The following is a 57,671-nucleotide window of genomic DNA, read 5'->3' as shown; positions in this document are numbered from 1 at the left end:
GTGCACCGTCCTGTTCTCCCAGCTGAGCCGGAGGGACCGCCGACTGCGGGCGGAGCAGTATCTGCGCGGTCTGCTGGCCACGCCGGGGCGCAAGTCCATCCGCAACATCGCGGCCCATCTGGGCGGAGCGGCCGTGGAGCAGAGCCTGCACCACTTCATCTCCAGCTCCGCCTGGGACTGGCGGCCCCTGCGCATGGCCCTGGCCGACTACCTCGAACACACCGCCGCTCCGCAGGCCTGGGTGATACGGCCGATCCACATACCCAAGGCGGGCAAGCACTCGGTGGGCGTGGACCAGCACTTCGCGCCCCATCTGGGGCAGGTCTTCCGGGGCCAGCAGGCGCTCGGCGTCTGGCTCGCCTCCGCCGAGCTGAGCGCGCCCGTCAACTGGCGGATGGTCCTTCCGGAGCCGTGGATCAGCGATCCGGAACGCCGGGAGCAGGCCGAAGTGCCCGAAGGGCTCAGCGCGGAGAGCACGGAGGAGTGCGCCGTGTCGGCCGTCGTGCAGATGGCGCAGCGGTGGAACACTCCTCGGCGGCCGGTCCTGCTCGATCTGCGGCGCGGCAGGATCTCCGCCGCGACCGGCCGGCTGGCCGCGGGCGGCGTGCACTTCGTCGCCCGGATCAGCCCCTCGTACCGCATGGCCGTCGCCGACCCGTCGCTGCCCGGCTACCGGGCCGGTTCGCTGGCCGCCCAGCGGATACTCGAACTGATCAAGAGCATGCGGGCCCCCGTCGCCTGGCGCGACCCCGCGCACGGCAACGTCATGCGTACGACCCTGGCCGCGGCCGTCCCCGTCGCCCTGCCGGTCCCGGCCGGGTCCAGGCCCCGGCGTCTGCTTCTGGTGGGCGAGTGGACCAACCCGGCGCAGCCTCCCTCCCAGCTGTGGGTGACCGGTATGACGCATCTGTCGATCGGATCGCTGCTGCGCATCGCCAAGCTGAACGGCCGGGTGGAGGAGGACTTCGCACGCATCGGCGACCGGGCCGGGCTGCGGGACTTCGTGGGGCGCTCCTTCCGCGGCTGGCACCGCCATATGACGCTGGCCTCCGTGGCGCACACGGCGATCGCGCTGGGCGCCTCGGCGTGAGATCCGGGGCGGCTCCCGTCCGCCCCCGCCGGGCCGGACCCGCCCCGCCTGCCTGGCCACCGGGCCGTCCGCCGACACGCCTTCCCGGCCCGCGACTCCGCTGACCGGCGTCCGACAGGCGCGGGCCCGGCGGGAGCCTCCCGGACCCACTGGACCCGCTGGACCTGTCGGCCCTCCCGGACCCGCAGGCGCTCAAGGCCCCGCCGGGCGGCCGGGACCCGCCGGAGTGCCGGAGCCCACGACCGTGACCGATACGTCCACGGCGACGGCGGCCGCCTACGCCCTCTGTCTGCCGACCTCCTGAACGGCCGCCGGGCCGCACACCGCCGGAGCGCGCACCCGAGGGCCCTCTGTTCATGACGCCCCCCGGTCGGGGGCGGCGTTCTGTCGAGGGTCCTCGCCGCCGAGGCGAGCGAAGGGAGCGGTGCGTGCGGCGAAGGGCTCCACCTCGGGCATCGGAGCGGCCGTGGAGCGAGACCACGCCCGAGCTGTGGGCGACGGCGTATCAGGTCAATGTGGTCTCGGCGGTCCGGATGATCCGGGCGTTCGTGCCCGGCATGCGCGAACGGGGGTGGGGGCGGGTCATCCAGATCGGCGGAGGGCCGGCCATGCAGCCCATGCCCGTCCAGCCGCAGCACTCCGCCACCCTCGCGGCGAGGCACAATCTCGCGGTGTCGCCGGCGCGCGACCTCAAGGGCTCCGGCGTCACCTCGAACGTGGTGTCCCCCGGGCCGACCCTGGTGGAACACGTCCGGGACCGGCTGCTCGAAACCGGGCCCGCCCAGGGCTCGGGCAGCGAACTCTCCGAGATCGGGGCGAAGGCCAGCGAGACCTGGGCGCCCGACGACATCGGCCGTTTCGGCACGACCGAGGAGATCGCGGGGGCCGTGGCCTATCTGGCGGGCTCGTTCGCCGACTACATCAACGGGACCGTCCTCCGCGTGGACGGCGGACACGTCCTCGCCGTCTGACCGCACACGCTGAGGGGGAGATCTCGTTCCGGGCCTCCCCCTCAGCGTCCCGTCGCGCCCGGACCGCCCCCGATCTGATCGGCGCGGCGACCGCGGCGCACGGGACCCTGGTCCAGGACCGGGACGTCCCCGTACGAGCGTCCATGGTTCGCGTCGGGAGGCTCAGAGGGCGTGCCGGACCCAGACGTTGGGCTCGACGTAGACCGCGTATCCGCGCTCGGGTTCGCAGTGCACCGGCACCAGGGCGCCGGGAATCTCCAGCGGGCCCGGGGTGTCGAAGGGCAGTCCGGTCCAGGAGCGCCACTGTTCCAGGGTGCCCGGTATCGTCATCGACGCGGGAGCGACTCCCTCCACGGTGCCGCCGAGGCGGGCGTGGACCCTCAGCCAGGGGTCGTACGGCAGTCCGTCCGGGCGGGTCCGGAAGGCGTACTCCTCGATGGAGCAGCCGGTCTCCAGGTGTTTGCCGGTGGGTCTGACCGGGGCGACGAGGGTCGAGATCCCCAGCCGGCGGACGTTCTCCCGCAGAGCGCCGAGCATCCGGCCGGAGATCCCCTCGCCCTGCCGGCCGGTGGTGACGGTGATGTCGAGCGCGCTGACCGTGTCCGGCCGCTCCTTGCCGCGCAGGTCGGCGAAGGCCCACAGCAGGACCTGGTCCCAGCCCATGCCCGGCAGCTCGCCCCGCCCCGGCGCGTCCAGGCGGAAGGGGGCGCTGAAGGCCTGCGCGACGACCTCCCCGTCGTCGCCGGTCGCGACCAGCACATGTTCGGGGAACTCCGCGGGCACATGGGCGTAGCACGCCCAGCCCACAGGGTCCTCGGCCATGAACGCGGGCCAGGTGTCGGACATCTCCAGCATCGGTCCCAGAAGCTCGGGCCGCTCGGCGAGAGTGGTGATCGTCAGAGCCATGGACCGGACGGTAGCCGCCCGACCGGTCGTGAATCATCACATTTTAGCCCCACCCGGCCGCCGGGAGCGCGTCCACCCTGGGGAGCGGTCTCGCCGCCAGACGGCTGACGCCTCCTCATATGCCTGGTCACTGCGTCAGGTTGGCCGGACGCCGGGACGACTGCACCCGGATCCGGCACATGGAGCGAACAAGGGCGGAAGCCCCGTCGGCAGCCCAGGAGGGTGCGGCGGTTCAGCGACGGGGCGGGTGCGACCCGGCCGCCGCGCGTGCCCGTTGTCCGCGCCGCCCCGCGTGGTTCAGAAGCCACAGCAGTGCGGGGATCACCAGACCGGCCGCGATGAAGATCCAGGCGCCGCCCTGATGCCTGCCCGACTCGTCCACCTGGCGCAGGACGAGCACGCTGATCACCGCGGCGACGGGCATATGGGTCAGCACCACCAGCAGATCGACCGGGGGAAGCGGCTCGCGCGACTTCACGAGGCCCACGACGCCGGTGCCGAGAAACAGCGTCCAGATGCCTCCGATCCAGCCGGCGGCCATGTACCAGCCACGGCCCGGCCCGTCGGCGAGGGTGCCGCCCTTCGCCGTCCCGACCGTGCCCAGATCGAGAAACCCCACGACCGCGAGCCCGACGCAGCAGGCCCCCACCAGGCCCACGAGCCAGCTCGTCGCGAGAAACACGACGCCCCCGCGCCCGAGCCTCCCGGCTCCGCCCGCTCTCCCCATGTCCCCCTCCGATACGACCGTCTGTTTCGTCGGGTCAGTGTTCTGCACCGTCCCGGATCACGGCAATACGCGGACGGCCCGCCGAACCCCCGGCGGACCGGGACTCTCCCGCCCTCAGCCACGACGGCAGCCCTCCGCGCGGACGGCCAGGCCGGTGGTACGCGAAAGACCCGCCCCCTGGCCCCCGAGCCGACGGCTCCCTCCGGTTTTCTCGGGCACCGACGCGGCACCTGGCTGCTTACGGCGGGAAGCACACCCCCAGACCGCCCCCGCCGACGAGCGGCCGCACTCACCCGCCTTCGCCATCACGCGGGGATGACGGCGCCAAGGGCCGTCGCGGAACGCCGGCGCAGCGCCGCCCCCTCCTCTCCGACTGTCCCGCCCGGACGATCCCCTGAGGCCCTTCGGCGAACCACGGCAGCGCCCCCGCGTTCCGGCCCTCCTCTCCGCCGTCGCGATGACCTGCTCCTCACCGCCACCTCGCCCGGCCCCGAGCGCTGGAGCCGCGCAAGATCGCAGTGGTCGGCCACGGGCGGGCCCCGAACCGATGACCTCGCCGGTGTCTCGGTCTCCCGGCGACCGGACGCCGCGCGGGCGGCACGGCCGGGGCGCCGGAGCGGCCGGGGCGTCGCCACCGACTGCGCGGCCTCGGCTTCGGCACGCCCTGACGTGCGGGGAAAGGGCGTCCCGCACATCACTCGTCCCGGCTTCGTCATAATCTCCAGCGAAGACGGATGGAAGGTGAGGCCCGTCAAGGGAGGCGACTGACCAGCGCCTGCCCGCGACCGGCCCCGCCGCCCCCGGGCAGTGCGGCGGAGATGAACGCGACCCTGAGTGTCGTAGACGGTGCTGGTGACGAGGTCCAGGCCCGTGGGCCCGGCCGTCCGATGGCCGCCGGCAGTCCGATCGCTCTCCGCTCCCCGGAATCCGATGGTGCGCCGCAGCTTCGGCGTCAAGAATCGGCGGATGCGCGAAGTGCGACTGTCCAACGGGGTCATCACTCTGTCGCCGCTGCGTCTGGACGATGTGGAGGCGCATCTCACGGGAGAGGACGAACTGCTGGTTCGCTGGCTCAACGGCGGTCCCGGCACGCGCGAGGGCGTCGAAGCACTTCCGGCACTGCGGGGAGCAGTGGAACGCCGGCGGTCCGCTCCGCGCCTTCGGCATCCGGGCGGGATCCGGCGAGGTGCTGGCGGGGACGGTCGACCTGCGGTTCGCGGGCGAGGGCCTGGCCCCCGGTCAGGTGAATGTCGCCTACGGCCTCTATCCCTCCTGGAGAGGGCGCGGCCTGGCCACCCACGCGGTCCTGCCGGCATCGCGGTACGCGGCCGCCGAGGGCGGCCGGGAGGCGGTGATCCAGGTCGATCCGGAGAATCCCGCATCCGCCGCGGTCGCGCGGCGGGCAGGATTCACCCCCGGCGGACAGCCGCCCGGCCATGACGGCACACGGCTCGACCGGTACATCCGGGACTTGCGCGACGCTCCGCCGTGACGACCGGCCGAGGCGCGTTCACGGACCGGGCGCACACCCAGGGAGCGGGCGGGGCGCGCGGGCCCGCCAGGTGGCTCAGTCCCCTGAGGTGAGGAACAAGGCGTACGACAACCCTGTCCTCACGCGAAAGGCCCCGGTCTCCATGAGGAGACCGGGGCCTTGTTCGAGCGCTGGGCAGGCCTCGCACCTGCATCCCCCCACGGGAAGTGGGGTGTCTTTCCTTGGACCACCAACGCCGGTCCCACAACCAGGAATCCCGGTCGCGAGCACATGATCAGCATATCGCAGAAACTCCGGCCGCCGATCCACCGCCCGGCGAACCCCCGCCGACATCCGGCTCGTCGCGTCGGGCGCGCCGCACCGCGCCGACGGCCGTACGGCGCACCCGTCTCGGAGGCACCACGTCCGGGGGCGCCGACGGCGGGCCGTACCCGATGAGTCGCCGTCGTCGGACCATGAGGAAGGAGCCTGTTCGACGGACCAGGACGTCCGCCACGGCCCCAGCCATCTCACGGCGTACAGCGTGCGCGCCTGAACTCAGTTACCGGCGAAGTGCGTTATGCGTACCGCGCACGGGTGGCGGGCGACGCCGTGGCGCTGAGACGACGCTTGTCGGTCTCGGCCGCCGGAGCAGTCCGCGCGTCCCGCGTCCGGATCTTCACGAACAGCGACGACACGCGCGGCGATTACGCCCGTTCAGGTGGATTGGTCCGCGCGGTCGACTGCGGACTACGACCCGCTGCCATGATGCCGTCACCGAGGACAGCCGCCTGTTTGGAGCATTCCGACATGACTGCGCAGGGCCTGGAACCCGACGACGCCGACAGCGAACTGCTGGACCTGGCCGATCAGAAGCTGATCCGTGATCCGTTCACCTCCTACACACATGCCCGTGAACGCGAGCGGATGGTCCGGGGACGCGTCCCGGGCGTGGACCCCATGTGGGTGGCCACCCGCCACGACGAGATCCGCACGATCATGAGCGGCGCCCACTTCACCATCGACGCCAAGACCGCCCCCGGCGGCCCGGTGGCCCACCGCACCGAACAGACCTGGCAGGCCCGCGGCATGTACGCGGAGCACGAGAAGTACCTGCGTGCCGGGATCTTCGACTCGGACGGCTCCGACCACCGCCGACTGCGCGGCCTGGTCACCGCCGCGTTCTCCCCACGGCGGGTGGCGGCGCTGCGCCCCAGGATCGAGGCCGTCGCCGCCGACCTGCTCGACCGTCTGCCGGACCACGCCGAGGACGGCGTCGTCGACCTGATCGAGCACTTCGCCCGGCCACTGCCCATCACCGTCATCTGCGAACTGATCGCCGTCCCCGAAGCGGACCGGGAGCGCTGGCGGACGCGGAGCGCCACCCTGACCGCCGGCGTCTGCGGTGACGAACTCGGCGACGCGCTGGCCGGCATGGTCGCCGACGCCCACGCCCTCGTCGAGCTGCACACCACCCACCCCGGCGGCGACCTCATCTCCGAACTGCTCGCTCCTCATCACGAGGACCGGCTGAGCACCGACGAACTCGTCGCCCTCATCGTCAACCTGGTCGTCGCCGGGCACATCACCACGGTCAACCTCATCGCCAACAGCACCGAAGCGCTCCTCGCCAACCCCGGCCAACTCGCCCTGCTGCGCGCGGACCCCGCCCTCATGCCGCACGCCGTCGACGAACTCATGCGCTACTGCGGCCCGGTCGTCCGTGCGCTGCCGCGCTACGCCACCTGCGACACGACCGTCGGCGACACCCCGGTACGCACCGGGGAGGCCGTCCTCCCGATCGTGTCCGCGGCCAACCGCGACCCCGCCGTCTTCGCCGACCCCGACCGCCTCGACCTCACCCGTACCCGCCACAGCCGGGAACCCCACCTCGGCTTCGGGCACGGCGTCCACCGCTGTCTGGGGGCGCACCTCGCCCAGGAGGAGGCCGCCGTCGCCCTGACCGCGCTCCTGGAGCGCGTACCCGACCTGCGGCTCGCCACCGATCGGAAGGATCTGCGACGGGGCGACAACCCCGTCAACTGGCATCTCAAAGCCCTCCACGTACGGCTGAGCCCTCGCGGCCCCGCGGGGTAGACCGCGCCGCACCGGCCCCGGGCCTCCCCCCGGGGCGGCGGCCCGGGGCCTGGATCAGGCAGGTCGGTTGCGTTAGGGTCGCCGCTCATGATCTCCATACGACAGGCGTTCACGACGCTGTCCGCCACCGGCGCCGTTCTGGCGGGAACCGTTCTTCCCGCCTCCGCCGAGGTTCAGCAGCCTCTGCCCCAGGTGAAGGTGCTGTCCGCTTCCGCGACGCCGAACACCTTCCATGTCGCCTACCGTTGCGCCCCCGGCTCCGGCGTGCGCGCCATCGCGCTGCAGGCCGACCTCAACACCCCGGGCCACTATCACTACGTGAATACGACGATCGACAAGTGGGACGCGCCCCTCCCCGACCCCGGCAGCCCGGCGCCCGCCAACCCGTTGTGCGACGGCACCTGGCAGGTCACGAGCGAGGTGGTCACCGGGTTCCTGCCGGAGACCACCCCCTTCCACGCCGGTGACCGGACGACGGTGAAGTGGAAGGCGTACGGAGCGGGGATGAACACGATCCTGGCCGAGGGCGAGCAGCCGGACGTCGTCTTCGAGTAGCGGCCCCGGCCGCTCCCCCGGCTCCCCCTTCCGCCGCGGCGCGCGCCGAGGAGAGCCCTGCACGGCGGATTCGCCCCCGCCGGCGCGGGGCTCCTCCCGTTCCGGCCGACCGCCTCCGGCGGAACGCACCCGGTACACCGGCCTGCTCCTCACACGGTCTCGCGCGACGCCCCGTGGAATACTCCCGCGCATGAACGATTCGGCTCCGACGGCCATGGCCCAGCAGGTACGCCGTCGGTGGCGCGAGCGGGAGGCGCCCGACGGGGACTTCGTCGTGTTCGCGGACGGCTCTCTCATCGTGATGGATCTGCTGCGTTTGCAGCCGCCCGACCGGCTCGACGATCCGCGGGCCGAGACCTGGCACTGGACCGAGGCCCTGCGCGCCACCGAGTGGAGTACCGACAGCTGGGTGGAGGTCCACTCCGCGCTCGCCACACACGCCCACGAGGGAAGCCTCGCCTGGGCGGGAGAGTCCGCGCACCACGGGTCCATCGGCTGGGTCGCGCTGACCCGGGACGACGAGGAGAGCACCCTGGAGTGGCTCGCCGTCTCCAGCTGGTCCAATCCGTTCCACCACGTCGCCCTGGACGAAACCACGGTGACCGCGACCAGCACCGCCGGCCGGATCTGGACCTTTCCCCGGGACGCGCCCCAGAAGGTGAGCATCACCGACGACCCGGCCTATCCGGGCCGTCGCCGCTGAGCACGCCGACTCCCCCGCGAAGAGCGCCCTCGTCACCGTGTCGACGCACCGCCGGCCGAAGGCATCCACCCTGCGGTCAGCGTCCGGCCGGCAGGAGCCGCTCCAGGTAGAGGTCCAGGGTTTTGGCCGCGATCGCCGGGGGCAGTGCGGCGGGAGCGGTCACCGCGTCGAACATGAGGCCGTCGACCAGGGCGAGCAGCAGCCGGGCGTCCCGGGCCGGATGGAGAACGGGGTGACCGGAGGGCGGGGAGGGGAGGGAGGCGAGGGTCTGCCGCAGCTCTTCGTGGATGGCCGCCAGGGTCGCGTTCTGGATGGCGGCCAGCGTGGGTGAGGTCGTGGCGCGGGCCGCGAAGGCGAGATAGACGCGGCACTCCGCGAGGCGCCGCGCATCCAGCGGCAGCAGCTGCCGCAGGGCGGCGGCCAGCGTCTGCCGGGGCCCCGCACCGGGCTTCAGGCCGCGGACGCGGGCGCGCGTGCGGTCCACCACCTGCCGGAAGGCGAAGGCGAGCATCTCGTCCTTGGTCGAGAAGTAGTACTGCACCGCTCCGATGGACACCCCCGCGGCCGAGGCGACCTCCCGCACACTGACCCGGTCAAGCCCGCGAGCAGCGGCGATACGAAGCAGGGCATCGGCCAGCTCCGTCTGACGCAATTCACTCATAACGACTACAATACGACCGTATGGGACGTAATCGATTCCATCCGCACAGAGCATTCGGACTGCTCACCGCCACCACGATCGCGGTCGGTCTGGTATGGATCTGGTGGCTCATCGACCCCACCGCGCCGCGGGGCGCCGTACTGCCCACCGTCCTCACCGCCGCCCTCGCGGCCAACATCGCTCTGACGCTGGCCAGCGCGCGGTTCAAGCGCGCCCTGGTCGCCCCGGTGCAGCGATACCTGATCAACCCGCCCATCCGCCTGTTGCTGCGCGTCGGGCTGATGCCGCTGGGCTACGCCCTGCTGGAAACCCGCGGACGCGTCAGCGGCCGACTCCGCACGACCCCCGTCGGGAACGGGCGGCGGGGAGACACCTTCTGGGTCATCGCCGAACACGGCCGACGAGCCGGATACGTACGCAACATCCAGAAGAATCCGCAGGTCCGCGTCAGGCTCCGCCAGGGCTTGCGCTTCGTCTGGAGAAACGGCACGGCCCATCTGCTCCCCGACGACGACCCCTACGCACGGCAACGGCGACTCGGGCGCTTCCATCCCCTGCGCGCACTCAACGCCGTCGTCGTACGCGTCATGGGAACCACAGAAATGATGACCGTCCGCATCGATCTGCACGACATCTCCCAGCGCGACGCACAGAGCCCGAACACACCGGCGGACCGGGCACCGAGGACCGCGGCGGCGCGGCACGCGCCTGTCGCATAGACCCACCCGGCGGCCTCGGCCGTTGAGCTTGCCGGCCGGCCTCCGCCGAGGGTTCGCGCCGGTCCGCACGGCGGCCCGGTGGACGTGGCCCGGCTGTGGCGGGCACTGGCCCGGGTCATGAAGCCGGGGACAGCGCCGCCAGGCGGTGTGGCCCCCGGCCGGTCCCCAAGAAACACGGAAAGGCGGTACCGGATTTCTCCGATACCGCCTGCGACCTGCGAAAACACAAGTCGGGACGACAGGATTTGAACCTGCGACCCCTTGACCCCCAGGAGTGAGGGTCAAGGGTATTTTCTGGATATAGCAGACTTAATCAGGGTGCATATCGTGCACATGACGGCCCGTCGTGTCCGCTAGTACATGCCGTGTGGTCCCCAACTGGTCCCCAAACAGGCGGCCAACGACCGGTCAGACAAGAAAGGGTGCGAAGGCCGCCGTCACCGCTGCGGCAAGGGTGATCACGACGGTGAAGGCGGTGGCGGCCTGGCGAATGGCGCTCGGGTAGCTTGCGCCATCCAAGCGGGCGAGCTTGCCGGCGGCGATTCCCGCCAGCAGTGCGAGGATGATCACCAGGCTGGCGACGAGCAGAACGACGGGGACAGTCACGGCAGGGCTCCCTGTTGGATGGAGATGTTGTCGTGGTTCAAGGTGGAGGAGTTCCTGCACGCCAAGGTTCAGCCGGGCGAAGATGAACATCGGCGAACACGTGACATGCAGGGAGCGTCGGGTGAGGCACAGACGGGATAGAGCATCGGCCGAGCTGCGAGCTCGACTGTCCGATGGGTTGGCACGAGCGCGACTCAACAAGACGGAGCTTGCCGGGAGAGCCGCATTGGGCCGCACAACAGTGCAGGAGGCGTTCCGGCCCAACGGGCCAGTACCTTCTGCCGGGACCATCTCCGCCCTGGCAAAGGCGTTGCGGCTGCCGGTGGAGGAGCTGCTGGAGCTGCGACGGGTGGCTGCGGCAGAGGTCGCCCCCGCCATTGGCACGGAGCATGGGCCGGGTCGGCCGATCGGCGCATGCGATCCGCATGACCTAGAGGTCCATCCCACCGGAATGACCACCAACGTGACGCGTGCGTCCGTGAACGGGCCGGGAGGGCTGCCCAGCTATATCGAGCGTGAGCACGACCGAGCCCTCGCGGAGGCGGTGCAGTGCGCGGAGGCTGGCCAGAGCCGCATGATCATCCTCGTGGGAACTTCCTCAACGGGTAAGACGAGGGCATGCTGGGAAGCCGTCCAGCCCCTCTCCGACAGAGCCTGGAACCTGTGGCACCCATTCGACCCCACCAGGGCCGCAGCTGCGCTGGCCGACCTGCAGCGAGTACAGCCCCGGACTGTCGTCTGGCTGAACGAGGCCCAGCACTACCTAGGCGACCCTCGGCACGGTGAGCAAATCGCAGCGGCCATCCACACGCTGCTCACCGCGCCTGACCGCAGGCCGGTCCTGATCCTGGGAACACTGTGGCCCGCGTACGCGAACCAGTACCAGGAACTGCCCAAGCACGGTCAACCTGACCCGCACAGCCGTGTACGGGAACTCCTTGCCGGACGCATTCTGACTATTCCCGACCGCTTCTCCGCTCGAGAGTTGGACACCGCAAAACTTCTCGCCGCAGAGGGGGACCAACTTCTTGCCGGCGCTCTCACTCGCGTCGGCAACACCGGGCGGTTGGCGCAGGACCTTGCAGGCGCCCCTGAACTCCTGCGCCGATACGAGCATGGCACGCCGCCCGCAAGGGCCCTCTTGGAGGCAGCGATGGATGCACGCCGCCTCGGCGCCGACATCTACCTCCCCTACGCCTTCCTCCGTGACGCCGCCATCGACTACCTCTCCGATCAAGACCTTGGCGAACTGGCCGATAATTGGGCTCAGGAGACATTTACCGATCTCACACGCCCCGTCCATGGCAAAGAGTCACCCATGGCTCTCGTACCTGCGCGCCCCCAGCACCGCCCCCCGGGAACACTGAAACCGGATACGCAACCCGACGGTCAGATTTTCAAACTCGCCGACTACCTGGAACAAATCGGCCGCACCAGACTTCAGAAGTCCTGCCCCCCTGCTTCGTTTTGGCATGCCGCTTACACCCACTTCACCGAGCCAGAAACCTTCTACAATCTGGCACAGGCAGCGGAAGCCCGATTCCGCCTGCAATGGGCCCATCACCTACTGCTTCGCGCCGTGGAATCTGACCATGCGGGTGCCCTTTTCGATCTGGCGCAGAAAAGGAATAAATCGGGAGACTATACAGCAGCCGAAGAATTCTACCTCCGGGCAGCAAGCGCCAAACATCCGAGTAGCCTGATATTCCTGGCGCGAATGTGGAGCCGAACAGGACAGAGGGATGAATCAGAAAGAATTCTCCTACAGATCTCAGCAAAAGGAGACCAAGGCGCTCTACTCGATTTGGCGATATTGCAAGAAGAAGCCGGGCGCCACGAAGAAGCCGAGAAGATTTATTCCGAAATAATCAGAAACGGAAATCTGGACTGCCTGACGGATCTTTCAGCAATACGGGAGGACGCTGGACGGAAGGAAGAAGCCGAGAAGATCGCATGGCAAATCGCAGAATCCGGCTACTGGGGCGCTCTCATAAATCTGGCATGGATCCGAAAGGAGGCAGGCGACCCTGAAGAGGCTGAAAGAATCATGCGCCGAATCGCAGTCTCTCAAGATTCGGATGCCTTGATGGACCTTGCACTCATGCGGGAGGAGGCAGGAGATCATGTCGAGGCCATTCAACTTTTTAGTGAAACTGCTTCTGCTGGAAATTTGACAGCTTTGCTTCACCTGGCACGAATACTCAAAGAATCCGGAGCCAGGAGGGAAGCCGAAGAGTTGTACCGGGACGTAATTACTGCCGGGAACACGATGGCAATGCTACATCTGGCGACAATGCGAGCAGAGGACGGATATCACGAACAGGCAACGAAACTACTCCGCGAAGCGGCCGACGCAGGTCAACATATGCACAATTACCCAGAGGGTAAAACGCTGTACGAGCGGTGGCCAAACGGACTTGACCCTGATGGCAGACCGAGTCCTTCCTGGCCCCAAGCGGGAAGCCCTACCTAAAGCAGATCCATCCGAGGGCGATCACTCGACGGAGAGCTCCCCCACCCAGCGCACGGTCAACCGCGGACTGGCCCAAGCACTGGTCGAACGTGGCATTGCATGGCTGAAGTCCTGGCACATCTTCCGCAGATCCCTCAAAAGCCCCAACCCCATGACCGCCATCGCCAAGGGCGTCCTCACCTTGGAGAGGCAAGGCTGAAGTGGTTCAGTCGAACAAAACGGCCAGCTTCGTGGGGATGTACTTGCCCGTAGGAACCTCTACGAGGGGATCAGACGGTCGACCAAGGCGCAGCAGATGTCACCTGTCGCCGACGTTCGTCCAGTAGTTCGGCAGCATCTCGTTGACCCAGGCCGGGACATGAACGGATCCTCGGGGCCCCATCGCCGGGAACCAGGGGGCGAGGTCGAGGATCGGTGTCCCGTCGACTGCGTCGAGGTCGGTGACGTGAAGGTCCAGGCCATCGACTTTGAGGAGTCGGGGGTGGGACACCGCGATCTGGTTCGGGCGCCGGTGGTTCCTGTGGGCGAAGGTGCCGCTCGGGGGCCAACGCGGGTCATTGCGGGGGCTCCGTGCGTGAAGGGCAACATCAGCCGGCGATGCGAGGTGGAAGCGCCAGGTCACCTCAAGGTGCGAGAACTCCTCCAGCCCCATGACCGTTTCCACGGGGTACGAAGGATTGAGACGGATGATCGACTCGACTCCACCCTGGTAGTCGTCGGCCGGGGTGGCATGGCCACCGATGACCTTCCCGATGGCCTGCACCTCGAACACCTCGGACATGGCCTTCTCCCCTCCAGCCCCGGAGCGTGGACCGTCTGACGGTCACCGCTGCGGATGGACGATGTCATGGAGTGATCAGCTTATGCGGCTGAGGACCGCGCGGGCTCGCTCGTCGAGTTCCGCCGCGGCGCTGCCGCCTCGTCCTCGTACCGGAGACAGGGCGCGGCGCATCGTGACCACGCTCTCCCTTGTCCGGCCCGACTGGACGCCTTCCATCGTGTCCAGTGCCTGGTTCCAGGTGGCGACGGCGGCCTCCATCTGGCCCTGTCTGACCTGGACATCGCCGAGGAAGCCCAGGGTGACCGCGTGGGTCCGGGCGAACTGGGAGCGGCGGGTGCGGACGCTGCGGGTGAACTCACGCTCCGCGGCTTTGAGGTCTCCGAGGTCGACCAGGGTCCGCGCTGTCTCGTGGGCGAGGCTGGCCTCGCCGAAGAAGAAGACCCGGCCCGGCTCGGTCGCTCCGTCGGCGCTGCTGAGGTCGTTCTCCGCCCGCCGGAGGGCGGCAAGGGCGTCTTGTTTCTGCCCGGCCGCGGCGAGGGCGCGGGCGTGGACCACGCCCAGGAGTGCCCGCTCGCGTGGGCCGGCCAGGGTGTATCGGCGGCGGTCGACGGATGCTGAGGCCAGGTCGACGGCTCGCTTCGGGTGCCCCAGGTCGACGGCCTGGTGGGCCATGGCGCGGAGGATGTGTCCCGCCAGGGGGGCGTCGTCGGCTTCCGCCGCCATGCGCGTGGCCACGGTGAAGTACCGCTGGGCCACTCCATGCTCGCAGGCGTCGAACGCGGTCCAGCCGGCGAGATAGACCAGCTCCGCCGCGACCGATGTGAGGTCTCGCCTCACTCTCTCGGAGGAGAACCGTCCGGCGAGGTAGTCGGCCACATCAACACGCAGATAGGCGATGAGAGCGGTACGGCCGGCGCGACCTCCCCGGCGCTGATCACGACGGGAGAAGAACGCTGCCATCTCGCGGACGCTCTCCACATCCTCGTCCGTGATGGTGGTGCGATTCGTCGCGGGTCTGCTGTGGGCGCGTACCAGGGTGTCGTCCCACCAGTCGCCGGCTGGAAGGGCCAGGCCCGCCGCCGAGTAGACCGTGCGCGCCAGGACGTGTCTGCGTCCTGTGTCCAAGTCGTTCCCTCCAAGTTCGGCAAGAGCGGTCAGCGTTTCGGCCTCCCATTGAGGAGCGGACGGAATGGCTTCAGTGTCGGCGCACAGCCCGATCTCGGAAGGGGTGACGATGCGTTGAAGCCCTCGGGAGAGGGTCTCGCACAAGATAGTCGGCGCCCGCCCGCTGGGCTTGCTGCCCCGGACCCACTGATTGATGTGCGAGCGGGTCACGGTCAGCAGTTCCGTGGCGTGGTTCTCCGCCGCCACGCGACGAAAATGCGACGCCAAGCGCTCCTGTGGCCAGGCCAGCTCGCGGATGACGGCCTCCAGCTGCGTATTGCGTTCGCGCGCCACGGCGTCCCCCCTGTCGACGAAACGATCTTTACCAGCGTTACCCGTGCCCGCGTTCCCATCGGGGTACCCACGAGCAGTGATTCACGGTTCGCTCAACGTAACGGTAGTCCCCAACTGCAACGGCCTGACCGCTGGTTCGTCGCGTGGGAGGGGCGAGACCGATCCGGGTACACGGAGTGGCCCCGGCACGCCATAGCCCCTGCTCGATGAAGAACCACGGAGTCCCGCGATGACTTTCGCCTCACCTTCTGCCAGCGCTGGGCCTCGTCGGCGCCGAGCATGCGGCGGGGCTGCCTTCCTCGATCCGAATCGCCTGGAGGTCTCGATGTTTCCTGGCCCATCGCTGAGCAAGCTGCCCGCGCGGCGCGTCGATGCTCTCCTCGGCCGGTTGAAGGGGGTATCCGGGTTCACTATGGACGCGGCTCGAACCGCCGATCCCGGGGCGCCGATGACCGAACGGGACAGACGGCTGCCAGGCGAGATTCGACGGAAGGTGCGGGACTATCTGCACCTGCGGAACCTCGACAGTCGACTGGCCGAGGCAGCGGAAGTCCTGGTCACCGAACTGGTCACCAACACACTTCAGTACGGCCCCGACTCGAACAGCGGGTTCGGCGTCCGCCTGTGGCCCCTGGGTGACCGCGTCTACCTGGAGATCGGCAACGGAAGCAGTCCGGGACGATCATCCTGCACGTGGGGCGTTGCGGCTGTCGCTGCGGCCGATCTGCGGGAGGACAGTCGTGGACTTCTCCTGGTGGCCGGGCTCGCCGATGCCTGGGGCACCACGGCTGACGGCACCAGCACCTGGTGCGTTCTCTCCGTCACCGCGGATCAGTGATGGCCGCGCAGAGGGCGGAGTTTCGCGCCCAGGATGCCTCAGGTGCGGTGTGCAAGGAAGTCGACCGCGCGTTCGTCCAGTTCGGCAGCGCAGCGTACGCCTCGGGCGCGGAACCGGGCGAGGTCGCGTCGCATGGTGGTGACGGCTTTGCGGGTCCGTACGGACTGGACGCCGTCCATGTGGTCCATGGCGCGATTCCAGGTGGCGCACGCCTGCTCGATGCCGCCGCGCTTGAGTTGCATCTCGGCGCCGGCGACCAGGTCGAGGGCGACGATCCGCGCGTAGGTGCCGGACGGCCGGGCCCCGGCGGCTCGTTCGTACTGCTCGGACGCGGCCTGGTGGTCGCCCAGCGCCTCGTGGACCTTGGCCGTCCGCGAGTACACCGATGCCGCGGGCGGGCCCCAGGCCAGGGCCCAGAACGGAACTTCGTCGCCGCGGTCGGAGACCAGCAGGGCGCGTGCCCGTTCAGCCTCGGCGAGGGCTGCTCGCCGCTGGTCGGACTTGGCCAGGGTGTGCGCGTGGACGACGCGGAACAGGGCCTCCGTCTGGACGTCGACCTTGCCCTTGGCCCGGTTCAGCCCGGTCTCGGCGAGGGCCTGGCAGTGTTCGGGCCGGTGGAGCTTGAGGCCCTGCATCGCCATCGTCCGCATCACGAACCCGTCGTGGCCGGCGATCCCGGACTCGACGGCAAGGGAGTAGGACTGGAGGTAGTACCGCTGGGCGAGGCCCTGCTGCCCGGCGTCGTAGCTCTTCCAGCCGAGCAGGTGTACTCCCCTGCTGGCGGCCGACAGCATCTGGCGCCGGACGTCGTCGGTACGGAATCGGCCCCGGACCAGGGCGGCGACATCGTCGCTGAGGTACTGGACCAGGGCGCTGCGGCCGTCGGCTCCGCCGTGACGCTCGTCCATATCGGAGAAGACCCTCACCATGTCCCGGACAGCCTCGACTTCGGCCATACCGACCAGCCGGCCGGACTGGGCGGCGGCCGAGCGACCCGCGATCTCCCGTATATGGGAGAGCGGGAGTGCGGCGGCGGCCACGGAGTACGCGGATGTCGACAGGAAGCGGCGCCGGTCCAGCTCGTACTTCCACATCGGCATCAGGGCTTCCATCGGGTCCGCGGCGAGGGACAGCCCCATGGTCTCATCGTCCGTCTGCCGTGCGGCGAGGCCCAGGTCCGCAGGAGTGAGCAGTCGGCCGACGCGGCGGGACAGGGCGACGGCGAGGAACCTCGCGGTATCACCGGCGGGTGTGACCCCGGAGATCCAGTGCTCGACGGTGGACTTGTTGGTCCGCAACATGACACCGCACTCGGCGGCCACCGTTCGCACTTCTCTGGCCACGGCCGCGTAAGTCAGGCCGGATTCGGCGACCGCGTCGCGGAGCTTCGTGTTCGGCGTGCGCGTGGTCATGGAAGCACCTACCCGTATACCCGATATACCGCCCGGCCCGCTCGACACCGTACCGCTCCCACGACACTCCGTAGTTACCTGACTACAGGAAGTATCTGCCCGCTGGGAACAGCTGCCGGTCGGCCATGGGCGTATTCACCAGCCCTCGAAGGGCCCGCCGCCGGGCCCGGGGCACCCCTCAATCCCTTCAATCCCTCCTCTGCTCCCCTCGGGAGGCCGCTGATGTCCCTCCTTCTCACACCCTCCAACTCCAGCGTCGTCGAGCGTTCGTTCTCCCCGGAACCGGACACCGCCCGTCGGCTTCTCGCTGGACTACGCCTGGCCCACGCTGCCGAGACCACCGTCTACGACGATCTCGAAGAGGTTCTCGGCTGGCACTCCGGCCCGGACGACTGCCAGGGACTTACCGACCGGCTCGGAGACATGCTCGATCACCTCCTGGTGCGGTTACAGGTGCCGAACCTTGCGGCACGCTGCTCAGCCGACGCGGTCCATCGCGCGCAGAACCTCCGGGCCGAGTCCCCTCCGCCCGGCGCCGAGATCGGGCACCTCCGGCTTCTCGCCATGACCGTCCTCGGTCTGCTGGACCACGTGGGAGATGACCTGTGAACCCGCTCTCCCCACCTCCCCACGCCGGGCCCCGCGACCGGGCGGTGATCCTTCCGAACGGGCTCCTACGCCTCGACCCGGCTCGCCCTCTGCTGCCCGATCCGCCGGGGGTGTGGCCCGACGAGATCGTGGTGCCCCTGCTGATGACCCGGGCTCTGACGGCGATGGGCCAGGTCGCGAACGACGGGCGGTTGTCGTGACGGTCGTGGACAACGAGACGCACGGAAGCCGGACGGCGCGTCTGCGCAGGACCGCCCGGCACCCGGTCCGGTCCCTGCGAACCGACCATGCCAGGAGCGAGCTGGGTCTCTGGCAACCGGCCGGTGTGATCGCCTTCTCGGTCGTGGTCGTCGCCTGGCTCCTGCACCAGTTCCTTCCCCTCCTCTTCTAGACCGGTCGTCCCGTGCCGCGGTCCACCCCCGCTCCGCAGCACGGGGCGACCGCCCAAGGGGGACTTGCCTCCACGCCCTGGAGCATCTCGCCGCGCGGTAGCCCCAGACCAGCCGCACGGACCGCCCCGGGGAAGCTGTGGCGGTGAGTCGCGCTCGCGCCATGGCCCTTGGCGTAAGCGCCCCGGCTGCCCGCCTGCACGAAGGCGGGCAGCCGGGTGCGCCTGATCTCTCCGCTTCTCACCTTTGACTGAAAGGCCGGCTGTGAACGCCCCCAGCTCCGCACGCTCCGAGTTCACTGACGCTGACCCGGCCACCTGGCCCGGTGTCCGGAAGGGTGGGAAGCGGGCAGCCCCTCGCACAGCTGCCGTGCCCTTCGCGTGCGTGCACCAGCCGCCGTGCCCGGCTGCGGCGGACTCCGACCGGGACGCGGCCCGGCTGGTGGCCCACTGCCCGGAGCAGGGATGGGCCCGGTTGTGCAACGGTGTCGTCCGCTTCGACGACACCGGCGAATTGCTGCCGGATGGGGAGAGCATCGCCCCTCACCGTCCCCCGCTCACGCTGGTCGATCCCGTGCCCGGGAAGCCGGAGGGCGAGCCCCGGGTGGAACGGGCCGGTGCGCTGGTGGTCGGTACCTATCTGCGTTCACTGCGCCGTGAGCGGGGCCTGCTGCTCAGGCACGCTGCCGAGGCGCTGAAGTGCAGTACGTCGGTGGTGGCCCGTATCGAGGCCGGTCGGCTCCTGCCCACCGGCCGGGATGTCGCCCGCCTGCTGCGGCGTTACGGCGCGCCGGCGGACGGTGAGCAGGCCGACCTGCTGGCCGACTTGGCCCGGGGGAACACTGCCTCCGCGAGCCTCGCCTTCGATGAGGAATGCGGCTGGGTCGGCCGTCTGAAGGCGTGTGAGTCCATGGCGACCGGGATTGTCACGTACAGCGCCTGGGGATTCCCGGCCCTGGTCCACAGCGCGGAGTACGCCGCGCACTGGTGGCGGAACTCCGCCCTGCCCAACACCCGCGGCAGCGCCGGGATCGCGGACCGGTCGCTGCCCGTCGACCACGGCAAGGACCTGATCGTCCTGCTGGAGGAATCGGTCCTGATGAGGGCCTGCGACGCCGGGGAGGTCATGGCCGGGCAGCTGGCTCATCTGGTCAGGATGATCGAGCGCAGTGGTACGAGTCTGCGGATCGTGCCCATGGCGAAGTCGGTGCCCCCGCCGCGCGGCACGCTCATCGAACTCTGTCTCGGCTCAAGGGTCCTGCACGTCGAGGAGAGCATCGGCGCGATGTACGCCACCGGCCGGGAAAGCCACAAGCTGCACGGCGTCATCGAAGACGCCCTGCGCAACGCCCTCTCCGAGGCGGACAGCTTGACGCTCCTGCGCGAGGCCCGGAACTCCTGTCCTGGGAGCTGACCATCCGCCGTCGCACTCGTGGTCCTCCGTCCCGCGATCAGCACCGCTGCCGTACCCCAACCCTCTTGTCCACCCGAGGATCTTTTGATGACTACGTTCGACCACGCCATCCGGGGCCGCGGTGACACCCGCCGCGCCTACCGGACCGTCGTGGCCCTGATCGCCTGCGCGGCCGGCCCCACCTTATGGAGTTCGGGACTGCGCTTCGCACGCCTGCTCGGCGCCGACCCCGGCGCGTGGACCCTCGACGTCACCCGGGCCGTGCACGCCGGATGCACCATCGCCGCCGGACTGTGGCTCCTTGCCCTGATCAACACCCGCAGCCGAACGGACTGGCCCTCCCGCCGGGCGCTCCAACTGGGGGGCGCTGCCGCACTTGCCGCAGCGGATCTGACCGACCGGATGACCGGGCTCCAGCCCGACGGCACCGCGACCGACTACCGCCTCCCCTCCGCTTTTCTCCTCGTCTGGCTGGTACGGGAGGTGCTGCTCCACCGGGACATCGACCTCGCCCGCCTGGGCGTCAGGCCGGACACGGGCCGCCCCGGCCGGTCTGCCGTTCCCACCTGGCACATCTACGGACTCGTCCTCCTGCTCTTCGTCACCGCCGCTGTGGCGATGAACTACCTGCGCCTCGCCTTCCCCGGGCTGGTCCCGGCAGAGAGCCAGCTCACCGCCATCGGCGTGGACAACCCGCTCACCCTGATCACCCGCTGCGTGTGGACCGCGGTCGTGGAAGAGGTCGTGGTGACCGGCACGGTGATCACCCTGCTGCGGGCCGCGGACCGACCCGCCTGGGAGTGGGTCCTCCTCCCCGTCGCCGTCCGCGTACTGGGCCACCTCTACCTCGGCATCTCCGCCACGGCACAGATCCTGGTCGGCGCCGGAGTCGCCTACCTCTACGTCGTCCACCGGCACCTCGCCCCCATCGTCATGGTCCACGGCCTCTACAGCACCGGCCCTGCCGGAATCGCCCTCGCCATCACCGTCACCGGAGCCGTCGCCATCCGGGACCTGATCCGCTCCCGCCGTACCCGCTCAGCCCCACGAGCACCGCACACCGAGAAACCGCCCGCAGACAGTCCCGCCGCGAAGGAATCGAGCAGCCGATGACGACCACACCCATCCGCGCCGTGACCTGGAACCTCTACCTCGGCGGCCTCGACAACGGCTCCGAATTCCGCCTCAGCGCCCAGACGGAGATCCTCGCCCGCCTCCGGCCGGACGTCCTCGCCCTCCAGGAATGCACGCACTGGGACGACCAGGACGAACGGCGCCTTCTCACCCTGGCCGGCGCCCTCGGCATGGCGCCTGTGACCATGGCGCGGTCGAACGTCGGCGACGGCCGCAACTTCACCGCCCTCCTCTACCGCCCGGCCACCCTCCGGCTGATCAAACGCCGCACCCTCGGCGCCGAGGTCTTCCACCACGCCCTCATCCGGGCTCGCCTGCGCCCCGTCGCGGCCGTGGACGACAGCAGCGACTTCCTCGCCTTCGCCACCCACCTCACCCACACCGACGGCGAGACCCGCCTCAGGGAAGCCCGCTGGCTCACCGACTACGCCGGCCAATTCCCCGGCATGCCACCCCGCGCGATGCTCCTCGGCGACCTCAACTGCTCCGGCGTCCACGACAAAGACCCCGAGGACTGGGGACTGATACCGCAGAACCTGCACTCCCGCTACCGGCTCGTGAACGACGACGGCTCGTTCGGCGGCATGGACCGGCGAGCCATGCGAGCGCTGCTGAACTCCGGCTGGACCGACCCACAGGCACTCACCGGAGAACCCCGCGACGCCACCGTCGGGTTCAAATGGGAGAACGAACCGGTCCCCCTGTCCCTCGACCACATCCTCATCCACGGACTGGGCGCGACCTCCTACCGAACCCACGACACCCCGGAAGCACGAGCGGTGTCGGATCACCTCCCGGTGGTTCTGGACCTGGATCCGGTTGCTCGAGCCGAGCCTCTCTTCGAGGCCGCAATTCAGACGACGTGATCTCAATTGAGTTTCGGACATCTTGGCGCTCGGTCGAAGAGACAGGGTGCTGCGGCACCGGCATTCCTATCGACGGGTGCGCCGACGACCCGGCTTCGCAGAAGGGGATGCAGGTAAGCCGTCTTCCCAGGTCAGAAGGCTTCCATCGGCGTACGGAGGACCCCGAGATCCCCCGCGCAACACAAACCAGCCAGCTCCCTGTCGGTTGCCGAGGATGAGGGGCGACCGCCGATAGCGTCCCGGCATGACGGCACCAGCGGTGCCGCTGTTGGCTGAATTCACCCACCCTGCACATGTACGAACGAAGGACACCACCATGATCCACACGACGGTCGAGTCCGACGAGGCCACCCGGTTGCGCAACAAGGTCGTGGACCAACTGGTCAACGACGGCGCGATCTCCTCGCCGGAGGTCGAGGCCGTGATGCGGATGGTTCCCCGCCATGCGTTTGCTCCGGAGGCGACCCTGGAGAAGGCATACGCCCCGTACTCGGCTGTCATCACCAAGACGGACGAGTACGGCGTGCAGCTCAGCTCGGTATCCGCGCCCCAGATTCAGGCGCTCATGCTGGAGCAGGCCCAGGTGCGCCCCAGTATGCGAGTCCTGGAGATCGGTTCGGGCGGGCTGAACGCTGCGTACCTCGCCGAGCTGGTCGGGGAAGCGGGCGAAGTGGTCACCGTGGACATCGACCCCGTGGTCACCGACCGGGCCGGCCGAATGCTGGACAAGCACGGATACGGCCGCGTCCGCGTGGTCTGCGCCGACGCTGCCGAGCCCCTGGACGGCCTCGGCGAGTTCGATCTCGTCATGGTGACTGTGGGCGCATGGGACCTTCCTCCCGTCTGGACCGACCGGCTCAAGCCGGGCGGGCGCCTGGTCGTCCCGCTGCGAATGCGGGGCCTGACCCGGTCCGTCTCCTTCACCCGTGCCGGCGATCACCTGGAGAGCGAGTCCGCCTTCGTATGTGGATTCGTTCCCATGCAGGGCTCGACCGCTCACCAGGAGGAGCTGCTGCTCATCGCCGGGACTCCGGAGATCGGGCTGCGGTTCGACGACGGGCTGCCCGCCGAACCGAGCCTTCTCGACGGCGCCGTCACCACTCCCCGGGTGGAGGTATGGACTGGTGTGGAAGTCGGTCGCGGCGAACTGGTGGACACGCTGCAGATGCACCTGGCGATCACGCTGCCCGGCTTCTGCGTCATGGCCGTGGACCCTGACCTGGACAGCGGGATCGTCGCTCCGTCGAACAAGTCCTTCTCTCTCGCCGCGGTGGACGGTGCCGACTTCGCGTACCTCACCGTCCGCCGGACCGAGGACGACAAGAACGTTGAGTACGGCGTCCACTCCCTCGGCCCCACCGCAGCCGCTTTCGCCAAGACAGTCGCGGACCACGTCCGCGACTGGGACCGTGAGCGGCGCGGCGGCCCCAACCCGGTCATCCGGGTCTATCCGGCCGGCACCCCTGACGACGAGATCCCGGGCGACCGGATCATCGACAAGGTGCACAGCCGGATCTCGCTCGCCTGGCCCCCGGCCTGACCGCCGGAGACCAGGTTGTCCCGCACCACTCCTGAAGAGAGGAAGGGCACGACATGACGAACACCACCCTGGCCCGGGCTGAACAGCCGCCGGCCTTTGATGAGGACGACTTCGCCCCGCTTGACGTGCGGGTCGTCATCGCGGAGCACCCGTACGGCAAGCTCATGTGCTCCACCGGCGACGGCTGCGGACCGACCTGCCAGGGCGGCGCATCAGCCTGCAACTCGTCCGTGGAGGACTTGGCCTGACGGACCCCCACCGGTGGACCGGGCCGACCTCGGCCCGGTCCACCGGATCGATCCCTGTCCGTGTCGTCCGAAGGGATTCTTCTATGACCGCCCATGCCGATGCCGACTACCGGTGGCAGGGCACCGCCCTGCTGCGCGCCACCACGAGCACCGGATTCTCCGGACTGCCTCGTGATCTCGACTTGGAGGACCCTGTCCTCATCCGCGACTGGCTCGTCCAGATCTGGCGTCGTGACAAAGTGCGGGAGGCTTTGGAGGTCGCCACACCGGTACTGTGCGAGGCAGTCGATGCCGTCATCCGGGGTCAGCAGACGCAGCCCAGGCGGATTCGCAGAATCGCCCTTTCAATGGCCTCCTACCTCTTGCGCTGGCAGCATCGCCCCACCCCGCTCGGCCTGTTCGCCGGTACGGCCCCGCTACTCGTCGGTTCCGAGCCATCGGTCCGCTGGGGTACCAAGACCATGGTGTCGGCACGGGCGGACGCGGAATGGATCACCGACGCCATCCTCCGTCTTCAGTCAAGCCCCGGGCTCCGAGAGCGGCTGCCCGTGATGTCCAACAACGCCGCACATGTACGCGGTGAGCGGCTCGTGGCCCCCGGCCCTCCGGCTGATATCCACGCCGCGCTGCTTGCTCCGGTGGAGATATCCGTACGAAACTCCCGGCCGGTGGCCGCCGCGAGGGCAGCAGCCCAACGACCCATCGTTTACCGGGAACTGCGCTCCCGCCTGCGCACCCTGTTCCCGAGCGCCACCGCCGCACAGATCGACATGCTCCTCAGTGACCTCATCTCCCACAACCTCCTCATCACCAGCCTGTGGGCCCCTATGACCACCGTGGACGCGCTCGCGCACCTGTGCGCGGAGCTGAGGGTCGCCGATGCGGAGGCCGTGGATGATGTGCGAAAGCTGGTCCAAGGGCTGTACGCGGTGCACGAGGAACTGTCCGGGCAGCGACCGATCCACGCCGACGGCGCGCTCGGCGGAACCATCGCACGGATGCGGGCTCTCTCCCCGGTCACCACGACTCCGGTTCTCGTCGACACGGTCCTCGACTGCGACGTGCAGATTCCCCGGTCCGTGGTGGAGGAAGCCCAGCGCGCCGTGACGGCGCTGTACCGGACCACCGCGCAGCCCTACGGCTATCAGCACTGGCAGGACTACCATCGCCGGTTCCGGGTCGAATACGGCCCCGGCACGTACATCCCCGTGCTGGACCTGGTGTCCGATGCCGGTCTCGGCCTGCCTGCCGACTACGCGGGATCCGAGCGCGATCGGATCCCGAAACCTCTGACGGACCGGGATGGCGTCCTGCTCCCCCTGGTCCAGCAGGCCGTCATGGCCGGCCGGGACGAACTGCTCCTGACCGACGCGGTGATTGACGCCCTGGCCGAAGCTGCGGGCAACCAGGACCGGATGTCCGTCCCCCGAGCGGAACTCTCCTTCGAGATCCACTCCCGTTCCACCACCGCCCTCGCCCGGGGCGCTTTTCGGCTTGTGCTGACCGGTGTGCCGCGGTCGAGCAGCAGCATGGCCGGCCGCTTCGCCCACCTGCTCCCCGCCGACCAACAAGACGCGCTGGCCGCCACGTACCGGAGCGACACGACCACCGTCGCCGCGCAGCTCAGCTTCGTACCGCGGCGCCGCCGCAACGAGAACATCGCCCGAGCCCCACGCCTGCTCCCGCATGTCATCGGAATCTCCGAACACCGGGGCCCGGACGACGGCGCGATATCCCTCACCGACATCGCCGTCACCGCCGATGACCACGGCTTCCACCTCGTTCAGGTCTCCAGCGGCAAGCGGATCGATGTACGGGTCCCGCACGCCCTCGAAGCCGGCGTCCACACACCGCCCCTGGCCCGGTTCCTCGCCGAGATCGCCACCGCCCGGCACGCCGTCTACAAGCCGTTCGACTACGGCGTCGCCGCCCGGCTGCCCTATCTCCCCAGGGTGCGCTACCGCCGCACCGTCCTCACCCCCGCCAGATGGCTGCTGATCGCAGCGGATCTACCCGGCCGCACCGCCACAGCAAAGGAATGGGATCACGCACTCGACGCCTGGCGGAACCGGCTCCGGATCCCGGACCGCGTCACCATGGTCGAACACGACCAGCGCCTTCCACTGGACCTGACCCACCGCGCGCACCGCCGTATCCTCCGCTCCCACCTCGACCGGACCCACCGCCTGGTGGTGCGTGAGGCTCCCGACAGCGATGCCCACGGCTGGCTCGGCCGTGCCCATGAAGTCTGGCTGCCGTTCGTCCGCTCAACAGCACCGGAGGGACAGGGCGAACACGCTGTCCCTCCAACAGCGGTGCTGATCGCCGAGGACGAGGTACATCTTCCGGGGGCCGGCACCATCTTGCGGGCACATCTTCATGGCCATCCACAGCGCTACGACGAGATCCTCGACCGGTACGTACCCCGCCTCCTCGCCCGCTTCGGCGACCCGGTGCCCATGTGGTGGTTCACCCGGCACCATGAAGCCTCCCGCCCGGACGTCGACTCGTACCTGGATCTCGTCCTCCACATCGAGCCCGGCACTTACGGGGCGGCTGCCGAACACGTCCACGTCTGGGCCCACCAGCTCCACCGCAGCGGCCTGGCTTCCCGTCTCACCCTCGCCGGCCACAGGCCACATACGGGCCGGTACGGGCACGGCACGGCGATGGACACCGCCAACATCCTCTTCTCCTCGGACTCAGCAGCAGCTCTCGCCCAGATCCGCTGCGCGGAGGGTCGAGCCACCACCTCCCAGGCCCTCACGGCGGCAAGCATCCTGAATCTCGTACGTCACCTCGCCCCCACTCCTGCGGATGGGGAAAGCTGGCTGATTGAGCAGATCCCCAAGGGAACCGGGCAGATGGACCGCAACCTCCGCGAACAGGCGATCGGCTTCACCACCGGCACGCGTACCCTCACCGCCTTGCCCGGTGGAGCCGAGGTCATCCGAGCGTGGAGCGCCCGCACCGGCACCGTTCGCGACTATCGGCGAGCCCTGGCCGATGAGCGTGATCCCCTGACCACAGCGCACTCGCTGATCCGCCAGCACCACATCCGCGCCCTGGGCGTGGATCCCGCCACAGAAGCCACGACACTGAGATTCGCCCGGAACGCAGCCCTGCACCACCGGAGGGGAACCCGGTGACCGCCCCGGCCTCCAGACTCATCGAGCGGCTCGCCGACCGCCTGGCCGAACCCATACCGCCGCCCGCGGACGAACCCTGGGGAGCACAGTCCCTCGCCGAAGGAGCGGCCGGAATCGCCCTCCTCCACATTGAACGGGCCCGACACGGCATGGCTCCCTGGACCAGCGCCCACCGGTGGATCATGCAAGCGGCTTCCGGTGAGGTCAGCGCGGCCGACACCACCGGCCTCTTCCTCGGGGCACCTGCCGTCGCCTTCCTCCTGAGCACCGCACCTCCGTCCGTCGATCACCTCTACGCCGGGGCACGGGCCACCCTGCACGGCCACATCACCTCGCTCGCCCATCGCCGAACCGAGGCCGCCCTCGAAAGGATGAACCACGGCGGCCGGGCCACCTTCGCCGAGTACGACGTGTTCTACGGACTCACCGGCATCGGCGCGTACCTGTTGCGCACCGACCCGGGAAGCACAGCCCTGGAGCGGGTGCTCGGCTGCCTGGTCGCTCTGACCCGCCCTCTCCAGCGAGGTGACCGAGGGCTCCCCGGATGGTGGGTGGGCCACGGCCCGAACCGCGAGCACTCCGCCGACTTCCCGGGCGGACACGGCAACCTCGGTGTCGCGCACGGCATCACCGGACCGCTGCTCCTCATGTCCCGGGCACTCCGCAGTGGCATCTCCACCACCGGCCAGCCCGACGCCATCCGTACGATCTGCGACCACCTCGACACCTGGCAGCAACACGGCGAAGCGGGACCGTGGTGGCCGGAGCACCTCACCCTCCGCGACCTCGCGACGGGGCGACCACACCAGCCCGGACCCGCCCGGCCGAGCTGGTGCTACGGCACCACCGGCATCGCCCGCGCCGGGCAGCTCGCCGGCATCGCGCTGAAGGACACGGCACTCCAAGCGGTGTACGAAGACGCTCTCCATCGGGCGCTGACCGATCCCGCACAGCTCGCACAGGTCATCGACAACGGCCTCTGCCACGGCTGGGCGGGCATCTACCAGACCGTCGTCCGCGCCGCTGCAGACGCTGCGGATCTCCGGCTCCACAAACTGATCGCCCCGCTGGAGAAGGCGCTGACCTCCGACATCGAGCCCGACGACGGCCAATCCCCCGGCCTGTTGAACGGCCACGCCGGCTCCGCACTCGCGCTGACCACCCTGGTCACCCGCCAGACACCGATCTCGGGATGGGACTCATGTCTTCTGATCGACTGATCCGAACCGGCCCGGACCCGGACCCGGTGGAACATGCCGTGATCGACGTGCTGGTCGGCGCATCCGTACAAGACGCCGCGCACAAGGTGGGGGTGGAACCGACCGTCCTCGCCGACGCCGTCGAGGTCTTCCTTCAGGCCGGCCATCAGGCCCTCGCACATCAAGCAGGCACCCCCGACTGGTGGCAGGTGTACCTCCAGTTCGCCGACTGGGCTGCGTCCGAAACTCTCTTCGCGTCGCGCGTTCTGCCCATCCTGCGCGAGGCGGAGGCACAAGGATCCGTTGAGGGCTGGTGGTACACCCGGAAGCACCCGTGCTGGCGCCTCCGACTCCGCACCGCCCCGGCAGCGAGGCGCAGACTGGGGGCAGCCCTGGACCAGCTCACATCGGACGGGTACCTCACCAGATGGTGGCAGGGCGTCTACGAGCCGGAGACCACGGCCTTTGGCGGCTCTGCCGGCATGGACGCCGCGCACACCCTCTTCGTGGCGGACAGCAGAGCGATCGTTCGAGGACAGCATCGGGACGTCTCGGTCGGCCGACGGGAACTGTCGGTCCTCCTGTGCACGATCATGATGCGTGCCACCGGCCTCGAATGGTACGAGCAGGGCGACGTCTGGCACCGTGTCTTCACTGACGAACACCGGTCCGCGATCAGCGGCGTCCCACAGAATCACCTCGCGGCGAGAGCCGCGGAGATTCGGACCCTGCTCACCGCCGACGGTGCAGCTCTCCTGCGTTCCGGTGGCCCGCTCGAACCCATCGCGGAATGGGCCACCGCTTTCCGTCACACCGGCCAGTCACTCGCGGACGCCGTCCAGAGGGGAACACTGGACCGGGGGCTGCGCCAGATCCTCAGCCTCCACGTGATCTTCCACTGGAACCGTCTCGGCCTCTCCGTTGGCGCCCAGAGCGTGCTGGCGTGGGCCGCCCGTGCTGCGATCCTCGGACTCCCACAAAGCGCGGAGCAAGCGGAGGGGACGGCTACTGCAGGCGAGTCTGTCCCATTGAACGATCGATGGAAATCTCGATGACCACACGCTCGGGGTCGGGGCCCGGGGTGCGCCCGTAGCGCTCGGCGTACCGGGCAACGGCTTCGGCGACCAGGTCGGCTTCAGTGCGGACCTCTGCGATTCCTTCCAGAGTGGCCCAGCGTCCGCCGTGGACTTGGCAGACTGCAACACGAGCACCCGGAGGCGCAGAGATATTGGCGACCTTGACCGACGACTTACGGGTGATTATCCGGGCGGTTCCCCCTTCTACGTCGAGGGTCACTCCGACGGCTACCACATGCGGAGTTCCATCTGGACGCAGGGTCGTAAGTGTGCACAGATGGCGCTCCTGCCAGAAGGCAAGAAACTCCGGATCACGACGCAAACCCGCAGTCATTTCTCATTCCTTTCTCGTCCTGGATGCTGCGCAGTTCCTCGAATGCTCCATCTACAGACGGAGGGATCCTCGCGAAGCTTCCAAACAGTGACCCATCGCGATTGCCGTAGCAGCGCGACACGGGGGCATCTGGAACGCTCAGCTTCGGATGCGCCGGAGAATTGACCACTCCGCTCGCAAAACACACCACTTCCCGTCGGCGGTCCGCAACCATGCCGGGAAGACACCACCCCGATAGCACCGCGCAGCCGGATCGGCGGCGCACCGAGGTGACCCCAGACGGCAGCCACGGCTCGCTTCTGGTGGCACCAGCACAGTCAGAGCGCGACAGTCACGAATGCCTCATGCCGCAGATCATGCGAGGTCAGACAGCGATCGGAATACTACCGTCCAGTTCTACCTGTCAGTACAGATCCCCGCCAGCATGCCCTGCCCCGCTCGGAGCGGACACCGACACCGCCCCGCACCATCCCCTGCGGGCCGGCGGCACGCCAGCACCCGCAGCCACATCCGCGATGCGACCTTAAAGGCTTCTTCCAACCGCCAACATGACGGCCAGTCAGGGATGCGATGACACGAACGCCAGAGGCTTCACCACCCCCGCTTCTCGCGATTCGATCTCCCATCCAAGCAAGCGAGTGACATCCGCCTCAGTTGACGAATCCAGGAAGGGAACCCTAAGTTTCAGGGCGTCCACGAACTGAGACGACCAGGTGCACAGGACGAGCGGGAATCGCCACAAGCCACTCCCACGCGCATGCCGCACCATCAGGACGCGCCTCTTGTCGGCGCACATTCAAGGGAGCTTGCGAGTGACGTTCTTCGACCCCGAGCCAGCCCTTCAAAACTGCGTGCGCGTTTCCCTCCACACGTAGTTTCATACCTGGATTTCAGCCCCGGCTTGCGCATTTCCCTACCCCTGCCCTTTCGGCCAGGGGACAGCTTCACCTGCCGTCGAGGGCTGCCCCGTGATGCGCGTTTTCCCGCAACGGGGTGTTCGTTTTCACCGACTGACCAGAGGAAACAGCATGTGGTGGCGAAAACGACGCTTCCTGCCGAAGGTTCCCGCCCGGCGAGGCACCGAGCGTGGCCTGCACCGCCTGTTGCGGCAGGGACTGCGGGACCTGGGCATCCAGCCCCCGCTGAGCGTCAACACGCTGAGCAAGGCATTGGGGGAGCAACGGGGGCGTCCCATCGATCTGCAGGCCCGGGCCCTTCCCGTTCCCGGCCCGTCAGGGCTCTGGGTGGAGACAGCTCATGTGGACGTGATCTTGTACCAGGAGCAGACGACCCGGCTCCACCAGGACCACATTGTCCTGCATGAGCTGGGGCACATCATCATGTCCGACCGCTCTCGTCAGCGGGAGAAGACACAGAACCACGAGGGCCGTGCCTCCATCGCGGAGTACGCGGACCTGCTCGGACTGGCGCCCAAGGCCGTACGCCGGGTCCTGCGCCGCTGCGCTTACGACTCCGAGGAGGAGTGCGCGGTCGAGCTGGTCGCCACGATCCTGATGGAGTGGGATGCCGAACTCGTCCTCGCGCCGCCGTCGGTGGCCGAGGATCCGGCCGTCCGCCGTGTGCAGACCGCGCTCGGCGATCGTCGGGGGTGGCTGTGAGAACGCTGTTCCTCGCGGTTCTGTTCGCAGCGGTGCTGTGGAAGATCACCCAGCTCCTGCGGAATCCGCACGACGCCCCGCTTCGCTCCCTGACCCTGTGCCTGGCGACCGCTGCGGCTTCCTATCCCGTCGCCATGCCGGAAGGCGCCGCCGACTTCGACATGGTCGCCTTCCACGGGGCGGCCAAGCTGGCACAGAACCTGCTGCTACTGGCCACGTTGTACTTCTTGATGACGTTCTTCCTGCACTCCACGACGGACGAGCAGGCCAGCAAGCGCCGGGCCCGTCGCGAGGCGCTCCTCGTGCTCGCGGTGGCCGTCGTCATCGCCCTGTGCGCGGTCACGGTCCCGCATGAGGAGCTGGCCGGCAGCTTCTCCTCCGCCGACATGAGTGTCCATCAGGTCGCGGGTTTCTACCTGGTGGCGGGGGCTTACATGATGTACGCCCTGGCTGTTGCCGGGAGGTGGACCCGCCAGTACGCGCGAATGTCCCAGCGTCCTCATTCGACCGGTCTGTGGATCGCCGCGTGGGGCATGAGCGGCATGGCCATCGCCTGCGCGATCCGCGCGGTGTTCGTCGTCACCCGCTGGACGGGCGGCGAGGTCGCCGTATCCCTGATGAACGCGATCGAGTTGCTGCTTGTCGTCTCGATCATCGCCTTCGTCCTGGGGATCACCTATCTCGGCGCGCGGTCCCGGTACTCCGCCGGCCGCCTGTGGCTGAGCCGCCGCCGCACGCACCGCAGGCTCGAACCCCTGTGGCAGCTGCTGTCGGACACCTACCCGGACACCGTCCTCAAGGCACCCGCTTCCTGGCCGGACCGGCTGCGCGCCCGTGGCGTCCACCGCCGCTACCACCGCCGGGTCGTCGAGATCCGGGACGGGCTCCTGCGTATCAGCCCTCACCTCCACGCACCCGCCGACGATGTCGGCATCCTCGGTCTCGACGCCACGGAGCTGGCCCGACGGCTTCGCGTTGCCGCCACCGAAGCGGGTCGGGGCGTCGCAGCGTCCGGCATCGCCGTTCCCCTGGCGGTACCGGCCGGCGACGGCCGGGACGCCGACGCGCAGCAGCTGGTGAAGCTGGCCGACGCCCTGCGCATCACCGCCTGATCCGAACCGACTTCGAAGGAGCACTCCCCCACATGCTGATCACCGCAGCACGCGTCCTCGTCGCTTCCGGCGAGTACCTGGCCGACGGCGCTGTCCTCATCGACGGCCGGACCATCACCGCCGTAGGCCCGCGCGCCCAGGTCGAGGCCCAGGCCCCAGCCGACGCGCCGCGTCTGGACTTCCCGGGCGGCACGGTGCTTCCGGGCCTGATCGACGCCCATGTGCACTTGATGTTCGACGGAGGCGCGGACCCTGTCGCCGCCCTTGCAGAGCGCGACGACACGGCCCTGCTCGCCGATATGCGGACGCGGGCCGCACAGTTGCTGGCCAGCGGTGTGACCACGGTCCGCGACCTCGGCGACCGAGGTGGCCTCGCCCTGCGGTTGGACCAGGAGATCGCCTCCGGGACCACCCCCGGGCCGCGGATCGTCTCCGCGGCCGTACCGGTGACCCCGCCCGGCGGGCACTGCCACTTCCTGGGAGGTGAGGTCTCCGGCGTCGAGGAGATCCGCGCTCTGGTCCAGCGGAACGTCGCGGCCGGAGCCCAGGTCATCAAGGTCATGGAGACCGGCGGCGGCCTGACGAAGGACGGGGCCAAGAGCTGGGAGACCCAGTTCAGCGCCGAGGAGCTGGCCGCGCTCGTCGAAGCGGCTCACGAGGCGGGGCTGCCGGTGGCCGCCCACGCCCACGGCACGGACGGCATCGCCGCCGCCGTCCAGGCCGGGGTCGACACCCTGGAGCACTGCACCTGGATGACCGCCGACGGCTTCGACCTGCGCCAGGACGTACTGGAGCAGATCATCGCCCAGGGCATCCACGTCTGTCCGACCATCAGCCAGCACTGGCCCATGTTGCCCAGGATCTTCGGCGCCGAGCGGGCAGCGGAAATGTTCGGCCTCATCCGGCAGATGGCCGACGCCGGAGTGAAACTGATCGCCGGCACCGACGCCGGAGTCCAGCGGACCGGCTTCACCGGCATCGCCGGCAGCCTCGCCTTCTACGAGCACATCGGCCTGGACCGCGGACGCATCCTGGACATGGCCACCTCGGAAGCCGCCGAGGCCCTCGGTGTCAGCGACACGACGGGCCGCGTCGCCCCCGGCTACAGCGCCGATCTGCTGATCGTCGAAGGAGACCCGCTGCAGGACCTGGCCCACCTCAAGGCAGTGGAGGCGGTCATCGCGCGGGGAAGCCACCTGGTGCCGTAGTCCCCGGGTGCCGGTGTCGGGCCGAGCAGTGCCTGAGACCCGGGCGGGTCCTGAACTTGCAAGGCACGTATATGGCCGGCCCTCTCCCGTGCGGGAGGGTGCCGGCCATATACGTAATGGTGTCGGACTCGTTCTCTATCTCTGGGGGTTGCTGGTGCCCGGGCCAGGGCGCCGTGCGTACTCCGCGACCACCTCGTTGACGATGGCGAGCAGGTCGGCGGGAAGCCCCTCGGCGCCCATGCCGCGGGCGGCGATCTGGCCGACGTCTCCCCGGCGCTTCGACGCGAGCAGGGTGAGTCCCTCGACGACTTGGCGAGTGACCGCGTCCTCTGACTGGAAGTACGCCGGTTTGAACCCGAGCATGTCCGCCATGCCTTCCAGGACGATAGGCACCGCCTCGGTCACCACTCCGGTGCGCAGGTCGCGGATGTCTGCCTGGGATACGACGGCGGCACCCGCGTAGTCGTTGACGGCTGCGGCGATCTGCGCGTCCGAAGGAGCCGACCCGACGGAGTACGTACTGTCCAGGGCGAACCGGATCTTCTCCGCGAGGCTGGACGGCATCGCCGTTCCCTCCGCCTCGTCGGGAGCCGCGTTCCCGAAGGACCTCTCCTGGGCGGCCCTCAGTGCCCGCTCACTCACGCCGTACGCGGCTGCGAGAAGGGCAACCAGCTCGTCGGAGAGCCTGCGGACCCCGCTCTCCGCCTTGCGGACGGAGCTGGTGGTGGACGCCTTGGTGATCGCGATGGTGTCCTTCTGGGAGTATCCGGCGTCCGCTCGCAGGTCCGCCAGATCAGGTTTCCCCTCCCGGGGAAACAGCGTGTCGAGAGACATGCCCAGGAGCCGGGCGAGTATCGGCAGAGTCTCCGGGAGCGGTTTGGTGGTCTCGCTCTCCCACCGTGCGACCGCAGCCTCCTGAACGCCCACGGCCTCGGCGATCTGCCGCTGGGTGAGATCGGCCGCCCGGCGCCTGGCGCGAAAGGCACGGCCGTCGAAGGGACGGTCGGGCATGGGCGCTCCCTGGGGTGCTCGGTGCGGATACGGACGCTGAAGCCACTTGATCAGGCCACCCTGAGAAGATACCTTTCGTGGCGTGACTTTGTCGCGGTGTCCGCAGGATGGGCGCTCAATCGCCCTGCCCGCATCGCCAGCGGCGACAAGTTGAAACGCGTACAGACCGTATCAAGACCGCGCCGGGCCTCTCGCCCGGCCATCGGAACGGAGCAACGAGTGAGCACCGCGCTCGCCCCGCCCGCCGGCCTTCCAGGGAACGGCGCCCCAACCCTTTTTCCGGTGCGCCGCGTCCATTCACGCATTTCAGAGGTGTACAGCGGACTAGAGCTATGTATGGACTTCCGCGCGGGGTGTGTGGTGTGTTGCTGGTCCCCGGGTGACAGCCGCCCGGCCCACGGCCCCGCCGTGGAGATACGACCGCTGGGGAATCCGTCGGGCAGCACCGAAAACTGAGCGCAGACAGCGACGGCGCCGAGAGAGCTGGAACCTCTCCGACGCCGGTCGCGATGGACACTCCGCCCCGGCAAGGGCTTGAGACGTCCCACCAACACCGCACCGGCCCTTCTCACAGGACACACCGGCGCGGCATCACTTCAAGGGGAGATTGTCGCATGCCCACCCCCGCGCGCAAAAGGCCGAACGCCCCGGCCCGCGCGATACCCGAACACTCCGGCCACTGGCTCGCCCCCCGAGACGGGAGGGCTGCCTGATGTCCCGCATCCGTACCGTCAAGCCTGAACTCTTTGTGTCCGAGGACATCGCCTCCGTCTCGGTGACCGCGGTCCTCACCTTCATCGGCCTGCTGACCCTCTCCGACGACTCGGGGCGCTGCCGCGACCATCCGGCGATCATCGCCGGGCGGCTGTGGGCGCTGCGCCAGGAGCACACCCCCGCGCACGTCGCCCAGGACCTGGAGGAGCTGGCGGAGGCCGGCCTGATCTGCCGGTACACCGGCTGCGACGGCCGCACCTACCTCCACATCGTGAAGTGGGAGCAGCACCAGAAGATCAACCGGGCCACCGACTCGCGCCTGCCGCGCTGCCCGGGGCACCAGGGCGCGCGCAAGTGCGGGAAGTGCCAGGAGCCCCGCTGCGCCAGCATCACGCACGCGCACTCCGCCCAGGCGGGTGCCGGCCCCGGCCGGTTCGGGGTCTCCGTGAACACTCCCGGAGGGCTCGAACAGCCGGATGCGGTCGGCTCCGCGACGGCCCGGGTCATAGCGGAAACCGAGCGCACGCTGGAACCGGCAGCCTCGGCCCTGCCCGAGAGCCCTGCGGAGGAGCCAGCGCCGTCCAGCAGGAAAGCTGCTGGTCAGAGCGCCGAGAACTCGGATCTGGGCGCGACTCACGCACATCTCACGGAGGACTCACGGCCTGGATCTAGGATCTTGGATCCTGGATCTTCCCGTAGGGGGCGCACCGCGCCCGCACCCGACGCCGCCTCGGAGAGGGGCTCGGCGAACGAGCTGGTGGCCGAGTACGTAAAGGGCTGCCACCAGCGCCCGCCGGGGAACTTCATCAGCCAGCTGGGGCGGAACCTCAAAGCCCTGCTGGACGAGGGCTTCGAACCGGAGCACATCAGGCTGGCGATGGACCGGCTGCGGGCGAAGGCGCTCCACCCGAGCGTGCTGCCGAGCCTGGTGAACGAGGTCGTCAACCCGCCCGCCCTTGTCGGCGCCGGGGCACCGAGCGCCTCCGGCGGGGGCCCTTGGGCCGCCACCGGCCATCAGCCCTACCTGAACCCGAACACGCCGGAGCCGACGACCTTCGGGAGGAGCCTGTGACCCGCACCCTGAGCCGGTCGGCCGACCCGCAGCCCGCGATCGGGGAGCGGCTCCGTGCCCGCCTCGACGCCCGGCTCGCCGCTCGCGGCATAGACGCCGGCACCCCGCTGCCGCCAAGCGCCCCCGAACCGAACCCGGCGCTGGAAGCCGCGCAGAAGCGGATCCCGTACGACTACCGGACCGCCTCCGCCGCCCACCCGGACGTCACCGCCTGGGTGCGGACCATCGCCGGGTCGGCGACCGCCCCGTACGCGGACTCCCTCCAGCCGCACTACGGCACCGCCGGGCGGCGGATGGTCGCCCGCGGACCGTCACTGCTGCTCTGGGGCCCCACCGGCACCGGCAAGACCCACGAGGCGTTCGGGGCGATCCGCTCACTGACCGACGCCGGATGCGCGGTGCCCTGGCAGGCCACCACCGCCGCCGACCTCTACGGCGAGATGCGCTCCCGCACCGGCGCGGACCCCGAGGTCCTGCTCCGCCGCATCATGCGAGTCCCGGTCCTGCTCCTGGACGACCTCGGCGCGGCAAAGAACTCGGAGTGGACCGAGGAGATCACGTTCCGGCTGCTGAACTGGCGGGCGCAGAATCGTTTCCCCACGCTGATCACCAGCAACCTGCCCCCGGTCCGCACCCAGGGCATCCCGCCTGGACAGCCGGTGCTGCGCGACCGGGTCGGCGACCGGGTCCTGTCCCGCCTGTCCGGCATGTGCACCGCCGTGGAACTCACCGGCCCGGACCGTCGCTTCCAGGCCCGCTGACCACCCCCGGCATCTGACCTCCGGCGCGACAGCCCACGCCCGCGCCCCTTGCCCGCCCCGCCTCCCGAACACGTGCATCCCGCATCCCGCCCTCGCGGTGACACGTGTCCGCCGACGGCCTCATGAGGCGTACTCCGGAGACTCCCCTTGCGCTACATCACCACCATCGACGCCACCCGCCCCGCGCTGCGCGGGATCGCCGACCACAGCTGGCACGCCCGCGCCCTCTGCCGCGACCTAGCCCCCCAGCGGGCGGACGAGCTGTTCTTCCCCCGGCCGCGCAACCACAAGGCCATCGCCCAGGCCAAGTCCCTCTGCGGCGGGTGCCCGGTGAAGAAAGACTGCTTCAACCACGCCCTCGACAACGGCACCAAAGAGGGCATCTGGGGCGGGACGACCGAAGCCGAACGGCAGGCGTGGCAGGCGAAGATCAGCGAACGCCTCGACTACGCCCGGGTGCGCGCCGCGTTCCTCGGCCGGGACGTCCACCTCTCCGCCGCCGAGCGCAAGGCCGTCACCCGCCACGCCCACGTCCGCGGCTGGACCCCCGAGCGCCTCGCCTACACCCTCCAGCTCGACCTCGACTACGCCCGCGACCTCATGCGCGAGGCCGCCCACGCCGTCGAGGACCGCGACCGGTACTGGGACCTCTACGGCACCACCGAGGACCAGCCCCAGGACGAGGGCGAAGGCGAGAGCCCCGACGACGCCGCAGCCGAAACCGACGACAAGCAGCCCGGCGACAAGAAGGACACCCCGCCGGTGTCCTCACCGGTCCCCGGCCACATCCACACCACCGCGCTGATCGCCGCGCTCGGAAAGGCCGCATGACCCCCCGCACCACCGCGTCACACGATGTCGCCCCCGTCGGCCCCTGGGACCGCCTCGCCATCCTCGCCCTCGGCACCGCCGGCTGCGCGCTGTCGTACGACGCGCTGCAGCAGATGGCCGTCGCCATCCACGTCCGCGGATTCCTGACCTACCTCTTCCCCCTGGTGATCGACGGGTTCATCGCCTACGGGGTCCGCGCCCTGCTCGTCCTGCGCACCGCGCCCTTCGGCGCCCGCCTGTACGTGTGGACCCTGTTCGGCACGGCCACCACGGCGAGCATCTGGGCCAACTCCCTTCACGCGGTCCGCCTCAACCAGCAGCTGGAAGCCGGCGGCGGGCTGCGGCTGGGGGACACCGTCGTCGCGATCCTGTCCACCCTCGCCCCGCTCGCCCTCGCCGGCGCCGTCCACCTCTACATCCTCATCACCCGCCACCACCCCACCAGCACCGCAGCGGGGACCGAGCGGAGCAGGGGACCGCAGCCGGGGACCACGCCCGCGAGCCGCGTCGGAGACCGGGACCGGGCACTCCCGCCGGTCCCCGCGCCACGGTCCGGGACCGGTTCCGGGAAGCGGACGGATTGCCCACCGGCCGGGGACCGTCCTGCGGGGACCGGAACGGGACCGGCGTCCGGAACCATGCCGTCCGGTCCCCGGGACCGGACGCCGGCCCCGGAGACACCGGGGACCGGGGACCGCACCGGCCGCCCGTCTCACGGGACCGGGCCGGAACCCCACCCCGCCGGTGACCGGTCCACGGTCCCGGACGGTCCCGGGGGCCAAGACCGCACGGTCCCCGACGCGAAACCGCTGGCAGACGGCCCAGTCCCGCTCGAAGAACCGGGGACCGGGGACCGGGACCGGCACTCCGCGACGCCTTCGGAACGGGCACCCAACGGCGAGGAGCGTCCTCGGGACCGCGCGGACAGCACGGCCGCAACCGGCGAGAAGGACGTCCGTCCCCACACGCTCCCCCGGGAACAGGCACCGACCCGCTCGGTCCCCGGGACCGAACAGGACCAAGACCGGGACCGGGACGACGCTCCCGTAGCCCGCGGCCGGAGCAGTGCCCGTCCCCGCACCGTCCCGGGGACCGCGACGAAGACGCAGCGGAAGGGGACCGAGGGTCGGTCCCGCACAGGCCGGGGTTCACGGTCCCGCTTCTCCGAGGACGACATCGTCGCCCTGATCCACCCCCACGTCCCCACGGTGCTGGAACGCGACGGCAACGAGGCCATCACCCGTGTCCAGCTCAGGGAGATCATGCGCGACCAGCGCATCTCCATCCGCAACGAGAACCTCTCCCCGGTCCTGCAGCGCCTGCGCAGCACGACCGGCACCACCACCACGAGGAGCACCCGATGAAGACCTGCCAGCGGTTCAGCCGTATCAAGAGCGGCTACGAGCAGGACATCACCTTCCTGCGCAGCCACTCCGAGCGCCACGAGGGCAAGCCCTCGGCGAAGGCCAGCGCGAAACACGCCGCCGGCGCGAAGCGGGCCATGGCCCGCGCCCTGAACCGGCATTACGAGCGCTGCCGCGAATGCGGCTGAACCCCGCATAACCCACACCCTGCTCTGCGGCGGTGTCCCGGCCCACGCCCGGGACACCGCCCCCCTCTGGAGGTCACGCTCGTGTATTCCCACACCCCCCGCACCACGGCCGCGACAGCCGCCGCCTGGGCCGACGTCCTGGTCCGCCACCGCCTCCTGCACGCCGCGCTGCCCGTCCCCACCGGCCAATGGCTCGTCCAGCGCACCCCCACCTCCCCCGTCCGGGTTCTCGACGGACCCGCCGCCGTGGTTCAGATGGCCGCCCGGATCCAGCTCTACACCCGCACCAAGAAGGCCCGCATCCGATGACAAACACGAACGCGAACCCCACCACCGACGAGGGTTCGCCGGGCTCCAACTCAACCTCAACGCGAGCAAGTTATCGGCCAAGACACTCTTCCCCGTCGGGGAAGCGCGTCTTGGCCAAGCCCGCCCCGGGGGTGGCGGGTCCGGACCAGCGCCGGGGGGCACTGGTCCGGGCGGCGGCGACCGAGGGCGGACCGCAGCCGGAAGAACAGTCACCGCGTCGTCAGCGCCGTGACGTGAAGAAGCCCTCGCGCAAGCGCTCGCCGAAGCAGCACGACCGCAAGCGCGTCCGCGTCTGCAGTGTCCGCCTGAACGATGAAGAGAAGACCCTCCTCACCGCCGCCGCGCACCGTACCCATACGTCGCTGCCCGCGTTCCTCGCCCGTGCCGGCCTCTCCGCCGCCCGCGATCTCGACCAGACCGCCGCTGCCATCGCCGGACAGCGCGAGACCGTGACCGAGCTGTTCGCCGCCCGCCGCCACCTCGGCCAGGTCGGCAACAACCTCAACCAGATCGCCCGCTCCATCAACTCAGGTGCCCAGCCCACCGAGCCGGAACTCGACGCCGTCATCGCCGCCACCCGACGCGCCGTGCACCGCGTCCAGGACGCCACCGACCGGCTGCTCGCCCAACACTAGAAAGCCACCACCGGCATGATCCCCAGGATCCACAAGCGCGGGAAGCGCACCATTGGCCTCCTCCACTACCTGTACGGGCCGGGCACACACGAGGAGCACACCGACCCGCATCTGGTGGCGTCCTGGGACGGCAACGCGCCCGACCCCGGCCGTGCCGACGACTTCGCCGACACGATCAAGGATCTCCAGCGGCTCCTCGACCAGCCGCTCGACAACATCGACGAACGCGACCGGTCCCGCAAGCACGTGTGGCACCTCTCGGTCCGCAACGCCCCCACCGACCGCCTTCTGACCGACGACGAGTGGGGAGAGATCGCCCGGCGGATGGTCGCCGCTACCGGCATCGACGACCCCGACAAGAACGGGGCCGGGTGCCGCTGGGCGGCAGTCCGGCACGCGGACGACCACATCCACATCATCGCGACCCTCGCCCAGGAGGACGGCTACAAGCCCGACCTCGACCACGACGCAGCCCGTTCCCAGGCCGAAGCCCGCCTCCTCGAAGCCGAATACGGCCTCAGCCGCCTCAACGCCGGTGACGGCACCGCCGCCCAGCGCCCCACCAGCGCCGAGCGCCACAAGGCCGCACGCGAACAGCGGGAAAGGACGCCGCGGGAGGAGCTGCGGGAGACCGTCCGGCGCGCGGTGGCCGGCGCGGACGGGGAGGCCGAGTTCTTCGACCGGCTCGGCGCCGCCGGGCTCCTGGTGCGGTGCCGTATCGCGCCGTCCGGGGACCTCCTCGGCTACACCGTCGCCCTGCCCGACGACCGCAACAAGGACAACGAGCCGGTCTTCTACTCCGGGTCGAAGCTCGCCCCCGACCTGTCGCTGCCCCGCATCCGCGAACGCTGGGCCACCGCCGGAACGGGAGAACCGGGGCAGGAGCCGGACCCGCAGGCGGCCTCCGGGCACCAGTTCGCTCCGAGCGGCCCTGCACCCGCACGCCGCCGTGCGTCGCACGCGGCATGGCACGCGGTCCTGGTCATCGACCGGGGCGACGACCCGGCCGTAGCGGCGCAGCTCGCCGGTGCCGGTGAGGTGCTGGACGCGCTGGCGAAGACATCCGCCGCCCACACCAGGAGGGAGTTGCGGGAGGCAGCCTTCGCGTTCGAGCGGGCGTCCCGCTCACACGTCCGGGCCGTACGGGGGCATGACCGGGCGCTGCGGCAGGCCGCCCGGGACCTCGTGCGCGGTGGGCCGGCGCTGGGGCGCGGGGAGGATGGGGCGACCACGGCGATGGTGATCGACATGGTGTTCTTCCTCGCCGTCGCCGCCGCGAACTGGCATGCGAGAAAGGGGCATGCGCAGCAGGCCGCCGCCGCCCGGCAGACGGCCGAGCATCTGCGTACCGCCTACCGGCAGGCCGCCGAGCAGCCCCTGAACGCTCTCCAGGAGCGGGGCCGCCGCATGACTCGGCCGCTCCAGCTCCAGCAGGCCGCGTATGTGCGGGCGGCGGTGCCGGAGCTGGCCGGGCAGATCCTCGCGGAGACGGGCTGGCCGGCGCTCGCCGCCACACTCGCCGACGCCGAAACCGCCGGCCACGACCCGGCCGGACTGCTTGCCGAGGCCGCCCAGCGCAGGGAACTGGACACCGCCGGGTCCCTCAGCGACGTCCTGGTGTGGCGGCTGCGCCGCATGGCCGACCTGCCCGCCGACACCACCGCCCTGCCCCCGGCCTCCACACAGGGGACGACCACACCGCAGATGAAGGACCGGCCTTCCGCAAACCGTTCTGACCAGCGGCGGAAGGCCCGGTGATTAACAACTTTCAGAGTTGAAGCCGAACAGATGCATGGGGCACGCTCTGTGTGGCCCGAGGAGCGAACCGTGAGGAGAGCAGCATGTTCAAGCGCATACGCGACAACCGGGAATGGCGCGAAGCCCAGAGCACAGGCCAGGCGATGATGGAGTGGGCGCATCGCCAGCAGTTCCCCGAGCCGCCGGACGCCCAGCCGGAACCCGCCCCGGCGGCCGACTCGGCCTCCTCCCCGGCGGCGACCCCGATGGTGGACGACTTCCTGCCCCCCGATCTGCTGTCCGCCTCCCGCACCGGCGTGACCGGGATGATGATGCCGTGGCGGAGGCCGCTCGTGGTCGACAGCGAGGTCCGCGAGTGGGCCCTCGGGGAGGATCGGACCGGGTTTTGGCGGTAGATCAGTGATCTTGGTACCGGTTCGGTGACTGGGCTTATATGGCCAGGTCAGCGGGCCTAGGTTCCGGTTCATGCCAGTTGATTTCCTCTCAGATGACCAGGTCTCCCGCTACGGTCGGTTCGCTTCGGAGCCGACGCCCGGGGAGCTGGAGCAGTTCTTCCGGCTCGATCAGAAGGGCCACGAGCTCGTTGCGGGCAAGCGGCGGGACGCGACGAAGCTCGGGTTCGCGGTGCAGTGGGGCACCGTGCGGATGCTGGGCACGTTCCTCCTCGACGACCCGGTCGCGGTCCCGCGGTCCACGGCCGCGTTCGTCGCTGAGCAGTTGCGGCTGGACCCGGCGTGCCTGGGTGAGTACACCGCGCGGGCGAAGACGGCGTACGAGCACACGTGGGAGATCCGGGACGCCTACGGCTACCGGGAGTTCTCGGCCGCCGAGGACGAGGTCCGTGCGTTCTTGGCGGCGCGGGTGTGGGCGTCGTTGGAGGGGCCGCGGGCGTTGTTCGACCGGGCGGTGGTGTGGCTGGTGGACAACCGGGTGCTGCTGCCGGGGATCACCACGCTAACGCGGTTGGTCGCCGAGGTCCGGGCGAGCGAGAACACCGCCCTGTACCGGGCTTTGGACGAAGCGGTCCCGGAGGATCTGCGGCAGTCGATGCGCGACCTGCTGAAGGTCCCCGACGGCAAGCGGGTCTCGGAGCTGGAGCGCCTGCGGACACCGCCGATGCGGGTTTCGGGCACCGCGATGACCGCGGCCCTGGAACGCGCGAAGGAGGTCCAGGGCCTGGGCGCCCACCTCGTGCCGACGTCGGTGGTGCCGGCGGCCCGCATGTCGGGGCTCGCCCGGTACGGGATGGGCTCGAAGGCGCCGACCCTGCGGGACCTGGAGGAGACGCGGAAGACGGCGACGCTGCTGGCCACCGTGCAGCACCTGGAGACCGCGACCGTTGATGACGCCCTGGACCTGTTGGACGTGCTGATGTCCTCGCGGCTGCTGTCGCGGGCGGAGCGGATGGGCAATGAGGAGAAGCTCAAGTCGTTGCCGATGCTGCGCAGGGCGGCGGGGCGGGTCGCGAAGGCGGTCGGGGTGCTGCTGGAGACCGCGCCGGCGACCGATACCGGGGAGCTGGTCTCGGTGGTCGACGCGTGGTCGGCGATCGAGAAGGTCGTGCCCCGCGAGAAGCTCGCCGAGGCCCTCGCGATCATCGCCGAGGTCGTCCCCGACGAGGAGGGCGACGAGGACGCGGAGTGGCGGGCCGCGCTCGCCACCCGCTACTCCACCGTGCGCGGCTTCATCCGCCTGCTGGTCGACGTCGTCGACTTCGGCGCCGTACAGGCCGGCGCCCCGGTCGTCACGGCGCTGAAGCAGCTGCCGCACCTGATCGGCCGCAAGAAGATCGACGCCTCCGAGGTCTCCGAGACGCTGGTGGGCGGCTCCTGGCGGCGGCTGGTGTTCGCCGCCCCCGGCCTGGAGCCGGGCCTGGCGGACAAGGCCGCCTACTCCTTCTGCGTGCTGGAGCACCTGCACCGTTCCCTGCGCCGCCGCGACGTCTACGCCCGGCGCGGCGACCGCTGGGGCGACCCGCGGGCCAAGCTCCTGACCGGGGACCGGTGGGAGAGCGCCCAGCCCACCGTGCTCACCGCGCTCGGCCTCGACGCAGAGCCCGCCGCGCACCTGGCCGAACTCGCCGGAGCACTCCACGGCGCCTACCACCAGACCATCGCGGGCCTGCCGACGAACACCGCGGTGTCGGTGAAGAACGGGAAGCTGTCCCTGGACCGCTTGGGCCCCGCCGGAGAGCCGCCGCTGATGCCCGCCTTCCGCCAGCTCGCGAACGGGATGCTCCCGAAGGTCGACTTCCCCGAACTGCTCCTGGAGGTCGCCGACCTCACCGGCATGACGTCGGCATTCACCCACATCTCCGGCGCCGACCCGCACATGGACGAGTTCGAGCTGTCGGTCTGCGCACTGCTGCTCTCCGAGGCGTGCAACGTCGGCCTGACCCCGGTGGTGAAGCCGAACGTGCCGGCGCTGACCCGGGGCCGCCTGGTCCAGGTCGACCAGGGGTATCTGCGGGCGGAGACGATCTCGGCGGCGAACGGGATGCTCATCGACGCCCAGCGCGGCATCGACGTGGTGCGTGCCTGGGGCGGCGGCTTGGTCGCCTCCGCCGACGGGGTCCGCTTCACCGTGCCGGTGCGGTCCCTGCACGCCGGGTACAGCCCGAAGTACTTCGGGCTTCGCCACAAGGGCGCCACCTGGCTGAACGTCGTCAACGACCAGGTCATGGGATTGGGCGGGGTCGTCGTCCCCGGCACCCTGCGCGACTCCCTGTTCATCCTCGACGCCCTCCTGGGCCGCGACGGCGGCCCGAAGCCCGAGACGGTCATCACCGACACCGCCTCCTACTCCGACATCGTCTTCGGGCTGTTCGCGATCTGCGGCTACCAGTTCTCCCCGCGGATCGCCGACATCGGCGACGCCCGCCTGTGGCGCACCCACTCCACCGCCGACTACGGCCCCCTCCAGGAAGCCTCCCGCCACACCATCCGCCTCGACCGGGTACGCGCGCACTGGGGCGACATGCTGCGCGTGGCCGGCTCCCTGACCACCGGCGAGGTCCGCGGCTACGACCTCATCCGCATGCTGTCGCGCGACGGACGCCCGACCGGGCTGGGGGACGCGTTCGCGCACTACGGGCGGATCTTCAAGACCCTGCACCTGCTCCAGTTCGTCTCCGACACCGGCTACCGCCGCATGATCGGCAAACAGCTCAACATCACCGAGGCCCGCCACCGCCTCGCCCGGAAGATCTTCTTCGGCCAGCGCGGCGAACTGCGCCAGCACTACCGTGAAGGCATGGAGGACCAGCTGGGCGCCCTCGGCCTGGCCCTGAACGCGGTGGTCCTGTGGAACAGCCTCTACCTCGACCGCGCGACCAAACAGCTTGCCGCCGACGGCTTCCCCGTCACCGACGATCTCCTCGCCCGCCTCTCACCGCTCCAGTTCGACCACATCAACTTCCTCGGCCGCTACGCCTTCTTCCGCCCGCAGGAACCCGGCAGGCGCCCACTGCGGGCAGAAGAAGACGAACCATCCGCATGACGATGGCGCAGATTCAGTCGGGCCGGATCCCACGTCGGCAGCCCGGCGAGTGCTGCTGGAGGGACGAGGCTCGCCATGCGTTGATGATCATGAAAGTGCACCCTTTCGGGTGTCGTCCGGGTAAGGCCACCCTTCTGGCCTGGTGCGCGGCAACAGACTTTGATCATGTCGAAATTCCCGAGTGGACCCTTCACCATCGTCAACCAGGAGACCGGCCGCTGCCTGCGCGTGCGGCTCGGCGAAACGGTGGACCTCTCCGACTCCAAGGAGGGCACCAAGTACCTGCTGACGCGGAGCTACCCGCCGAGCCTTGAGCTGGGGCCGGCCGACGGCACCAAGGCCACCTCCTGGTTCTACCAGAACCGCGAAGACTCCCTGGAGCGTCAGCCGTTCAACCAGATCGCCAGCTCCGCGGTCAGCGAGCTGCAGAACATCGGCAACTACAGCGTGTGGATGTACAGCGACCCGCTCGCCGAAGCACAGGAGAAGGTGATCCTGCGGGGGTGGTTCGCCAGCATGCTCAACGACGCGACCGGGGATGTCGCGAAGCAGCTCGGCGCGCTGATCCCCCAGGAGTGGACGGCCCAGGCCGCGCAGGACTACGAAGACGAGCTGAAGATCTGGAAGCAGGAGGGTGCCCCCTTCGAAGAGACGGTGGAGGAGCTCAACGGCAAGCAGGCGGCCCTGGTAGAGGAGCTCCGGCCCCAGTACGCGGAGCTGCTGGAGAAGCTCAGGGGGCAGGCGGGGGCTCTGGCAGAACAGAACAAGGCCCGCGCCCCATATGGGATCAAACAGGGCAGTAGGTGGGTGACCACGGAGGAGCTGCAGGACCTCATGGAGAAGACGCTTCTGCAGGGGACGCAGGACGTGCAGGAGCTGGAGAAGAAGATGGAGCGGGCCGAGCCGCAGGACCAGGAGCACCTGCTGAACGCGCAGGTCGAGGCGATGGAATGGGACGGAACGGCAGGACTGGCGCGGTGGCTGGAGGGCCTCGAACTGAACGCGGCCTCGCAGGCGGCCTTGGGGAAGGCGCGGGAGACCGAGCGGGCCCTGGTGAAGGCCCTCAAGGCGGAGGCGCCGGTGCGGGCGTGGCAGCGTCGGGTCCCGCTCAAGGGCGTGGCGAGGTGGAACGACCGCTGCGCGGCCCTGGCGTTCTACGGGGCGGACGAGCTCGATGGCATCGACAAAAAATCCGTCGAGGCGATGCGCACTTACCTTGCCGCAGCCGCCAAGGACGGGATCACCAAGCCGGTGAGCCAGGTTGGCTCCCGGACGGACATGTTCGGATGCGGCGCCAGCCGGTACGGGGGCAGCACCTACCGGTGGACCTACGACGGCACCTACATCACCGCCTCGGACAGTCAGACCATGTCGTCGGAGGGGACCTACTGGACCGACGTCGACGGCCGCCTGGTCGGCAAGGCCAAGGGCCACTCCGGCCAGAAGTGGACGATCGCCCCCTACAAGGAGCCGGCCAAGACCCCCGACGTACCCGACCTCTTCCTCAGCGGCATGTTCGGACCGCTCGCCAGCATCCTCCCGTTCTAATAGCCCCATAGCCCCACGGGCTCACCTGACGGGCAGTTCTCGCAAACGGTCCTTTCCCAGAGAAACCCCGCCTGCGGCCCGCGCAGGACCTCCGAGCACCGGATTCGCTCTCACAACCGGTTCTCACTCAAACTTGGGACGCACCCGTTCTGAGAACTGGGTTGTGAGAACATCCCGCTCATGACGGACCCTCACGAACCCTCCCCAGCCGACGCGGACGACGTCGAGCGCCACCCGTGCCCGCGATGCGCGGCCGCGCCGGGCTCACCGTGCCGCTCGCGCGCCGGCGCCGTCGCCGGGACCTACCACACCGGCCGCTTCACCAAGGTGCCCCGGCTCGCGAAGCTCCTGCGGGTCCAGACCCCGGCGAGCCGCGGCCCCGGCCAGCCCTGGCGGCCCGGCACCCCGCCCCCGGCCCCCATCGACCCGGACACCCCGACCGCCGACATCCGCATCGGCTACGCCCGCTGCTCGACCCTGGGCCAGGAACTCGACTCCCAGCTCGACGCCCTGGCCCAGCACGGTGTGCCCCGGGAGAAGGTGTTCAGCGAGAAGATCAGTACCCGCATCCGGGTCCGCCCCCAGTTCGAGGCCGCACTCGCCGCGGCCCGCGAGGTCAAGGCGCACGCCCCGCACTGCCGGGTCATCTTCACCGTGTACGAGATGAAGCGGCTCGGCCGGGACGCCGCCGAGCTCACGGCGCTCGCCGACCACCTCACCGCCCACGGCCTGGTCCTGGAGATGCTCGCCGGACCCCTGCCCGGGATGTACGACCCCAGCGGGCCCGGCCGGCTGCTGTTCGCGTTCTTCGCCGCGATGGCGGAGACGGAGCGGGAGAACATCCGCGAGTCGACCCTCGAAGGCCTCGACACCGCCGCCCGCAAGGGCAGGCACGGCGGCAGGCCCCCGGTCATCACCGACGACATGCTCCACACCGTGCTCCGCCGCCGCACCGCCGGCGAGTCCGTCGAGCAGATCCAGCCCGACCTGATCATCCCCACCGGCAAGCGCAAGGGGCACAGTCCCTCCCTCGCGAGCATCTACCGGGCCCTCGCCGAACACGAGAAAGCCCAGGCGTACCCCGAGGCGATCGAGACGGCCCACGCGGACTTCGCCGCCCTGCGCCAGCGCACAGCGCCGGCGCCCAGCAGCTCATCGAGAAGTCGCTACTGACCGTTCGGATCCTCCCCAAGGGCCACGTAGCGGTGCCGGCGGGCAACTCGGCGCCGAAGGAGTCGAGGACCGGCAGCACCGTCTTGAGCCGAGCGGCGAGGCCGGGCCCGTCGAGCTCGCGGTGCCATACGTCAGACCTTCTCCGCGAGCAGACCGTCCCTGAAGAAGTAGAAATCCAAGTCGCCCCCCGAGGAAGTCTTCACCGGGACGGCCATGCCCTCCGGGTCCATGCTCTCGCCGGTGTAGAAGGTGTAGTTGTCGAAGTCCGCGAGGACGCGCTTCACGAGAACCGCCGCCTCCGGCTCGAACCCCCCGACGCGGTCCGGGTTCGCCTCCCCCAGCACCGCCTTGATCTTCTTAAGGTAGCCCTTGATGTAGGTGGTGTACGTCTCCCTCGTGAACTCGGTCTCCACCAGGCGGAACGAGTCAACGATGTTGATCACGGTGATCTGGTTGGCCTTGTCGTCCGCCTCGCCCTGGGACGAATCCCCTCCCAGGTCCACACCCGGGCTGACGCGCATGTAGGCGGCCCGCGCCGAGAAGACTCCGTCGTTCACCTCCGTGATGTCGAAGGCGTCACTCGCAAGCTCGTCCTGGCTGATGATGTCGCGGAAGACCTTCACGCTTGTGCCTCGCAGTCTCGACCTGGTCCCATCCGCCGGTTGGGGAGGGAGCAAGCAGCCCCTACCCACCGCTGAACGCCCCCAGCTGACCCGAACGAGGGATAGCGCTGGCGTAAGCCCAAAAGCCGTGACGGGTGTGGTGATCGGTCCACTCAGTGCAGGCCGTCAGCCGGAAGTGCGCTGACGCGGTTCAGGGCTGTGTGCGGATGCTCGGGGTGTTTCCGACCGAGGATCTGTCCCTCGTACCGGCCGCGGTTGTGCGGTTCGCGGCCAAGCAGCTCGACGTCGAGCAGGATGAGTTCGCGTCCTACGGGGCGCGGCGGCGGAGCCGGTACGAGCACTCGCCGACGTCGTGGTCATCCAGGACGCTGCCGACGTCCCGCGCCCCTGTCCAGTACGGGTTCCGGATGCAGGACGCCGAGCTGTGACGAGCCTTTCGCGACGCCCGGCCTACTTCGCTCCGTGGGCAGGGGCAGGGGCAGGGGCAGGACAGCGGGGCCGTACCCGGGGGACTGCCGTAGGCCTGGCTACCGCCAAAGCCCGGTCCGATCCTCCCCAAGGGCCGAGTGCCCGCAGTGCGACGCGTACCGCGACTGGGTCCTCCTCGCCATGGGCAACAACGTGTGGCGCCGCTGCCGCGAGGGCCACGAGACCCTCGATCCCGATCTGGACACCGCATGGTTCAACCGCCACAGCGGCCCCATGGAACACAACTTCGGCAGCCTCCAAGAGGGCCTGCGTCACCTCGGCCACTGACCCCCGTACCCCTACCCCCGCCGAACCCCCGTTCGGCCAGTCAGACCTCCGCACCAACCCAGGGGTACCCGCATGCACCGCAGCTCCACCACCGCCCTCTGCCTGTCGGCGGTCGCCCTTCTCACTCTCCCGGCCTGCTCCAGCAGCGCCCCCTCCCCCGTCTCGGTCGCCTCAGCCCCGGCCCGTAGCGCCGATCCCGAAGCCGCCCCGAACGACGCGCAGCCGACTGAGGTCCTGACGCCGGACCAGCTGCGGGAGCGGCTGCTGGACGAGACCGACCTCGGCCAGGGCTACACCCGCAAGCCGGAGCGGGACTCGGGCCGCGACAACGTGACGGTGATCGGGTGCCCCGCGCTGGAGAAGCTCGGCGGCGACGCGGCGGCCAGCGGGGCGCTCGACTTCCCCAACCGGGCGAGGGCAGCCTTCACCTATACGAGCAGCGCCGACTGGGACATCACCGAGGAGCTGTACAGCGACACCGAGACCCGGCTGTCCTCGGGGACGAAGCAAATCTTCAACGCCATGGTCTCCTGCCCCGTCTATCAGGTCGTGGTCGGCAGCACCCCGGTCAAGATGGTTACCCAGAAGCTCACCGCCCCAGCCCTGGGCGACGAGCGGTGGTCCCAGCTGCTGACCGTCACAGCCGGCGGACGCAGCAGCGTCGTCAAGCAGACCGCGGTCCGAACCGGAACGGTGCTGATGGTCGTCTCCGGGTCCCCCGGTCTCGTCGACACCCACGTGGACAAGGCCCTCGCCAAGGCCATATCACCGAACTCATCCCCACCCGCTCTTCGGAGACCTGCCGCAGACCACTGGGGTGCTTCACAGAACTCACTGACCTGCATCAACGGGCGAGTCCAGAGTGATGCTGCACAGACTTAGCGCATCGCACTACAAAGCTATTTGCCTGTTTTGGGGATGTTCGGGCTGGAGTCGTGACTGCCATGCGCCCAGCTGTGTTCCCCTCTGGAGTCGTCTTCGGGTGGGCCCCTGCGTCTCGTGCGCAGGCTGCCCGAGTGCGTGCGTCTGAGGCGGGTGTGGTGGTGCTCCGGGCCCTTGGGGGGTCCGGAGCACCTGTCATGTGTGTGTCTCGGGGCTATTCGGTGACGCCGTAGTAGGCGGCGAGGAAGCGGGTGATGTCCGGGCTGTGGCGAAGGAGTTCGGGGAGGTGGGTGGCGAGGGCGGTGCGGGTGGCGTCGGCGAGTTCTGCCAGGGAGTTGGTGGCGGTGGAGACGTAGGGGTCGAGGCGGCGGATGAGTTCGTAGTTGCTCTGGACGTCGACCGCGCGGAGGTCCTTGGCGAGTGAGGGAGGTGCGGTGGCGGGGATGGGGGGCAGGACGCGGGAGATGAAGGTGACGCGGTGGAGGATGCGCCAGCAGGGGGGTTTGCTGTCGCTCTGGCGGGCCTGGCGCAGGGCGGTGGCGTTGGCGTCGTTGCTGTTGGCGAGCCAGGTGGGGTCGATGACTTTGCGGTAGAAGTCGTCGAAGTGGGTGGTGTCCTGGCCGAGGTAGAAGGTCATGAAGCGGTAGGCGTCAACCTTGCCGGGGACCAGGACGGGTTTGTTGTTCAGGTATTCAGGGGTTCCGTCGGCCTTGTACTTCTGGAGGTCGCGACCCGGTTTGCAGGTGACGTCCAGGGAGTGGGCGCGGGTGGCTTCCCGGGAGCGCTGGCGGGTGACGGAGAACCCTCCGCCGAGGGAGCCCTCCATCTGGTAGCCGACACCGATGCCGCCGATGTTGACCTCGATGCCCAGGGAGCCGGTGGTGGTGTTGGTGAAGGTGTAGGAGCCGGCGGTGGTCTCGTTGACGACGTCGACGGTGCCGGTGGTCTCGGCGAAGAATCCGCCGTCGGCGGTCCAGACGTAGGTGTTCGCGATACTGCGGTTGGCGAACGCCTGCGCGGAGTCGCCGACCGGTTTCCGGGAGTCGGGCGCGGCGGGGGCGGGGAGACCGGTGAGGGATTCCAGGATCTTCGTGGCGCGTTCGGCGGTGGGGTCCGGGGCGCTGGTCTCCGTGGAGACGCTGGTGTAGAAGTTCTCCAGTTCCTGGCGCTCGCGCAGGAGACGGCGCTTGATGGCGTACGCCTCGCGGGGTTTGAAGTAGGAGTACTCGCCGTAGCCGGAGGCGGTGGGGTATGCCTCGTCGAGGATTTTGCCGGCCTGGTCGGTGAGGCCGATCGCGCCGTCGAGGGTGCCCTGCTTGGTGTACTGGGGGTTGATGGGGAAGCTGATGATGTTCCAGTCCTTGGGGATGTCCGGGTTGGGGAGCATCCGGTACGCCACCAGTGCGCCGGTGTGGGCCAGGCGCAGGGCGTAGACGTCGGCGGTCTCGGACTGGACGAGGGCGTAGCCCTTGTTCTCGGGGAGGTAGCGCCTGCCCACGGTGGTGTTGCGGAGGGCGGCGGGGTTCTCCCAGTAGCCGGTGAGTTCGGCGGTGGTGTTGCGGTCGGTGGAGGTGCCCTGGGTGAGGGTGGTCTCGTTGGTCCAGGTGTTGGAGAAGTCGGTGGCGTTGGCGATGGTGCCCTTGATGTCGACGGTCAGGATCGGGTTGGAGACGCCGAGGCCGAGCGGGGCGGTGACCGTCGAGGCGCCGAACTGGGCGCCCAGTTCCGCCGCCATGGTGAAGGACAGGTCGACGTTGCGGTTGCGGGCGGAGCCGAGGACGGAGGTGATCTCGTCGGCCTCGGTGAAGGTGACGCTGGAGACGTCGGCGACGTCCGTGTTGCCGGTGAGGTTCTCGGAGGGGACGGGGGGTGCGCCTTCGATGTAGCCGATGAGCTGGGGGTCGAACTGGACCTGGCTGACCCATTCGGTGGTCAGGTCGCCGACCTTGTAGCCGGTGGTCAGGGTCCAGACCCCGTCGGCGATATGGGCGTAGGCGCGTTTGAGGACGCCCTGGGCCTGGCCGTCGGGGGTGTACTGGAGGTCGGCGTACTCGACGGATGCGGGGGGTGCGGAGATCTTTTCGTGGAACGGTGTGCTCACTCCGGCGAGCGCGGAGCGGACGGCGGCGGTGTCGGTGGACACGGGTGCGGTGGAGAGCACGATCCGCGGGCGGGTGGCGTCGGTGCCGGGGTCGAGGTGGTTGCCGCGCAGGGAGTGGTCCGCCACGGATTCGGCGGTGGCGGTGGTGGATTCGCTGTCGAAGGGCCAGTAGGCGAGCAGGTCCTGCTTGTCGCCCTTGAGGCGGGTGAAGAGGTTGTCCAGGATCTGTTCGGGGGTGCGGGCAGTGCGCCAGAGCCGGACCTCTTCGAGGGTTCCGCTGTAGAAGCCGCTGAAGGTCCCGGAGGTGGTGACGGCGCCGAGGGTGAGCTGTTCGTCGCCCCAGCCGGACAGGGGGCTGGTGGCAGGGGTGGTGGTGGGGATGGCGCGCCCGTTGCGGTAGAGGGTGAAGGAGCTGGCGCGGGGGTCGGGGTCGGTGGTCCAGCGCGCGCGGCGCAGTTTCAGGTCGTGCCCGCCGACGGGGTCGGCAGTGGTGTTGCCGGTGTTCTCCTCGAAGGTCCAGCGGGCGATCAGGCCGCTGTCCCTGGGGTGGAGGGCGGTGCCGAGCTGGTGGTTCTCCCGGGCCTTGCCCCAGATGCGGACCTCGCCGATGACGCCCTTGAGCGGGTGGGCGCTGGTGCCGTCCTGGGCGCGGCCGATCTCCAGGGGGCCGTCGTTGCCGCGAGGGCCGGGGCCGGTGTACCGGCCGCTGTCGGTGGTGCCCGAGGGCAGGGGGGTGGGGCCGGTGAGGGCGAGTTCGGTGCCGTCGACGACGAACCGGATGTCCTGCCATTCCTGGACGTCGACGCGCTCCACCACGTCGAACTCCTGCGTGCTGGTGTTGCCGGAGGCGTCGGTGACCGGGAAGGCACGCCTGCCCTTGATCTCCTGGGTGGTGCTTCCGGCCTTGCGGACGACGGCGATCCGGTGGAACCCTGGGGTGATCGCGTTGGCGGAGGTGAAGCGTTTGACGACCGGTCCGGGTTCCTCGAAGGCGAACTCCAGTTTCCCGCCGGTCAGCAGGGAGAGCTGGTAGGGGGTGGTGCCGCCCGCGCCGTCGCCGAGGCGGCCCTTGGAGAGCAGTCCCTGGCGGGTGGTGGTGGAGTCGATGTGGGCGAAGACCTCAATGGTCAGGTCGCCGGTGATGTCGAGGCGATCCTCGTCGGGGGTCTCGGCCCACGCGGTGCCGTCGAACCGCAGGGCCCACGACTGCTCGTACACGGCCGCCAGATGCGCCCACTGGCCGTACGGGTAGCTTTCGCTGCTCTGGCGGGTCTTGTCCCCGAACGCGGCGACGGCACGGTACTCGGACACGGGGGAGTCACACGCCCCGGGATTCTCCCAGGCCCTGCCATGCAGGCCGCGTCCGCCGGCGTCCCGCAGTCTGCGCTCCGCGGGCTGGGAGGGGGCCCATGCCCATGACCCCACCAGTCCCGGTTCGGCGGCGATGATCCGGCGGTTCCGGTCGGCGCCGATGTCCGCGGGGGTGCGGACGGTGGTCCAGGCCCGAAGCTCCGCCATGCTCCCGGAGAAAAACTTGTACCCGTCTCCGGTGTCACGGCCGACGACGACATTGGCACGCTGGCGTGGCAGGTTGGCCGCCGTGCGGCGGGCGACCTCCACTCCGTCGCGGACGATGGTCTGCACCCGAGTGGTGCGGTTGAAGGTGATGGCCCAGTGGTGCCAGTCGCTGTCGGTGTAGCCGGTGGGGGTGGTGAGGACATCGGTGGCGCCGGAGTCGGATGCCAGGGTGAACTGGAACTTGCCGTCGGCAGCGAACCCCATGACCAGCGAGTTGTGCTCGATGGCGACGATCGGGTCGGCGACGGTGCGCCCGGCGGTGCGTTTGAGCCAGCACTCGATGGTGAAGTCGCCCGACAGCGGGTTCCAGTGGTCGATCAGGAGCCAGTCGCTGGTGCCGTTGAAGGTGACACCGCCGCTGAGGACTTCCCGGGACAGCGCCAGCGCCGCGGAGGTGCCGCGGCGGTTGGCGTGCAGGACGCGCGCGCCGGTGGAGGGCACCGTGTTGGGCTTGATCCATGCCTCGGTGGTCAGGTCGCCGGCCGCGGTGGTGATCTGGTCGAGCCGGGCGGCGGGCAGGGACAGCCGGTGGGACTGGGCGCTGTCGAAGGTGAACGCGCGGCCGGGCGAGTCGCCGCGCCAGCGGCTGCCGTATCCGGCGGCCACCGCGACAGCGGTGCCATTGCCCACCGTTCCGTGGGCCTTGTCCGTGTCGGCCGTGACCCATTGCGATCCGCCGGTCAGCAGCACACCGGGGCGGGAGGAGGCAGCCCGGCCGGTGTCGTAGCGGACCCGGGACACCTCCGTGCCCTTGGCGACGGCACCGGTGGGGGCTTGCGCGAGCCGCAGTACGGTAGCCCCTTCGGCCGCCGCCGTGGTCACCAGATGAACTGCGGCGCCGATACGGACGTACGCCGATGCTGGAACAGGGGTGGTCAGTGCCCGGGTCAGGGTTACCTCTGCCCCGGTCGTCCGCTCGACAGCCCCCAGCCGCAGCGGTTCCTCGTCCGCCCCGTTGAGCACCGCGATGAGATCACCGGCCCGGCGCGGCAGCCCGGTGAACCGCTCCGTCTCGCTCCGCGCTCCCACCGTCCTGGTGATCGTCAGATCACACAGCCCCGGCACAACGGCCGCGCCCACCGTGCAGTCCGCCACGGTGATCTGCGTACCGGCCAGGGTGATCCCCGGGTCCCGGGCCGTGAACAGCGTGGTCAGCCCACCACCGGCGAGCCGCTGCGCTCCCCGTGACGCGTTGGTGTCCAGATAGGCGGCGTAGAACTCGGAGCTGCTGCCCCGGTAGTAGAGCGCCACCCGGCCGGCGGCACTGTCCGCCAGGAACGGGGTGGAATCGGTGCGGGCGAATTGCAGCAGCGCGCCCGCGCAGCTCAGGCCGCTGGTGTCGATCCCCACATGCGGTATGGCCAGGACGAGGTCGGCGGCGCCCAGCAGTCCGCCACTGAGTCGGGCCAGTTCCTCCAGGGCGATGGTGATCTCGGCCTGCTTGGCGGTCAGGTCACCGGTGCGCGACGCGAGCCGGGCGGTGACCACGACGAGCCGTTCGTTTTGCTGCTGGCGACGCAGATCAGGTGCGTCGCCGCTGCCCCGTAGATTCATGGTCTCGGCGAAGGGCTCGGTCACCACCGCATGCCACTGCAGCCAGTGGCCGCTGTTGACGTTCTGGAACTTGATCCTCCAGCCGGAGACAAGATCGCCTTGTACGTACCACTGGGACGATGCGGGGATCGTGCCGATGAAAGACCGTTCGTACAGGGCGAGTTGCGCCCCAAGTCCTGTGGACCCCCCTTCGGTATCCAACATCAGGGGCGTGATTCTGTAGCCCTGAAGCATCGAAACCAGCGTCACCACCGGGTTCCCGTAACGGCCCTGGACCCCGGGGAGAGCCATCAGAATCCAGTCATACATGAGGTGAACCTGCGATGTTGTAGCCGGTTGGATTTGCAAGCCGCCGTCGCTGGTCCGGGCCTGGGAGCGCGTCAGATAGTAAACCCCCGACTCCATCTGCAGTTTGTAAGTCCGGGAGTGCGGATCGTTGGCCCCAGTCGATGCGGGTGCCGCGAGGGCCGCGGTCAGCGTGTCCCGCTCCGCGGTGAGTGTGGTGACATCGGTCCGAATCGCGGCGGCCTCGGACTCCAGCACAGCGATCCGGCGTTCCTGCGCGGCGAGGACATCGGTCGTCTCCTGCACCGGCCGTCCGATGTCGGTGAGGGTGAGCACGTCCGGGACATCGGCCAGGCGTCCGTCCACCCCCACCCCGAAGTCGACCGTGGCAATGCACGGGTCCGTGGTCGTGCCGACCGTGCCGGACGCGAACGCCAGCACCACGCGTGCCTGGCGTTTCACCGGCTGGGACGCGGCGTCGTATCCCGACGCAGCGTCCTCCTGCTGGTAGTACAGCGCGGCAGACAGCCCGGAGACGACACTGCGGCCGGAGACGGTGAAGCTGTCCCGGCGCACTCCGGGATGCTCTCCGACCGGCGCGCCGGAGGTCACCCAGGACGCGGTGCCGGTGAGGGTGGCGTGGGCGGCGGTGTCGGTCTGGTCGTAGGCCCGGGTGCCGGATCCCTCGTCCAGACGGTAGTAGCCCGCGAGTCCGGGCTCGTTACCGATGAGCCGGTGCCCGAGATCCTCCGCCAGCTCGTCTCCCGAGCGGGCCCGGGTCCAGATCCGCACCTCGTCGATCACCCCGGCGAAGAACCCGCCCGCCTGTGCCGACCCGATCCGCAGCCCCGCCGCCCCGTCCGACGTGTAGGTGACGGCGCCGCTGCCACTGAGCGTGCCGTTGACGTAGAGGGCGACCGTGGTGCCGTCGTACACCGCCGCGACATGCGTGTACACGCCCGCCGCCACGGTCTGGGTGCTGGTGACCACCGCGCCGGTGGCGTGCTGGACGGACAGGCGTCCGTCCGGGTTCAGCGCGAACCGGAATCCCCCCGAACCGGCGCCCGCCCAGCGGGCGACCAGCGGGCCGCCCGCGGCCTGCGGCCTGATCCACGCCTCGACCGTGTACTGGTTGTGTGCGGCGAAACCCAGCCCAGCGGCGGCGCCGAGATCGAGGAAGGTGTTCGTGCCGTTCAACTGGAGCGCGGTCTCGCCGTGCCGGCCGTCCGGAACGACCGGCACCAGCGGCCGGCCGGTGAAGGGGCAGATCCCGTCCTCGCGTTCGAACACCGACGTGCGGTACAGCGGATCCGGGCTGGTCCAGTACCGGCTGCCCTGGGTGTTGAACAGCCCGTCCTCGGCCTGCTCCACGCTGAAGGCGTCGATGCGCTGCGTGACGCTGTTGTGGGTGAAGAACTGCCACCGCTGCTGCCCGCGCACAGCGGTGGGCACCAGTAACGCGGTGAACCGGCCCTGGGTCAGATTCCGGATGAACTCCAGCTCCTGCGTGGGCTCGTGGAACGGCGTGCCGTCCATGTCCACCGCGCCCAGGCTGTCCTTCGCGGAGGCGGGCTGCGTCTTGTGCCGGCTGCGTTTGAACCGCACCTCGGAGACCGGCTTCAGCCGCCCGCCGACCAGCAGGAACCGGTCGCACAGCAGCGTGTCC

The 57,671-nt window shown here is 69.6% G+C and carries 49 protein-coding genes, 1 tRNA gene and 2 pseudogenes (2 of these 52 cut by a window edge); 40 read left to right on the top strand and 12 right to left on the bottom strand.

Annotated elements, in window-relative coordinates:
- Together ACF089_RS23500 and ACF089_RS23495 are read left to right on the top strand one after the other, a co-directional pair.
- Nucleotides 1–1,090, top strand: the 3' portion of a protein-coding gene (locus tag ACF089_RS23500) for an IS701 family transposase (RefSeq protein ID WP_392029634.1). It extends 122 nt beyond the left edge of the window; 1,090 of the gene's 1,212 nt are visible here — the last part of the coding sequence; its start codon lies beyond the left edge, outside the window; its stop codon occupies nt 1,088–1,090.
- A 428-nt stretch (nt 1,091–1,518) separates the two neighbouring features.
- Entirely contained in the window at nt 1,519–2,061 is a 543-nt protein-coding gene (locus tag ACF089_RS23495; protein WP_392029630.1) for an SDR family oxidoreductase, read from the top strand.
- 162 nt (nt 2,062–2,223) lie between these two features.
- Here the strand turns inward: ACF089_RS23495 and ACF089_RS23490 are convergent, their stop codons facing one another.
- Both ACF089_RS23490 and ACF089_RS23485 read right to left on the bottom strand, forming a co-directional pair.
- Complete coding sequence (locus tag ACF089_RS23490) at nt 2,224–2,967, bottom strand: N-acetyltransferase (RefSeq protein WP_392029626.1); 744 nt, start codon at nt 2,965–2,967, stop codon at nt 2,224–2,226.
- Nucleotides 2,968–3,199: 232 nt separating this feature from the next.
- A complete protein-coding gene (locus ACF089_RS23485; protein WP_392029624.1) occupies nt 3,200–3,649 on the bottom strand; it encodes a hypothetical protein in 450 nt (149 codons plus the stop codon).
- 1,069 nt (nt 3,650–4,718) lie between these two features.
- Between ACF089_RS23485 and ACF089_RS23480 the strand changes: the two genes are divergently transcribed.
- Nucleotides 4,719–5,186, top strand: coding sequence for a GNAT family N-acetyltransferase (locus ACF089_RS23480; RefSeq protein WP_392029621.1), 468 nt, complete (start codon nt 4,719–4,721; stop codon nt 5,184–5,186).
- Between the two features lie 166 nt (nt 5,187–5,352).
- On the opposite strand, the gene ACF089_RS23475 is transcribed toward ACF089_RS23480, so the two are convergent.
- Nucleotides 5,353–5,422: transfer RNA gene (locus ACF089_RS23475), tRNA-Gly, on the bottom strand.
- A gap of 553 nt (nt 5,423–5,975) precedes the next feature.
- On the opposite strand from ACF089_RS23475, the gene ACF089_RS23470 reads away from it, so the two are divergent.
- From ACF089_RS23470 to ACF089_RS23460, 3 genes are all read left to right on the top strand, one after another.
- Nucleotides 5,976–7,262 (top strand): cytochrome P450, encoded by a 1,287-nt coding sequence (locus ACF089_RS23470; protein ID WP_392029619.1) that lies wholly within the window; start codon nt 5,976–5,978, stop codon nt 7,260–7,262.
- 87 nt (nt 7,263–7,349) lie between these two features.
- Complete coding sequence (locus ACF089_RS23465; RefSeq protein ID WP_392029616.1) at nt 7,350–7,817, top strand: hypothetical protein; 468 nt, start codon at nt 7,350–7,352, stop codon at nt 7,815–7,817.
- Nucleotides 7,818–8,007: 190 nt separating this feature from the next.
- A complete protein-coding gene (locus ACF089_RS23460) occupies nt 8,008–8,520 on the top strand; it encodes a hypothetical protein (protein ID WP_392029614.1) in 513 nt (170 codons plus the stop codon).
- A 76-nt stretch (nt 8,521–8,596) separates the two neighbouring features.
- Here ACF089_RS23460 and ACF089_RS23455 read toward each other — a convergent pair whose 3' ends face one another.
- Complete coding sequence (locus ACF089_RS23455; protein ID WP_392029612.1) at nt 8,597–9,181, bottom strand: TetR/AcrR family transcriptional regulator; 585 nt, start codon at nt 9,179–9,181, stop codon at nt 8,597–8,599.
- 20 nt (nt 9,182–9,201) lie between these two features.
- On the opposite strand from ACF089_RS23455, the gene ACF089_RS23450 reads away from it, so the two are divergent.
- Nucleotides 9,202–9,900 carry a nitroreductase/quinone reductase family protein gene (locus ACF089_RS23450; RefSeq protein WP_392029610.1) on the top strand — a complete coding sequence of 233 codons (699 nt, stop codon included), beginning with the start codon at nt 9,202–9,204 and terminating at the stop codon, nt 9,898–9,900.
- Nucleotides 9,901–10,308: 408 nt separating this feature from the next.
- Here the strand turns inward: ACF089_RS23450 and ACF089_RS23445 are convergent, their stop codons facing one another.
- On the bottom strand, nt 10,309–10,596 hold the full coding sequence (locus ACF089_RS23445; protein WP_392029607.1) for a hypothetical protein: 288 nt from the start codon (nt 10,594–10,596) through the stop codon (nt 10,309–10,311).
- A 361-nt stretch (nt 10,597–10,957) separates the two neighbouring features.
- Between ACF089_RS23445 and ACF089_RS23440 the strand changes: the two genes are divergently transcribed.
- Together ACF089_RS23440 and ACF089_RS23435 are read left to right on the top strand one after the other, a co-directional pair.
- Nucleotides 10,958–12,979 carry a tetratricopeptide repeat protein gene (locus ACF089_RS23440; RefSeq protein WP_392029605.1) on the top strand — a complete coding sequence of 674 codons (2,022 nt, stop codon included), beginning with the start codon at nt 10,958–10,960 and terminating at the stop codon, nt 12,977–12,979.
- A gap of 37 nt (nt 12,980–13,016) precedes the next feature.
- Nucleotides 13,017–13,178, top strand: a pseudogene (locus ACF089_RS23435) (IS5/IS1182 family transposase); the annotation flags it as partial.
- A 99-nt stretch (nt 13,179–13,277) separates the two neighbouring features.
- Here the strand turns inward: ACF089_RS23435 and ACF089_RS23430 are convergent.
- Both ACF089_RS23430 and ACF089_RS23425 read right to left on the bottom strand, forming a co-directional pair.
- Nucleotides 13,278–13,760 carry an SAM-dependent methyltransferase gene (locus tag ACF089_RS23430; protein WP_392029602.1) on the bottom strand — a complete coding sequence of 161 codons (483 nt, stop codon included), beginning with the start codon at nt 13,758–13,760 and terminating at the stop codon, nt 13,278–13,280.
- 75 nt (nt 13,761–13,835) lie between these two features.
- Nucleotides 13,836–14,885, bottom strand: coding sequence for a Tat pathway signal protein (locus ACF089_RS23425; protein WP_392029599.1), 1,050 nt, complete (start codon nt 14,883–14,885; stop codon nt 13,836–13,838).
- Nucleotides 14,886–15,666: 781 nt separating this feature from the next.
- Here ACF089_RS23425 and ACF089_RS23420 point away from each other — a divergent pair.
- Nucleotides 15,667–16,056 (top strand): ATP-binding protein, encoded by a 390-nt coding sequence (locus tag ACF089_RS23420; protein ID WP_392029596.1) that lies wholly within the window; start codon nt 15,667–15,669, stop codon nt 16,054–16,056.
- 38 nt (nt 16,057–16,094) lie between these two features.
- On the opposite strand, the gene ACF089_RS23415 is transcribed toward ACF089_RS23420, so the two are convergent.
- Complete coding sequence (locus ACF089_RS23415) at nt 16,095–17,468, bottom strand: hypothetical protein (protein ID WP_392029593.1); 1,374 nt, start codon at nt 17,466–17,468, stop codon at nt 16,095–16,097.
- Between the two features lie 222 nt (nt 17,469–17,690).
- Between ACF089_RS23415 and ACF089_RS23410 the strand changes: the two genes are divergently transcribed.
- The 12 genes and pseudogenes from ACF089_RS23410 (at nt 17,691) to ACF089_RS23355 (ending at nt 29,070) form a co-directional block, all read left to right on the top strand.
- A complete protein-coding gene (locus ACF089_RS23410; protein WP_392029590.1) occupies nt 17,691–18,077 on the top strand; it encodes a DUF6415 family natural product biosynthesis protein in 387 nt (128 codons plus the stop codon).
- The gene (locus ACF089_RS23405; protein ID WP_392029587.1) at nt 18,074–18,277 is read left to right on the top strand and encodes a hypothetical protein; all 204 of its coding nucleotides are present in this window, start codon (nt 18,074–18,076) and stop codon (nt 18,275–18,277) included. Before ACF089_RS23410 ends, ACF089_RS23405 begins: the two co-directional genes overlap by 4 nt.
- 5 nt (nt 18,278–18,282) lie before the next feature.
- Entirely contained in the window at nt 18,283–18,468 is a 186-nt protein-coding gene (locus tag ACF089_RS23400; RefSeq protein WP_392029584.1) for a hypothetical protein, read from the top strand.
- Nucleotides 18,469–18,835: 367 nt separating this feature from the next.
- Nucleotides 18,836–19,018 (top strand): annotated as a pseudogene (locus ACF089_RS23395) (DUF5999 family protein); the annotation flags it as partial.
- A 21-nt stretch (nt 19,019–19,039) separates the two neighbouring features.
- The gene (locus ACF089_RS23390; RefSeq protein ID WP_392029770.1) at nt 19,040–19,879 is read left to right on the top strand and encodes a Scr1 family TA system antitoxin-like transcriptional regulator; all 840 of its coding nucleotides are present in this window, start codon (nt 19,040–19,042) and stop codon (nt 19,877–19,879) included.
- An 87-nt stretch (nt 19,880–19,966) separates the two neighbouring features.
- Nucleotides 19,967–20,992, top strand: coding sequence for a type II CAAX prenyl endopeptidase Rce1 family protein (locus ACF089_RS23385; protein ID WP_392029581.1), 1,026 nt, complete (start codon nt 19,967–19,969; stop codon nt 20,990–20,992).
- On the top strand, nt 20,989–21,879 hold the full coding sequence (locus ACF089_RS23380; RefSeq protein WP_392029579.1) for an endonuclease/exonuclease/phosphatase family protein: 891 nt from the start codon (nt 20,989–20,991) through the stop codon (nt 21,877–21,879). The genes ACF089_RS23385 and ACF089_RS23380 overlap by 4 nt, the downstream gene beginning before the upstream one ends.
- Nucleotides 21,880–22,195: 316 nt before the next feature.
- Nucleotides 22,196–23,419 carry a methyltransferase, FxLD system gene (gene fxlM / locus ACF089_RS23375; RefSeq protein ID WP_392029767.1) on the top strand — a complete coding sequence of 408 codons (1,224 nt, stop codon included), beginning with the start codon at nt 22,196–22,198 and terminating at the stop codon, nt 23,417–23,419.
- Between the two features lie 53 nt (nt 23,420–23,472).
- The gene (locus ACF089_RS23370) at nt 23,473–23,667 is read left to right on the top strand and encodes an FxLD family lanthipeptide (protein ID WP_392029576.1); all 195 of its coding nucleotides are present in this window, start codon (nt 23,473–23,475) and stop codon (nt 23,665–23,667) included.
- 83 nt (nt 23,668–23,750) lie between these two features.
- Nucleotides 23,751–26,816, top strand: a complete 3,066-nt coding sequence (locus ACF089_RS23365) for a lantibiotic dehydratase (RefSeq protein WP_392029573.1) — start codon at nt 23,751–23,753, stop codon at nt 26,814–26,816.
- Entirely contained in the window at nt 26,813–28,036 is a 1,224-nt protein-coding gene (locus tag ACF089_RS23360; protein ID WP_392029570.1) for a lanthionine synthetase C family protein, read from the top strand. Before ACF089_RS23365 ends, ACF089_RS23360 begins: the two co-directional genes overlap by 4 nt.
- 38 nt (nt 28,037–28,074) lie before the next feature.
- The gene (locus ACF089_RS23355) at nt 28,075–29,070 is read left to right on the top strand and encodes a thiopeptide-type bacteriocin biosynthesis protein (protein WP_392029567.1); all 996 of its coding nucleotides are present in this window, start codon (nt 28,075–28,077) and stop codon (nt 29,068–29,070) included.
- On the opposite strand, the gene ACF089_RS23350 is transcribed toward ACF089_RS23355, so the two are convergent.
- Nucleotides 29,021–29,425, bottom strand: coding sequence for a pyridoxamine 5'-phosphate oxidase family protein (locus ACF089_RS23350; protein WP_392029564.1), 405 nt, complete (start codon nt 29,423–29,425; stop codon nt 29,021–29,023). The genes ACF089_RS23355 and ACF089_RS23350 overlap by 50 nt on opposite strands.
- A gap of 1,259 nt (nt 29,426–30,684) precedes the next feature.
- Between ACF089_RS23350 and ACF089_RS23345 the strand changes: the two genes are divergently transcribed.
- The 3 genes from ACF089_RS23345 to ACF089_RS23335 are packed head-to-tail and all read left to right on the top strand — an operon-like array spanning nt 30,685 to nt 33,364.
- Entirely contained in the window at nt 30,685–31,044 is a 360-nt protein-coding gene (locus ACF089_RS23345; RefSeq protein WP_392029561.1) for a hypothetical protein, read from the top strand.
- Complete coding sequence (locus ACF089_RS23340) at nt 31,041–32,156, top strand: MAB_1171c family putative transporter (protein WP_392029558.1); 1,116 nt, start codon at nt 31,041–31,043, stop codon at nt 32,154–32,156. The genes ACF089_RS23345 and ACF089_RS23340 overlap by 4 nt, the downstream gene beginning before the upstream one ends.
- Nucleotides 32,157–32,188: 32 nt before the next feature.
- On the top strand, nt 32,189–33,364 hold the full coding sequence (locus tag ACF089_RS23335) for an amidohydrolase family protein (protein WP_392029555.1): 1,176 nt from the start codon (nt 32,189–32,191) through the stop codon (nt 33,362–33,364).
- A gap of 135 nt (nt 33,365–33,499) precedes the next feature.
- On the opposite strand, the gene ACF089_RS23330 is transcribed toward ACF089_RS23335, so the two are convergent.
- On the bottom strand, nt 33,500–34,375 hold the full coding sequence (locus tag ACF089_RS23330; protein ID WP_392029552.1) for a helix-turn-helix domain-containing protein: 876 nt from the start codon (nt 34,373–34,375) through the stop codon (nt 33,500–33,502).
- A 712-nt stretch (nt 34,376–35,087) separates the two neighbouring features.
- Here ACF089_RS23330 and ACF089_RS23325 point away from each other — a divergent pair.
- From ACF089_RS23325 to ACF089_RS23270, 12 genes are all read left to right on the top strand, one after another.
- Complete coding sequence (locus tag ACF089_RS23325) at nt 35,088–36,161, top strand: hypothetical protein (RefSeq protein WP_392029550.1); 1,074 nt, start codon at nt 35,088–35,090, stop codon at nt 36,159–36,161.
- Nucleotides 36,158–36,922 carry an ATP-binding protein gene (locus tag ACF089_RS23320; protein ID WP_392029547.1) on the top strand — a complete coding sequence of 255 codons (765 nt, stop codon included), beginning with the start codon at nt 36,158–36,160 and terminating at the stop codon, nt 36,920–36,922. The genes ACF089_RS23325 and ACF089_RS23320 overlap by 4 nt, the downstream gene beginning before the upstream one ends.
- 147 nt (nt 36,923–37,069) lie before the next feature.
- A complete protein-coding gene (locus tag ACF089_RS23315; protein WP_392029544.1) occupies nt 37,070–37,753 on the top strand; it encodes a WhiB family transcriptional regulator in 684 nt (227 codons plus the stop codon).
- Nucleotides 37,750–39,117, top strand: coding sequence for a DUF2637 domain-containing protein (locus ACF089_RS23310; protein ID WP_392029542.1), 1,368 nt, complete (start codon nt 37,750–37,752; stop codon nt 39,115–39,117). Before ACF089_RS23315 ends, ACF089_RS23310 begins: the two co-directional genes overlap by 4 nt.
- Complete coding sequence (locus ACF089_RS23305) at nt 39,114–39,305, top strand: hypothetical protein (RefSeq protein ID WP_392029539.1); 192 nt, start codon at nt 39,114–39,116, stop codon at nt 39,303–39,305. The genes ACF089_RS23310 and ACF089_RS23305 overlap by 4 nt, the downstream gene beginning before the upstream one ends.
- A gap of 81 nt (nt 39,306–39,386) precedes the next feature.
- Complete coding sequence (locus tag ACF089_RS23300; RefSeq protein ID WP_392029536.1) at nt 39,387–39,614, top strand: hypothetical protein; 228 nt, start codon at nt 39,387–39,389, stop codon at nt 39,612–39,614.
- A gap of 110 nt (nt 39,615–39,724) precedes the next feature.
- Nucleotides 39,725–40,249, top strand: coding sequence for a plasmid mobilization protein (locus tag ACF089_RS23295; RefSeq protein WP_392029533.1), 525 nt, complete (start codon nt 39,725–39,727; stop codon nt 40,247–40,249).
- A gap of 15 nt (nt 40,250–40,264) precedes the next feature.
- Nucleotides 40,265–42,007 carry a relaxase/mobilization nuclease domain-containing protein gene (locus ACF089_RS23290; RefSeq protein ID WP_392029530.1) on the top strand — a complete coding sequence of 581 codons (1,743 nt, stop codon included), beginning with the start codon at nt 40,265–40,267 and terminating at the stop codon, nt 42,005–42,007.
- Between the two features lie 83 nt (nt 42,008–42,090).
- A complete protein-coding gene (locus ACF089_RS23285) occupies nt 42,091–42,402 on the top strand; it encodes a hypothetical protein (RefSeq protein ID WP_392029527.1) in 312 nt (103 codons plus the stop codon).
- A 70-nt stretch (nt 42,403–42,472) separates the two neighbouring features.
- Nucleotides 42,473–45,505, top strand: a complete 3,033-nt coding sequence (locus tag ACF089_RS23280) for a Tn3 family transposase (protein WP_392029524.1) — start codon at nt 42,473–42,475, stop codon at nt 45,503–45,505.
- A gap of 165 nt (nt 45,506–45,670) precedes the next feature.
- Nucleotides 45,671–47,053, top strand: coding sequence for a hypothetical protein (locus tag ACF089_RS23275; RefSeq protein WP_392029522.1), 1,383 nt, complete (start codon nt 45,671–45,673; stop codon nt 47,051–47,053).
- Between the two features lie 180 nt (nt 47,054–47,233).
- Nucleotides 47,234–48,226: a recombinase family protein gene (locus tag ACF089_RS23270; RefSeq protein WP_392029520.1), complete on the top strand. Its 993-nt coding sequence runs from the start codon at nt 47,234–47,236 to the stop codon at nt 48,224–48,226.
- A gap of 131 nt (nt 48,227–48,357) precedes the next feature.
- Here ACF089_RS23270 and ACF089_RS23265 read toward each other — a convergent pair whose 3' ends face one another.
- Nucleotides 48,358–48,849, bottom strand: a complete 492-nt coding sequence (locus ACF089_RS23265; RefSeq protein ID WP_392029517.1) for a translationally-controlled tumor protein — start codon at nt 48,847–48,849, stop codon at nt 48,358–48,360.
- Between the two features lie 206 nt (nt 48,850–49,055).
- On the opposite strand from ACF089_RS23265, the gene ACF089_RS23260 reads away from it, so the two are divergent.
- From ACF089_RS23260 to ACF089_RS23250, 3 genes are all read left to right on the top strand, one after another.
- Nucleotides 49,056–49,277, top strand: a complete 222-nt coding sequence (locus ACF089_RS23260) for a DUF4158 domain-containing protein (protein ID WP_392029514.1) — start codon at nt 49,056–49,058, stop codon at nt 49,275–49,277.
- A 181-nt stretch (nt 49,278–49,458) separates the two neighbouring features.
- Nucleotides 49,459–49,605: a hypothetical protein gene (locus ACF089_RS23255; RefSeq protein ID WP_392029511.1), complete on the top strand. Its 147-nt coding sequence runs from the start codon at nt 49,459–49,461 to the stop codon at nt 49,603–49,605.
- A 72-nt stretch (nt 49,606–49,677) separates the two neighbouring features.
- Entirely contained in the window at nt 49,678–50,487 is an 810-nt protein-coding gene (locus tag ACF089_RS23250; RefSeq protein WP_392029508.1) for a hypothetical protein, read from the top strand.
- A 214-nt stretch (nt 50,488–50,701) separates the two neighbouring features.
- Here the strand turns inward: ACF089_RS23250 and ACF089_RS23245 are convergent, their stop codons facing one another.
- Nucleotides 50,702–57,671, bottom strand: the 3' portion of a protein-coding gene (locus tag ACF089_RS23245) for a LamG-like jellyroll fold domain-containing protein (RefSeq protein WP_392029505.1). 539 nt of this gene lie beyond the right edge of the window; 6,970 of the gene's 7,509 nt are visible here — the last part of the coding sequence; its start codon lies beyond the right edge, outside the window; it ends in the stop codon at nt 50,702–50,704.

Origin of the sequence: Streptomyces sp. NPDC014894, assembly GCF_043080985.1 — a bacterium.
Classification (GTDB): domain Bacteria; phylum Actinomycetota; class Actinomycetes; order Streptomycetales; family Streptomycetaceae; genus Streptomyces.
The sequence above is the reverse complement of the archived record's forward strand: the minus strand, read 5'-3'. Positions and strand labels throughout refer to the sequence as shown.

Coding starts and splice junctions, on each gene's coding strand:
- ACF089_RS23490 (WP_392029626.1), bottom strand. CDS start 2,967: ATGGCTCTGACGATCACCACTCTCGCCGAGCGGCCCGAGCTTCTGGGA.
- ACF089_RS23480 (WP_392029621.1), top strand. CDS start 4,719: ATGTGGAGGCGCATCTCACGGGAGAGGACGAACTGCTGGTTCGCTGGC.
- ACF089_RS23470 (WP_392029619.1), top strand. CDS start 5,976: ATGACTGCGCAGGGCCTGGAACCCGACGACGCCGACAGCGAACTGCTG.
- ACF089_RS23465 (WP_392029616.1), top strand. CDS start 7,350: ATGATCTCCATACGACAGGCGTTCACGACGCTGTCCGCCACCGGCGCC.
- ACF089_RS23460 (WP_392029614.1), top strand. CDS start 8,008: ATGAACGATTCGGCTCCGACGGCCATGGCCCAGCAGGTACGCCGTCGG.
- ACF089_RS23455 (WP_392029612.1), bottom strand. CDS start 9,181: ATGAGTGAATTGCGTCAGACGGAGCTGGCCGATGCCCTGCTTCGTATC.
- ACF089_RS23450 (WP_392029610.1), top strand. CDS start 9,202: ATGGGACGTAATCGATTCCATCCGCACAGAGCATTCGGACTGCTCACC.
- ACF089_RS23445 (WP_392029607.1), bottom strand. CDS start 10,596: ATGTTCATCTTCGCCCGGCTGAACCTTGGCGTGCAGGAACTCCTCCAC.
- ACF089_RS23440 (WP_392029605.1), top strand. CDS start 10,958: ATGACCACCAACGTGACGCGTGCGTCCGTGAACGGGCCGGGAGGGCTG.
- ACF089_RS23430 (WP_392029602.1), bottom strand. CDS start 13,760: ATGTCCGAGGTGTTCGAGGTGCAGGCCATCGGGAAGGTCATCGGTGGC.
- ACF089_RS23420 (WP_392029596.1), top strand. CDS start 15,667: ATGACCGAACGGGACAGACGGCTGCCAGGCGAGATTCGACGGAAGGTG.
- ACF089_RS23415 (WP_392029593.1), bottom strand. CDS start 17,468: ATGACCACGCGCACGCCGAACACGAAGCTCCGCGACGCGGTCGCCGAA.
- ACF089_RS23410 (WP_392029590.1), top strand. CDS start 17,691: ATGTCCCTCCTTCTCACACCCTCCAACTCCAGCGTCGTCGAGCGTTCG.
- ACF089_RS23385 (WP_392029581.1), top strand. CDS start 19,967: ATGACTACGTTCGACCACGCCATCCGGGGCCGCGGTGACACCCGCCGC.
- ACF089_RS23380 (WP_392029579.1), top strand. CDS start 20,989: ATGACGACCACACCCATCCGCGCCGTGACCTGGAACCTCTACCTCGGC.
- fxlM (WP_392029767.1), top strand. CDS start 22,196: ATGATCCACACGACGGTCGAGTCCGACGAGGCCACCCGGTTGCGCAAC.
- ACF089_RS23370 (WP_392029576.1), top strand. CDS start 23,473: ATGACGAACACCACCCTGGCCCGGGCTGAACAGCCGCCGGCCTTTGAT.
- ACF089_RS23365 (WP_392029573.1), top strand. CDS start 23,751: ATGACCGCCCATGCCGATGCCGACTACCGGTGGCAGGGCACCGCCCTG.
- ACF089_RS23350 (WP_392029564.1), bottom strand. CDS start 29,425: ATGACTGCGGGTTTGCGTCGTGATCCGGAGTTTCTTGCCTTCTGGCAG.
- ACF089_RS23335 (WP_392029555.1), top strand. CDS start 32,189: ATGCTGATCACCGCAGCACGCGTCCTCGTCGCTTCCGGCGAGTACCTG.
- ACF089_RS23330 (WP_392029552.1), bottom strand. CDS start 34,375: ATGCCCGACCGTCCCTTCGACGGCCGTGCCTTTCGCGCCAGGCGCCGG.
- ACF089_RS23325 (WP_392029550.1), top strand. CDS start 35,088: ATGTCCCGCATCCGTACCGTCAAGCCTGAACTCTTTGTGTCCGAGGAC.
- ACF089_RS23310 (WP_392029542.1), top strand. CDS start 37,750: ATGACCCCCCGCACCACCGCGTCACACGATGTCGCCCCCGTCGGCCCC.
- ACF089_RS23305 (WP_392029539.1), top strand. CDS start 39,114: ATGAAGACCTGCCAGCGGTTCAGCCGTATCAAGAGCGGCTACGAGCAG.
- ACF089_RS23290 (WP_392029530.1), top strand. CDS start 40,265: ATGATCCCCAGGATCCACAAGCGCGGGAAGCGCACCATTGGCCTCCTC.
- ACF089_RS23285 (WP_392029527.1), top strand. CDS start 42,091: ATGTTCAAGCGCATACGCGACAACCGGGAATGGCGCGAAGCCCAGAGC.
- ACF089_RS23280 (WP_392029524.1), top strand. CDS start 42,473: ATGCCAGTTGATTTCCTCTCAGATGACCAGGTCTCCCGCTACGGTCGG.
- ACF089_RS23275 (WP_392029522.1), top strand. CDS start 45,671: ATGTCGAAATTCCCGAGTGGACCCTTCACCATCGTCAACCAGGAGACC.
- ACF089_RS23270 (WP_392029520.1), top strand. CDS start 47,234: ATGACGGACCCTCACGAACCCTCCCCAGCCGACGCGGACGACGTCGAG.
- ACF089_RS23260 (WP_392029514.1), top strand. CDS start 49,056: ATGCTCGGGGTGTTTCCGACCGAGGATCTGTCCCTCGTACCGGCCGCG.
- ACF089_RS23255 (WP_392029511.1), top strand. CDS start 49,459: ATGGGCAACAACGTGTGGCGCCGCTGCCGCGAGGGCCACGAGACCCTC.
- ACF089_RS23250 (WP_392029508.1), top strand. CDS start 49,678: ATGCACCGCAGCTCCACCACCGCCCTCTGCCTGTCGGCGGTCGCCCTT.